Source organism: Frankiales bacterium, assembly GCA_016125335.1.
GTDB lineage: Bacteria > Actinomycetota > Actinomycetes > S36-B12 > CAIYMF01 > Longivirga.
In genome coordinates this window covers 169,905-226,982 of record WGLY01000006.1, presented here as the reverse complement: position 1 = coordinate 226,982, position 57,078 = coordinate 169,905, and the positions used below count along the sequence as shown (strand labels likewise).

Annotated in this window: 53 protein-coding genes and 1 pseudogene (2 of these 54 running past the window's edge); 31 read left to right on the top strand and 23 right to left on the bottom strand. The window is 73.9% G+C overall.

Features of this window, described 5'->3' with window-relative positions:
- The 3 genes from GC157_04625 to GC157_04615 form a co-directional block, all read right to left on the bottom strand.
- On the bottom strand, window positions 1-100 hold the 5' end (the start) of the coding sequence (locus GC157_04625; protein MBI1376754.1) for a hypothetical protein. 260 nt of this gene lie to the left of the window's left edge; only the first 100 of its 360 coding nucleotides appear in the window; its start codon is at window positions 98-100; its stop codon lies beyond the left edge, outside the window.
- Window positions 101-317: 217 nt separating this feature from the next.
- On the bottom strand, window positions 318-2,732 hold the full coding sequence (locus GC157_04620; GenBank protein MBI1376753.1) for a hypothetical protein: 2,415 nt from the start codon (window positions 2,730-2,732) through the stop codon (window positions 318-320).
- Between the two features lie 563 nt (window positions 2,733-3,295).
- On the bottom strand, window positions 3,296-4,705 hold the full coding sequence (locus GC157_04615) for a hypothetical protein (protein MBI1376752.1): 1,410 nt from the start codon (window positions 4,703-4,705) through the stop codon (window positions 3,296-3,298).
- A gap of 217 nt (window positions 4,706-4,922) precedes the next feature.
- Here GC157_04615 and ychF point away from each other — a divergent pair, with 217 nt between their 5' ends.
- From ychF to GC157_04580, 7 genes are all read left to right on the top strand, one after another.
- Window positions 4,923-5,996 (top strand): redox-regulated ATPase YchF, encoded by a 1,074-nt coding sequence (gene ychF / locus GC157_04610; protein MBI1376751.1) that lies wholly within the window; start codon window positions 4,923-4,925, stop codon window positions 5,994-5,996.
- A 134-nt stretch (window positions 5,997-6,130) separates the two neighbouring features.
- Window positions 6,131-6,847 (top strand): hypothetical protein, encoded by a 717-nt coding sequence (locus GC157_04605; GenBank protein MBI1376750.1) that lies wholly within the window; start codon window positions 6,131-6,133, stop codon window positions 6,845-6,847.
- 106 nt (window positions 6,848-6,953) lie between these two features.
- Window positions 6,954-7,247: a hypothetical protein gene (locus GC157_04600; GenBank protein MBI1376749.1), complete on the top strand. Its 294-nt coding sequence runs from the start codon at window positions 6,954-6,956 to the stop codon at window positions 7,245-7,247.
- A 74-nt stretch (window positions 7,248-7,321) separates the two neighbouring features.
- Window positions 7,322-7,525, top strand: coding sequence for a CopG family transcriptional regulator (locus GC157_04595; GenBank protein MBI1376748.1), 204 nt, complete (start codon window positions 7,322-7,324; stop codon window positions 7,523-7,525).
- Complete coding sequence (locus tag GC157_04590) at window positions 7,522-7,905, top strand: alcohol dehydrogenase (GenBank protein ID MBI1376747.1); 384 nt, start codon at window positions 7,522-7,524, stop codon at window positions 7,903-7,905. Before GC157_04595 ends, GC157_04590 begins: the two co-directional genes overlap by 4 nt.
- A gap of 176 nt (window positions 7,906-8,081) precedes the next feature.
- Complete coding sequence (locus GC157_04585) at window positions 8,082-8,771, top strand: hypothetical protein (GenBank protein ID MBI1376746.1); 690 nt, start codon at window positions 8,082-8,084, stop codon at window positions 8,769-8,771.
- Window positions 8,772-9,117: 346 nt separating this feature from the next.
- Entirely contained in the window at window positions 9,118-12,420 is a 3,303-nt protein-coding gene (locus GC157_04580; protein MBI1376745.1) for a S8 family serine peptidase, read from the top strand.
- A gap of 62 nt (window positions 12,421-12,482) precedes the next feature.
- Here the strand turns inward: GC157_04580 and GC157_04575 are convergent, their stop codons facing one another.
- The 4 genes from GC157_04575 to GC157_04560 all read right to left on the bottom strand — a co-directional run bounded on the left by GC157_04575 (window position 12,483) and on the right by GC157_04560 (window position 14,813).
- Window positions 12,483-12,704 (bottom strand): hypothetical protein, encoded by a 222-nt coding sequence (locus GC157_04575; protein ID MBI1376744.1) that lies wholly within the window; start codon window positions 12,702-12,704, stop codon window positions 12,483-12,485.
- Window positions 12,705-12,707: 3 nt separating this feature from the next.
- Entirely contained in the window at window positions 12,708-14,084 is a 1,377-nt protein-coding gene (locus tag GC157_04570) for a TrpB-like pyridoxal phosphate-dependent enzyme (protein MBI1376743.1), read from the bottom strand.
- 70 nt (window positions 14,085-14,154) lie between these two features.
- Complete coding sequence (locus tag GC157_04565; GenBank protein ID MBI1376742.1) at window positions 14,155-14,484, bottom strand: hypothetical protein; 330 nt, start codon at window positions 14,482-14,484, stop codon at window positions 14,155-14,157.
- Entirely contained in the window at window positions 14,484-14,813 is a 330-nt protein-coding gene (locus GC157_04560) for a 4a-hydroxytetrahydrobiopterin dehydratase (GenBank protein ID MBI1376741.1), read from the bottom strand. Before GC157_04560 ends, GC157_04565 begins: the two co-directional genes overlap by 1 nt.
- Here GC157_04560 and GC157_04555 point away from each other — a divergent pair.
- The 7 genes from GC157_04555 to GC157_04525 all read left to right on the top strand — a co-directional run bounded on the left by GC157_04555 (window position 14,777) and on the right by GC157_04525 (window position 24,679).
- Window positions 14,777-16,087, top strand: coding sequence for an NUDIX domain-containing protein (locus tag GC157_04555; protein ID MBI1376740.1), 1,311 nt, complete (start codon window positions 14,777-14,779; stop codon window positions 16,085-16,087). The two genes, GC157_04560 and GC157_04555, sit on opposite strands and share 37 nt — an antisense overlap.
- A gap of 103 nt (window positions 16,088-16,190) precedes the next feature.
- Window positions 16,191-18,083 carry a translational GTPase TypA gene (typA, locus tag GC157_04550; protein ID MBI1376739.1) on the top strand — a complete coding sequence of 631 codons (1,893 nt, stop codon included), beginning with the start codon at window positions 16,191-16,193 and terminating at the stop codon, window positions 18,081-18,083.
- 373 nt (window positions 18,084-18,456) lie between these two features.
- Entirely contained in the window at window positions 18,457-19,473 is a 1,017-nt protein-coding gene (locus GC157_04545) for an ABC transporter permease subunit (GenBank protein ID MBI1376738.1), read from the top strand.
- A 3-nt stretch (window positions 19,474-19,476) separates the two neighbouring features.
- A complete protein-coding gene (locus GC157_04540; GenBank protein ID MBI1376737.1) occupies window positions 19,477-21,333 on the top strand; it encodes a hypothetical protein in 1,857 nt (618 codons plus the stop codon).
- A 141-nt stretch (window positions 21,334-21,474) separates the two neighbouring features.
- The gene (locus GC157_04535; protein ID MBI1376736.1) at window positions 21,475-22,464 is read left to right on the top strand and encodes an ABC transporter permease subunit; all 990 of its coding nucleotides are present in this window, start codon (window positions 21,475-21,477) and stop codon (window positions 22,462-22,464) included.
- Window positions 22,461-23,528, top strand: coding sequence for an ATP-binding cassette domain-containing protein (locus tag GC157_04530; protein ID MBI1376735.1), 1,068 nt, complete (start codon window positions 22,461-22,463; stop codon window positions 23,526-23,528). Before GC157_04535 ends, GC157_04530 begins: the two co-directional genes overlap by 4 nt.
- Window positions 23,525-24,679 carry a dipeptide ABC transporter ATP-binding protein gene (locus GC157_04525; protein ID MBI1376734.1) on the top strand — a complete coding sequence of 385 codons (1,155 nt, stop codon included), beginning with the start codon at window positions 23,525-23,527 and terminating at the stop codon, window positions 24,677-24,679. Before GC157_04530 ends, GC157_04525 begins: the two co-directional genes overlap by 4 nt.
- A 37-nt stretch (window positions 24,680-24,716) precedes the next feature.
- Here the strand turns inward: GC157_04525 and GC157_04520 are convergent, their stop codons facing one another.
- Window positions 24,717-26,804, bottom strand: a complete 2,088-nt coding sequence (locus GC157_04520) for a prolyl oligopeptidase family serine peptidase (GenBank protein ID MBI1376733.1) — start codon at window positions 26,802-26,804, stop codon at window positions 24,717-24,719.
- Here GC157_04520 and mshB point away from each other — a divergent pair.
- The 10 genes and pseudogenes from mshB (at window position 26,803) to GC157_04470 (ending at window position 41,135) form a co-directional block, all read left to right on the top strand.
- Window positions 26,803-27,804, top strand: a complete 1,002-nt coding sequence (gene mshB, locus GC157_04515; protein ID MBI1376732.1) for an N-acetyl-1-D-myo-inositol-2-amino-2-deoxy-alpha-D-glucopyranoside deacetylase — start codon at window positions 26,803-26,805, stop codon at window positions 27,802-27,804. The genes GC157_04520 and mshB overlap by 2 nt on opposite strands.
- 175 nt (window positions 27,805-27,979) lie before the next feature.
- A complete protein-coding gene (locus GC157_04510; GenBank protein ID MBI1376731.1) occupies window positions 27,980-29,983 on the top strand; it encodes an AAA family ATPase in 2,004 nt (667 codons plus the stop codon).
- Between the two features lie 207 nt (window positions 29,984-30,190).
- Window positions 30,191-31,093 (top strand): hypothetical protein, encoded by a 903-nt coding sequence (locus GC157_04505; GenBank protein ID MBI1376730.1) that lies wholly within the window; start codon window positions 30,191-30,193, stop codon window positions 31,091-31,093.
- A 1,184-nt stretch (window positions 31,094-32,277) separates the two neighbouring features.
- Window positions 32,278-32,787 (top strand): annotated as a pseudogene (locus tag GC157_04500) (methyl-accepting chemotaxis protein).
- A gap of 6 nt (window positions 32,788-32,793) precedes the next feature.
- Window positions 32,794-35,007 carry a response regulator gene (locus GC157_04495; protein ID MBI1376729.1) on the top strand — a complete coding sequence of 738 codons (2,214 nt, stop codon included), beginning with the start codon at window positions 32,794-32,796 and terminating at the stop codon, window positions 35,005-35,007.
- 34 nt (window positions 35,008-35,041) lie between these two features.
- Window positions 35,042-36,040 carry a response regulator gene (locus tag GC157_04490; protein ID MBI1376728.1) on the top strand — a complete coding sequence of 333 codons (999 nt, stop codon included), beginning with the start codon at window positions 35,042-35,044 and terminating at the stop codon, window positions 36,038-36,040.
- Window positions 36,041-36,127: 87 nt separating this feature from the next.
- On the top strand, window positions 36,128-36,649 hold the full coding sequence (locus GC157_04485; GenBank protein MBI1376727.1) for a flavin reductase: 522 nt from the start codon (window positions 36,128-36,130) through the stop codon (window positions 36,647-36,649).
- Window positions 36,352-38,694 carry a hypothetical protein gene (locus GC157_04480; protein ID MBI1376726.1) on the top strand — a complete coding sequence of 781 codons (2,343 nt, stop codon included), beginning with the start codon at window positions 36,352-36,354 and terminating at the stop codon, window positions 38,692-38,694. Before GC157_04485 ends, GC157_04480 begins: the two co-directional genes overlap by 298 nt.
- Before the next feature lie 96 nt (window positions 38,695-38,790).
- Window positions 38,791-39,549 (top strand): response regulator, encoded by a 759-nt coding sequence (locus GC157_04475; GenBank protein ID MBI1376725.1) that lies wholly within the window; start codon window positions 38,791-38,793, stop codon window positions 39,547-39,549.
- Window positions 39,549-41,135 carry a HAMP domain-containing protein gene (locus tag GC157_04470; protein ID MBI1376724.1) on the top strand — a complete coding sequence of 529 codons (1,587 nt, stop codon included), beginning with the start codon at window positions 39,549-39,551 and terminating at the stop codon, window positions 41,133-41,135. Before GC157_04475 ends, GC157_04470 begins: the two co-directional genes overlap by 1 nt.
- A gap of 10 nt (window positions 41,136-41,145) precedes the next feature.
- Here GC157_04470 and GC157_04465 read toward each other — a convergent pair whose 3' ends face one another.
- The 3 genes from GC157_04465 to GC157_04455 all read right to left on the bottom strand — a co-directional run bounded on the left by GC157_04465 (window position 41,146) and on the right by GC157_04455 (window position 43,114).
- The gene (locus GC157_04465) at window positions 41,146-41,943 is read right to left on the bottom strand and encodes a methyltransferase domain-containing protein (protein ID MBI1376723.1); all 798 of its coding nucleotides are present in this window, start codon (window positions 41,941-41,943) and stop codon (window positions 41,146-41,148) included.
- A gap of 78 nt (window positions 41,944-42,021) precedes the next feature.
- On the bottom strand, window positions 42,022-42,867 hold the full coding sequence (locus GC157_04460) for a hypothetical protein (protein ID MBI1376722.1): 846 nt from the start codon (window positions 42,865-42,867) through the stop codon (window positions 42,022-42,024).
- Window positions 42,868-42,895: 28 nt separating this feature from the next.
- A complete protein-coding gene (locus GC157_04455; GenBank protein MBI1376721.1) occupies window positions 42,896-43,114 on the bottom strand; it encodes a hypothetical protein in 219 nt (72 codons plus the stop codon).
- Between the two features lie 250 nt (window positions 43,115-43,364).
- Between GC157_04455 and GC157_04450 the strand changes: the two genes are divergently transcribed.
- The 3 genes from GC157_04450 to GC157_04440 all read left to right on the top strand — a co-directional run bounded on the left by GC157_04450 (window position 43,365) and on the right by GC157_04440 (window position 46,411).
- A complete protein-coding gene (locus GC157_04450; GenBank protein ID MBI1376720.1) occupies window positions 43,365-43,694 on the top strand; it encodes a ferredoxin in 330 nt (109 codons plus the stop codon).
- 112 nt (window positions 43,695-43,806) lie between these two features.
- Window positions 43,807-44,907, top strand: a complete 1,101-nt coding sequence (locus GC157_04445; GenBank protein ID MBI1376719.1) for a succinyldiaminopimelate transaminase — start codon at window positions 43,807-43,809, stop codon at window positions 44,905-44,907.
- 220 nt (window positions 44,908-45,127) lie between these two features.
- On the top strand, window positions 45,128-46,411 hold the full coding sequence (locus tag GC157_04440) for a citrate synthase (GenBank protein ID MBI1376718.1): 1,284 nt from the start codon (window positions 45,128-45,130) through the stop codon (window positions 46,409-46,411).
- Window positions 46,412-46,432: 21 nt separating this feature from the next.
- Here the strand turns inward: GC157_04440 and GC157_04435 are convergent, their stop codons facing one another.
- From GC157_04435 to dapD, 5 genes are all read right to left on the bottom strand, one after another.
- Window positions 46,433-46,897, bottom strand: a complete 465-nt coding sequence (locus tag GC157_04435; GenBank protein ID MBI1376717.1) for a DUF1905 domain-containing protein — start codon at window positions 46,895-46,897, stop codon at window positions 46,433-46,435.
- Window position 46,898: 1 nt separating this feature from the next.
- A complete protein-coding gene (locus GC157_04430; GenBank protein MBI1376716.1) occupies window positions 46,899-47,330 on the bottom strand; it encodes a VOC family protein in 432 nt (143 codons plus the stop codon).
- Between the two features lie 9 nt (window positions 47,331-47,339).
- The gene (locus tag GC157_04425) at window positions 47,340-47,762 is read right to left on the bottom strand and encodes a helix-turn-helix domain-containing protein (protein ID MBI1376715.1); all 423 of its coding nucleotides are present in this window, start codon (window positions 47,760-47,762) and stop codon (window positions 47,340-47,342) included.
- A 39-nt stretch (window positions 47,763-47,801) separates the two neighbouring features.
- Window positions 47,802-48,017 carry a DUF2087 domain-containing protein gene (locus GC157_04420; GenBank protein ID MBI1376714.1) on the bottom strand — a complete coding sequence of 72 codons (216 nt, stop codon included), beginning with the start codon at window positions 48,015-48,017 and terminating at the stop codon, window positions 47,802-47,804.
- A gap of 103 nt (window positions 48,018-48,120) precedes the next feature.
- A complete protein-coding gene (gene dapD, locus GC157_04415) occupies window positions 48,121-49,050 on the bottom strand; it encodes a 2,3,4,5-tetrahydropyridine-2,6-dicarboxylate N-succinyltransferase (GenBank protein ID MBI1376713.1) in 930 nt (309 codons plus the stop codon).
- Between dapD and GC157_04410 the strand changes: the two genes are divergently transcribed.
- Window positions 49,049-50,248, top strand: a complete 1,200-nt coding sequence (locus GC157_04410) for a succinyl-diaminopimelate desuccinylase (protein MBI1376712.1) — start codon at window positions 49,049-49,051, stop codon at window positions 50,246-50,248. The genes dapD and GC157_04410 overlap by 2 nt on opposite strands.
- A complete protein-coding gene (locus GC157_04405; GenBank protein ID MBI1376711.1) occupies window positions 50,233-50,502 on the top strand; it encodes a hypothetical protein in 270 nt (89 codons plus the stop codon). Before GC157_04410 ends, GC157_04405 begins: the two co-directional genes overlap by 16 nt.
- Before the next feature lie 15 nt (window positions 50,503-50,517).
- Here the strand turns inward: GC157_04405 and GC157_04400 are convergent, their stop codons facing one another.
- From GC157_04400 to wrbA, 3 genes are all read right to left on the bottom strand, one after another.
- Entirely contained in the window at window positions 50,518-51,435 is a 918-nt protein-coding gene (locus tag GC157_04400; GenBank protein MBI1376710.1) for an alpha/beta hydrolase, read from the bottom strand.
- A 68-nt stretch (window positions 51,436-51,503) separates the two neighbouring features.
- Window positions 51,504-52,457 (bottom strand): phosphotransferase, encoded by a 954-nt coding sequence (locus GC157_04395; protein MBI1376709.1) that lies wholly within the window; start codon window positions 52,455-52,457, stop codon window positions 51,504-51,506.
- A gap of 134 nt (window positions 52,458-52,591) precedes the next feature.
- Window positions 52,592-53,209: an NAD(P)H:quinone oxidoreductase gene (gene wrbA / locus GC157_04390; protein ID MBI1376708.1), complete on the bottom strand. Its 618-nt coding sequence runs from the start codon at window positions 53,207-53,209 to the stop codon at window positions 52,592-52,594.
- A gap of 63 nt (window positions 53,210-53,272) precedes the next feature.
- Here wrbA and GC157_04385 point away from each other — a divergent pair, with 63 nt between their 5' ends.
- Both GC157_04385 and GC157_04380 read left to right on the top strand, forming a co-directional pair.
- Window positions 53,273-54,226 (top strand): TIGR00730 family Rossman fold protein, encoded by a 954-nt coding sequence (locus GC157_04385; protein MBI1376707.1) that lies wholly within the window; start codon window positions 53,273-53,275, stop codon window positions 54,224-54,226.
- Complete coding sequence (locus tag GC157_04380) at window positions 54,227-54,832, top strand: TIGR00730 family Rossman fold protein (GenBank protein ID MBI1376706.1); 606 nt, start codon at window positions 54,227-54,229, stop codon at window positions 54,830-54,832. It begins immediately after the preceding gene.
- A gap of 13 nt (window positions 54,833-54,845) precedes the next feature.
- Here GC157_04380 and GC157_04375 read toward each other — a convergent pair whose 3' ends face one another.
- The 4 genes from GC157_04375 to folP all read right to left on the bottom strand — a co-directional run.
- Window positions 54,846-55,319, bottom strand: coding sequence for an isoprenylcysteine carboxylmethyltransferase family protein (locus GC157_04375; GenBank protein MBI1376705.1), 474 nt, complete (start codon window positions 55,317-55,319; stop codon window positions 54,846-54,848).
- A 19-nt stretch (window positions 55,320-55,338) separates the two neighbouring features.
- On the bottom strand, window positions 55,339-55,539 hold the full coding sequence (locus GC157_04370) for a hypothetical protein (GenBank protein MBI1376704.1): 201 nt from the start codon (window positions 55,537-55,539) through the stop codon (window positions 55,339-55,341).
- Window position 55,540: 1 nt separating this feature from the next.
- The gene (locus GC157_04365; protein MBI1376703.1) at window positions 55,541-56,239 is read right to left on the bottom strand and encodes a hypothetical protein; all 699 of its coding nucleotides are present in this window, start codon (window positions 56,237-56,239) and stop codon (window positions 55,541-55,543) included.
- A 171-nt stretch (window positions 56,240-56,410) separates the two neighbouring features.
- Window positions 56,411-57,078, bottom strand: partial view of a dihydropteroate synthase gene (gene folP / locus GC157_04360; GenBank protein MBI1376702.1) — the 3' portion only. The gene runs 349 nt beyond the window's last position; only the last 668 of its 1,017 coding nucleotides appear in the window; its start codon lies off the right edge, out of view; it ends in the stop codon at window positions 56,411-56,413.

Genomic DNA, 57,078 nt, shown 5'->3' with positions numbered 1-57,078 from the left:
GTATCGCCCAGGCCTCGGCGCGACGGCGCTGGGGTGTCAGCACCGCGACGCAGGCGGTGTCCTCAGTGCTGGCCAGCAGCAGGTCGTCAGGGGTGATCATCGGTCCTCCTCGGGTCGTCCGGGTGGGGTGGTGCCGGGCGGGGACGCACGACCGGGGACGTCCTGGTGTCCCCGGTCGTCACGAGGGCCGGCTCTCGCGGGTCTCCGCGTAGGTAGGTGACCCCCTGCTCCCGCGTAAGAGCCGCCTCGTCCCCGGCACAGCGGCCCCCACGACGACCGGGGACCGTCCCCGTGTCCCCGGTCGTCGTCCCCGGTCGTCAGCCCACCCACGACGGCCCCGTCTCGTAGGTCCGGCTGGCCTTGCCGCTGACCGGGTTCGGCGGCCCCGTGGCCTCGGTGAGCCAGCCCAACTCGCACGCCTTCGCGAGCGCGTCGTGCCAGACCTTCTTGTCGCGCCCGGCCACGGCCTGGCGCAGGGCCTCCCGTCCCAGCCGCTGACCCTCGGCGCGGGCCACCCGGGCCGCCAGCACGTGTGCGACTCGTCGTGCGTCGTGGTCGGCCTTGGCTTCTTCGGTGAGAGCAGCGGCCCGGCCCCTCGCCCGGGCTTTGGCCTCAGCCTCGGCGGCCAGACCCGCTGCTGCTGCGTCACGCAGCGCGGCGGAACGCGAGATCAGCCGGCCGGCGAGCGCCCAGTCGTCCCAGGACACCTGCAGGCGACCGTCGAGCAACCCGAGCAGGCCTGCGAGTCGCAGACGTTGCTGGTTGTCGTGCTCGCCTCCGTCACTCTGATGCTGGTGGCCCTGCCAGACGGCAAGCCGGACCTCGGGTTCGGTCGCCATGACGAGCCGTCCCGGAGAGGTGAGCGCCGAGAACGCGACGGCCTCGCCGGTCACTTCCTCGGGCAGCCGGATCGGCAGAGGAGGGATGACCTGCTCCGGAGGCAGGGCCGGCCACGACGCCCTACCCTCCTCGTCTTGCGCGTCGAACCACAGCCAACGCTGCAGATCCCCGACGTTGGCACCGCCGAACACCTCGGACACCAGGCCCGGCTGGATGCCGGCGAGCACCGCGAGCCGGTAGGTGTCGGCCGCCACGGGTAGGCGCTTCTCGGGATCTCTGTAGTCCGACCCGAGGTCCCCGCCTGACCAGGCGGTGCGCAACTCGGCGCCGAGTGTCGCCCCACCGCGCTCCTTGACCGCGACAACCTGGCCGTACTCGTCCACGAAGGCGAACAGTCGGTAGGCGTGCCGGAGAGGCACGGTCGTTCCCTTGGGCGCCTCGGGATCCGGGTCCTTGGCGCGGTGGGTGTAGCCCGCTGCCAGCCCTTCGCCCGAGCCGAGCCGGTGACGGCCCGCCGACCAGCGCCAGGCACGGCCGACGGCTCCGTTCGCCTCGCTCTTGCTCGCGCCGCTCCTGCCCAGCAGCAACACGAACAGGTTGAGGCAGGTGTCGTTCGTGCCGACCGGTGACGCGACCCGAACCTCGGGCGCGACCTCCGCCGAGGCGCGCGCGAGTACGGCCCCGACCAGCCCCCAGCGACTGAGCCCGCGCGTGCGCCCGACCTGCTCGCACCAGGCCAGCCACGGCCGGGCAGACCACAGGTCCTCGCCCCCGCCCTCCGCGACGGGCTCGTTGCAGCAGGCCTGCATCATCGGGTCGACCGGGGCGATCTTCGGCCGGGCGTCCTGTACCGCCCGCTTGAACTCGGCGCGGGCCTCGTCCTCGCCGCCGTCGCGGTCGGGTGACACAGCGGCCACGAAGGCATCCCGTACCGACCCGAGTGAGGCGAGCAGTCCGGCGTGCCCCTCGGCGTCGGCCGACAGCAGGGCGTAGGTCGCGCGGGTCATCCGGTCGTGCCGTGAGCCCCCGGTCGCGATGTCCGCGACGGCCCGCTCGGACACGCCGGCCATGTAGGTGCACGGCCGGGCTGCCCGGCGCGAGGCTCTCGTGGGGTCTCCGGGCGCTTCGTGGGCCGCCCCGGTCCTCTCGCCCCCGGAGGGACTCTCGTGGCCTCCCGTGGGCCTCCGCTGCCCGGGACGGGCCCACGGGGCCGTGGCCGTCATGAGCCGCGCGGCCTGCGCCGGGCTCAGCACCGGCAGATCACCCACGGCCGGCAGGCGATCCAGCACCTCGCCGGTACGCCGATCGACGGCCTGGTAGGTCGCACCGGACGGGTGCAGCGAGCCGGGCGCCATCGAGTAGCGGTGCCCGAGCCGCAGGGTCTCGACGCCATCGTGCGCGCCCCAGCACCCGGCCTGGTCGTACCCATCGGGCAGCCGGTACCAGCGGTGCCCCGACTCGGGGTGCGTGTCGAGCCGCGCCGAGGTCACCACCGTGAGTGGGAACGGGTCGCCCTCGTTCAGCAGCTGCCAGGTCGCCTTACCGCTCTTGCCGTCGTAGTCGTCCACGTCGAGCACCACGACGCCGGCCGGGATCCGAACCCCGAGGTTGTCCCAGGTCGGATGCTGGGTGACGTACTCGAGCCAATCGGCGTAGCCGAGCAGGTTCGCCGTCGCGCCGGTCCAGCCGGCCGGCGGGCTCTTCTTGCTCGCATGCGGCAGGGGCAGCGGGCCGTACCCGGCCTCGGCCAGCGCGAGCGCCCGGCCCATCAGGCCGTCAGCAGGCAGGACCCCAGCCGTGGTTTCCTGGTCGTGTCCTCGTCCGGGACTGGTGTGCGGTCCCCCGGTGCTCGCGCCGGGGGCCGCGCCGTCCTTAGGCGCCATCGCTGCCACCGACGATCAGCACGTAGTGCGCCGGGTTGACGCAGGTGAGGTTGGCGCACAGCCGGCGCAGCCGATCGCCCTGCACCAGCGGTCCGCGCTCGGCGACCCACACGACCCGCGCGGCCATGTGCGGCCGCGTGGAACCTCGCAGGTTGACGCGAGGGCGGCCGGTGCCGCCGTCCGTCATGTCGCACAGAAGGCAGCCGTCCTCGTCCGTGGTGCGCGCAAGGACACGGCGAGCCGCGTCGAATACGTCGGGGGTCTGAGTGAGGGACTTCGGCTCGTTGCTCACCGCGCACCGACCAGGGCACGGGCGACGCGAGCAGCCTGCTCGGGCGTCGGCTCAGGAGCGGAGTCGATCTGGCGCTCGACCCAGGACGGGTCGGTCACGATGTCCGGAAATGACATGGGGCGGACCTCTCGGATCCGCCCCTGGGCTTGCCGCCGGATGTTCCGGCTCCACCTCGCTGCTCACGGGACCGGGCTGGTTACCCCGCGGCTCTTACCCACAAGGGAAACATGGTGCACCCTCAGCACACAACCAGCGTCGTGTGGCGTGTCGCCAGAGCGGCTCAGCGCCAGGCGATCTCAAGGTCGTGCTCGGTCGGGCGGCGTGGCCGGTTCAGCAGCACGACATGCTCGATCAACTCAGCGATGACGGCGTGCTGCCGCTCGGGATCTGCCAGCCGCTCCCAGGCTTCGGCAGGGTCGGACCCCAACCCGTCCAGCGCGGGTCGCGGCTCCAACGCGGCCTTGGCCTTGGCAATCCGCTCACGCAGCCGCTGGTCCTGTGCGGCGTAGGCCTCGGGCGACAGCCGGCCCTCGGCTGCCAGATCGGCCATGGCGGACAGACGCGCCTCCAATGCCTCGACGTCAGCTGCCGCGCCGCCCACCCGAGCCGGCGCGGCAGCCACGACCTTGGCGCCGTGCCGGCGCAGCCACGCACCCACCGCCGCGATCACGTGGGGCTCGACCAGCGACCGTTGACGACTCGCGCCGCACTCGGGGCACCGGTAGGTGGGCACGCCCTCTCGGGCGCTGGCCCGGCAGGCGCCGAGGCTCCCGTCGGGATGCTGATGCACGACCAGGCCGGACAGCAGCGAGGTGCCCCGGCGTGGCGCACCCTTGCGGCCCTCGTACGAGCGGCGCACCGCCCACCAGGTCGGCTCATCGATGATCGCGAGGCCGTCATCGGCAGGGCCGATCACGTTGCCGTGTCTGATGATCTGCCCGACGTGGCGACCCGACAGCAGGCACGACCGCAGGGACGCGTTGGTGAACTCGCCTCCCGCCGAGGTCCGGAAGCCCTGATCGTTGAGCCACTTGACCTGACTGGTGGTGGACGCTCCCGCCGCGATCGCGCGATACACGGCGGTGAGTGCCGGCGCCTCGGTCTCGTCGGGCACCAGCCCGGCGCGGCTGCCCCGTCGCGGGCGCTCGGGGTTGTCGGCGTCGGGCTCGACCCAACGCCAGCCGAACGTGCGTCTGCCGGAGGGAGTCAGACGGTGCTCGACCTCAGCCCGGTGCGCCTGGTGTGCCTTGACTCGTTCGGATAGGCGGTCGCTGTAGTGCTGGCCGATCGCGCCGAGCATGTTGGCGTGCAGCCGGCCATCTGCTGTTGCTAGGTCGATGTCACCACCCTGTGTCGTCTCGACGCGTACCGGGCCGAGCCGATCGGTCAACTCCACGAGGTCCGCCAGACGCCGGTACAGCCGGTCGCTCGACCACGCCAGTACGACGTCGACGGTGCGCTCATCGACCATCGCCATGAGCCGGTCGTAGCCGGGTCGCTTCGACCTGGCCGACCATGCCGAGCCGACCTCGCGCACGACCTCGACCACCTGGTAACCGCCGCGCTCGGCCAGCGCGCGGCATGCACGCTCCTGGCGATCGAGCCCGGGTGTGTTCGTCTGATCGTCCTTGCGGCTCAGGCGGACGTAGATCGCTGCCCGCTCCGGGCGCCTGCTCCTGGTGGGTGCCATGGGTGCCAGCCTATCGTGCCTAGAAATAGGCCGACCACCCGGACTTCCGGGCGCGCTACGACGCGGAGCACCCGCGCATGGCCGAGTACCTGCGCGACGCGATGGCGGCGTACGCGCTGGAGCGGCTGGCGTAGGCCGGGGCGAGGGCTGCAGACCTCGCCCCGGACCGCCGCGCGTGGTCGGGCGCACTCGCCCGTGCCACCTAGACTCTCGCCCCGTGGCTCTCACCATCGGCATCGTCGGGCTCCCCAACGTGGGGAAGTCCACGCTGTTCAACGCGCTGACCAAGAACGAGGTCCTGGCGGCCAACTACCCGTTCGCGACGATCGAGCCGAACATCGGGGTGGTCGGCGTCCCGGACCCGCGGCTCGACGTACTCGCGCGCATCTTCTCCTCGGAGCGCACGCTGCCGGCGACGGTCTCGTTCGTCGACATCGCGGGGATCGTCAAGGGCGCCAGCGAGGGGGAGGGGCTCGGCAACAAGTTCCTCGCCAACATCCGCGAGAGCGACGCCATCTGCCAGGTGATCCGCGTGTTCAGCGACCCCGACGTCGTGCACGTCGAGGGTCGGGTGAGCCCGAAGGACGACATCGAGACGATCAACACCGAGCTGATCCTCGCCGACCTGCAGACCCTCGAGAAGGCGCTGCCCCGCCTGGAGAAGGAGGCGCGGCTCAACAAGGACCGGGCCGCCGTCCTCGAGGCAGCGCGCGAGGCGAACGAGGTGCTCTCCGCCGGCACCACGGTGTTCGCCGCCGGGCTCGACCGCGGGCCGCTGCGCGAGCTGTTCCTCCTCACGGCCAAGCCGTTCCTCTACGTCTTCAACGTCGACGCCGACGAGCTCGCGAACGAGTCGCTCAAGGACGAGCTGCGCGCGCTGGTGGCGCCGGCCGAGGCGGTGTTCCTCGACGCGAAGACCGAGGCCGACCTCGCCGAGCTCGACGACGCGGAGGCGCTCGAGCTGCTCCAGTCGATCGGCATGGAGGAGTCCGGCCTCACCACGCTGGCCCGCGTCGCGTTCGACACCCTCGGGCTCCAGACCTACCTCACCGCAGGGCCCAAGGAGTCGCGGGCCTGGACCATCCCCAAGGGCGCCACCGCGCCGCAGGCGGCCGGGGTGATCCACACCGACTTCCAGAAGGGCTTCATCAAGGCCGAGGTCATCTCCTTCGACGACCTCGTCGACGCCGGGTCCGTCCACGAGGCCCGGGCCCGCGGCCGCGCCCGCATGGAGGGCAAGGACTACGTCATGGCCGACGGCGACGTCGTGGAGTTCCGCTTCAACGTGTGAATCGGTAGAGGGCCGCGGGGCAGAGCGTCGCTGGTCCCCGTCAGGCTGCACAGTCGAGAACCGACTGCACCGTGGACGAGCCGTCTACGGCAAAGTTCTAGTTTCGGATCTGACCGAATGCTATCGTTTCAAATATGGACCTATCGGATCCGACACGCTCCGTCACCTCGACCCTCGACGGGCCGGTGCTGGCAGTCATGGCGGCGGTCGGGAAACCGCTCACGGTGGGGCAGGTCGCCGAGCTCGCAGTTCGGGGCTCTGAGATCGGGGTCCGTCGTTCGTTGGACCGGCTCGTCAGCCAAGGCATCATCCGTGCCCAGATCATCGGCCGGACCCAGGTGTACGAACTCAACCGCGAACACCTCGCGGCCAGCGTCGCGGTCATTCTCGCGGGCCTGCGCAACGAGCTGTGGCGACGGCTCCGCGAAGAACTGCAGACCTGGACGGTCCGTCCGCTCGTCGCGACCGCGTTCGGATCCGTTGTCCGGGCCGACGGTGACGAGGCATCCGACATCGACCTGCTCGTGGTGCATCCGCCGTTCCTTGGCGAGACCCCAGCCCGGAAACTGCCACAGTCGACCATGCAGCAGATCACCGACCTGGTCGCACAGCTCGCGTACCGGCCGTCCGAGCCCGACGCGGCCGGTACGTGGCAGACCCAGCTCGACCGGCTCCGGGACAGGGTCGAGGCGTGGACCGGGAACCAGGTCCAGATCGTCGACCTCGACGTGTGGTCCTGGCAGCGCCCTGACCCAACGCTCGAACCGCTGCTGGCGAACATCCGGGCCGACGGCATCGACCTTGTGAGCCCCACGACGCCGAGCCTGACTGGGGCCGGCCGTGGCCGGTAAGCGACGGACCGCACCCGCTGACCGGGCCGCTGCCCGAACCCGGCAGCAGTCAGCAGCCGCCTACCTCGAGGTGGCGCAGCTCGCAGTCGGGGACGACCGCGCCGCTATGCCTGGCGTCGCTGCCGGGCTCGCAGTCCTGGCCGGGATCGCCGCATCGGACGCGATCTGCGCGGCCCGGCTCGGCGAGATCCATCGCGGAGACGACCACCGCGCAGCCGCTGACCTTCTCGCCGGCGCCGTGCCGGACGGGACGAAGCTGTCCGCCACGTTCAAGCGGCTCATCGACCTGAAGGACGAGGCCCACTACGGCGTCATGCTGATCCCGACCCAGCGGGCCCGCCACGCGATCCGATGGGCTGCCACCCTGGTGTCGCGAGCGCAGGAGGAGACCGAACGCTGAACTGCGACACCGAGCCCGGGTGGCAGGGCTGCGCCCTGGAGGACGGCGACCCCGTGACGGCCCGCTTCGATGGGATGGCGATGACGTTGCGGCTGACCGACGAGGAGGACCGCGCCCTGGAGGCGCTGGCCCGAGCCGAATGGGTGAGCAAGCAGGAGGCCGCGATCCGCGCGATCACCGATGCCGCCGCCCGGCGGGTCCACGAGGACCACGTGCGCGAGCTGTCGGCGTCGGCACGTGAGCGCCACGCCCAGCTGCTGGAGCGGCTCGGCAGGTGACCACCTACCTGACCCTCGAGGACCTGCTGGCCCTGGTCGGGGACCTCGGGGTCGGACCCGTGCGCGATCTCGGGCTGCTCGACTCGGCGGCGCACCGCCCGACGACGTCGCTCTACGGGCACGAGGCCTACCCCACCCTGGACTCCAAAGCGGCGGTCCTGCTCGACTCCCTCGTCGGCAACCACGCTCTCGTCGACGGCAACGAGCGGCTGGGCTGGCTGGCGGTCGTCGTCTTCTACGGGCTCAACGGGATCGACCTCGACGCGCCGGACGACGACGCCTTCGATCTCGTGGTCGGTGTCGCGTCCGGTCAGATCGGGGCCGAGGGGGCCGCCGAGCGGCTGGGGCGCTGGCGAGCACGCCGCTCCGGACGTCGGTAGGTCTCCGCGCACCCGTCGGGTGGCAGAAGCGAGTCGGTGCGCGCCATGCGGCGCGACCCCGAGCACGGCTCGGGCTGCCGGGTTCCAGGCTCTGCGCCATACGGGCGTGTCCCGGACGTCGGGCGTCCGAGGGCCGGTACGGTCGCGGCCGTCAGGCGGATCACGGGGGAGGACGCATGGACGAGCCGCGCGGGTACCAGGTCGGCGACGTCGCGAACGGCTACCGGTGGAACGGCACGTCGTGGGAGCCGGTGCCACCGCCTTCCCCCACCTCGGCGGGCGCCCCGCCCCTTCTCCCGCCGCCGGTGATGGGGGTGCCGACCCCCGTGCCGACCACCACGCCCGCCCAGGCGGCCTCGGGCCTGTTCTGGGCCGGGGTCGCCGTGGCCCTGGCGGTGTCGGCGATCACCTACTTCGCCCTGCACTCCGACAGTGGCGGCATCTTCTGGTTCGGCGGGTACTTCCTCACGGTCGGACTGTGGCGCCGCGCGTACGCGCGGGCGAAGGCCGCCGAGTCGCGCTCCGGCACCAGGCTGAGTCAGCCGGCCCGCGCGATCGCTGGAGTGGTGGGCGGAGCGGTGGTCGTGCTCGCGATCGGCATCTCGCTGGCGTGGATCGGCAGCTACAACCAGCCCCACGGGCTGACGGACAAGGTCGGCTCCTGCTGGACGGACAACGGCACCACGGTGTCGCTGGTGGACTGCGCCGATCCCAACGCCGACTACGTCGCGGTGTCGATCGTGTCGACCGGCTCGGAGCGGACCACGTGCCCGTCCGAGGCGATCGGCAGCGTCACCGTGAGCGGGCACCCGGACAGCTCCCTGTGCCTCGACCGGCGGGGTGCGGCCGGCGCCGGCACGCCCTGACGCCCCCGACCTCTCCGCACACCGGACGCGACACCCCCCAGGTGGGGGGTGTCGGCAGTCACGCGCCGTTCCGCTCCACCCGTTCGGGTCAGTTCGTGTCGGACGGTGACCACATGCATGCGCTGCGTCGAGGTCTACGCCGTCCCGCGCGTCCCACAGCGCGCAGAGTCACCCGGAGGTGATCGCCGTCCCAACGGGGGGTGACCGCAGGAACTCACGTGCGCCGCCCACGTCGCGCACCGTGACGTCCGGCGACGAGGTCGAGTGCCGCAAGTTCCGCACATGCCGCGACCCCCCGTGCCACGATGCGCCGGTCCGTTCCCCACCTCCGGAGGAAAGGCTCTCGATGAGGCCCAGAACATGGCTGCGCGCAGGTGCAGCCGCTCTCCTGATCGCCCCGCTCTGCGCGGTCACCGCCGCCAGCGGGGCAGCGGCTGACGACGGTCACTCGCTGACGCTCAAGGAGAAGCTGACCCCGACCTCGACCGTCAGCGCGGACAAGGCGGACACCAGCCGCCTGGCGCAGACCGACCGGTCCCTGCTCGGGCGCAAGGACTCCACGCCCGTGCCGGTGATGATCAAGCTCGACTACGACTCCGTCGCCACCTACGACGGCGGCATCAACGGACTCGCCGCCACCAGCCCGTCCGTCACCGGCCGCTCGCTGCGCGGCTCGTCGACGGAGCGGGCCTACGAGGCCTACATCGGCGGTCGCGAGAAGCACTTCCGCACCGACCTGAAGTCCGCGGTGCCCTCGGCGAAGCTCGGGCGTTCGCTGAAGCTGGTCTACGGCGGTCTCGCGGCAGTGGTGCCGGCCAACCAGATCGACAAGCTCGTCTCGATGCCCGGCGTCGTCGCCGTGCAGAAGGACAGCCTGCGCCACCCGCTCACCGACGCGAGCACGCAGTTCATCGGTGCCGACTCGCTCGACAGCGCGCTCGGCGGCGCGCCCAACGCCGGCAAGGGCGTCATCTTCGGCTCGCTCGACTCGGGCGTCTGGCCGGAGCACCCGTCGTTCGCCGACAACGGCAACCTCTCCGCGCCGCCGGCGAAGGCCGACGGCACGCCGCGCACCTGCGACTTCGGCCCGGACCCGCTGACCAACCAGCCGTTCACGTGCAACAACAAGCTGATCGGCGGCGCGGGCTTCCTGTCCACCTACAACGCGGTGGTCGGCGGCGAGGTCTACGGCGACACCGCGCGCGACTCCGACGGCCACGGCACGCACACCGCGTCCACCGCCGCCGGCGACGTCGTCGCCTCGGCCAAGGTCTTCGGCGTGGAGCGCGGTCCCATCCGCGGTGTCGCGCCGGGCGCCTGGATCTCGGTCTACAAGGTCTGCGGCAAGGACGGCTGCTTCAGCTCGGACTCCGCGGCTGCCGTCCAGCAGGCGATCCTCGACGGCGTCAACGTCATCAACTTCTCGATCTCCGGCGGGTCCAACCCGTACACCGACCCGGTCGAGCTCGCGTTCCTCGACGCCTACGCCGCCGGCGTGTTCGTCGCGGCGTCCGCGGGCAACAGCGGGCCCGGGGCGGGCACGACCGACCACGTGTCGCCGTGGGTCACCACGGTCGCGGCGTCGACCCAGACGCGTGAGTTCTCCTCGACGATCACGTTCCAGTCCGGTGCCGACACGCTGCAGGTCGAGGGCGCCTCGATCATGGGCGGCGTCGCCGACCAGACCCCGGTCGTGATCGCAGGCGACGCGCCGTACAACGACGCGCTGTGCCAGAAGACCGACCCGGCGCCCGATCTCTACGCCGGGAAGATCGTGGTCTGCAAGCGGGGGTCGAACGCCCGCGTCGACAAGGGCTACAACGTCCTGCAGGGCGGCGCCGTGGGGATGATCCTCTACAACCCCACGCTCGCCGACGTCGAGACCGACAACCACTGGCTGCCGGCGGTGCACGTGGCCGACGGCACCGCGATGATGGCGTGGCTCGGGTCGCACAGCGACGTGACCGCGGCCTTCACCCCGGGCGTCAAGAAGGACGGCCAGGGCGACGTCATGGCCTCGTTCTCCTCGCGCGGCCCGGGCGGGCTGGGCATCAAGCCGGACATCACGGCGCCCGGCGTCCAGATCCTCGCGGGCCAGACGCCCACGCCGGACTCCACCACGAGCGGCCCGGCCGGCCAGTACTACCAGGCCATCGCGGGCACCTCGATGTCCTCGCCGCACATCGCGGGCTCGGCCATCCTCGAGAAGGCCCTGCACCCCTCGTGGACGCCGGGGCAGATCAAGTCGGCCCTCATGACGACGGCGAAGACCAGCGTCGTCAAGGAGGACGGCACCACGCCGACCGACCCGTTCGACGACGGCAGCGGGCGCGTCGACCTCACGCAGGCCGACAACCCCGGGCTCACCTTCGACGAGACGGCCGCCAACATGGCGGTGCTCGGCGCCGACAAGGTGCACGCGATCGACCTGAACCTCCCGTCGATCGACGCACCCGTCATGCCGGGCACGGTGACGACGTACCGCACCGCGGTCAACGTCACCAACCGCACGCAGGAGTACCGCGTCTCCACGACCGCGCCGAAGGACAGTTCCATCTCGGTGTGGCCGCGCGAGTTCGAGGTGCGTCCCGGCCGCTCGGTCACGCTGCGGATCACCATCTCGTCGACCGCCCCGACCGCGCAGTACTTCGGCGAGGTCCGGCTCAGCCCCAAGGGCCGGTCCGGCCTGCCGCAGCTGCACCTGCCGGTCGCGTTCGTCCCGCAGCAGGCCGACGTCAACCTGACGAGCACCTGCGACGCGGACACCCTGGTGCACCACGCCACCGCCACCTGCACGATCACGACGACGAACAACTCGCCGTCCGACGCGGTGGTCTCCACGGCGTCGCGGGTCAGCAACAAGCTGCGGATCGTGTCCGTCTCGGGTGCGACGCGCCACGGTGACACCGTGACCGCGCCGACCGTCACCCTCGGCGGGTCGCACCCCGGCGTGCCCACCACCGCAGCGGGCTCGAGTCCGGCGGGCTTCCTGCCCCTGCAGCTGTTCGGGGCGACGCCGGACGCCATCGGCGACGAGGACATCGTCAACTACGACGTGCCCGAGTTCGTCTTCAACGGCCGGACCTACACCAGTGTCGGTGTGGACTCCAACGGCTACCTCGTGGCCGGCGGCGGCACCTCCACCGACAACGACTGCTGCAGCAACGTCGTGATCGGCGACCCGGCGACGCCGAACAACGTGATGGCGCCGTTCTGGACCGACCTCGACGGCACGCACTCCGACGGCATCAGGGCCACCGTCCTGACCGACGGGGTGGACAGCTGGATCGCGATCCAGTGGGACGTCAACGTGTGGGGCACCACCGACACGCGGACCTTCCAGGTGTGGATCGGCGTCAACGGCACGCAGGACGTGTCGTTCACGTACTCCGGCGCGCAGGCCGACCCGAACGGCCAGGCGTGGGCGGTCGGTGCCGAGAACTCCGAGGGCGCGGGCGTGGGCTACGCCTCGCTCCCGGACGGCAGCGACCTCGGGGTCACCAGCACGCCGCCGACGCCGGGCGGGTCGCAGACCTACACGGTGACGGTGCGCGGCCAGGGCCGCGGCACCGGGCGGATCACCAGCTGGATGAACTCGCCCAACGTCTCGGGCACGACCATCGTGTCCAGCGACATCCGGGTCCGGTAGGACCACGACACCAGGAGGGCCCGTCCACGCGGATGCGTGGGCGGGCCCTCCTGCGTGCGCTCTCAGCCCGTCGGGTGCTCGAGGCGGTCGGGCACCACGGACACGACCTCGGGCTGCGCGGCCAGGAGGCCGGCGTCGGACGCGTCGTGCAGGACGACGACGACGCGGCCCGGGGGCAGCTCGCGGACGAGCCGCGCCCCGGGCACGCGCGCCACGACGGCCGCGGCGTCCTCGACCGGCACCGCGAGGGTCGCGATGACGACGGGGGGGACGCGGCCGGCCACGGCTCAGGCGACCGGCACCGGCGGGATCGTCGCGAGCCCCGCAGCGAACCGCTCCGGGCTGACCTCCTCGTCGACCATCCGGCCGTTGAGGTAGTCGTCGTAGGCCGCGAGGTCGAAGTGCCCGTGGCCGCACAGCGCCGTGAGGATCACCGTCTCCTCGCCCGTCTCCTTGGCCTTCATCGCCTCCTGCACCGCGAGCGCGAGCGCGTGCGTCGGCTCCGGCGCCGGGACGATGCCCTCGGTGCGGGCGAACTGCACCGCGGCGGCGAAGCACTCGGTCTGCGGCACCGCTCGCGCCTCCATGAGCCCGAGCTCGTACACGTGGGAGATCAGCGGCGCCATGCCGTGGTAGCGCAGGCCGCCCGCGTGGATCGGGTCGGGGATGAAGTCGTGGCCGAGCGTGTGCATCTTCATCAGCGGCGTCATGCCCGCCGTGTCGCCGAAGTCGTAGGCGTACACGCCGTGCGTGAGCGACGGGCACGACGCCGGCTCCGCCGCGATGATCCGCGGTGACATCCGGCCGGCGAGCTTCTCGCGCAGGAACGGGAACGACAGACCGCCGAAGTTCGAGCCGCCGCCCGTGCAGCCGACGATGTGCGTGGGGGTGTCGCCGGCCTTCGCCAGCTGGAGCAGCGCCTCCTCGCCGATGATCGTCTGGTGCATGAGCACGTGGTTGAGCACGCTGCCCAGCGAGTAGCGCACCGTGGGGTCCGACGCCGCGACCTCGACCGCCTCGGAGATCGCGATGCCGAGCGAGCCGCTCCGGTTGGCGGGGTCGGCCCCGAGCCGCCGCCCGGCCTCGGTGAGGTCGGAGGGCGAGCGGTGCACGGTGCCGCCGAAGGCCTCGATCATGAGCCGCCGGTAGGGCTTGGAGTCGTACGACGACCCCACCTGCCACACCTCGCACTCGAGGCCGTACAGCGCGCAGGCCAGGGCCAGCGCCGTGCCCCACTGGCCGGCTCCGGTCTCGGTGGTGAGCTTCCGGACGCCCGCCTTCTTGTTGTAGTAGGCCTGCGGCACGGCGGTGTTCGGCTTGTGCGAGCCGGCCGGCGAACCGCCCTCGTACTTGTAGTAGATGCGCGCCGGCGTCCCGAGCGCCTCCTCGAGCCGGTGGGCGCGGAAGAGCGGCGAGGGCCTCCACTGGCGGTAGACGTCGAGGACGCCGCCGGGGATCTCGACGTACCGGTCCTGCGAGACCTCCTGGAGGATCAGGTCCATCGGGAACAGCGGCGCGAAGTCGTCCGGGCCGGCCGGCTCGAGCGTGCCCGGGTGCAGCGCGGGCGGCGGCGGGCTCGGCAGGTCCGGGACGAGGTTGTACCAGCGCGTGGGCATCTCGTCCTCGTCGAGCACGTACTTGTGCCGGCGCACGGCGTCGTCCATGGGTCACCCTTCCTCGTCCAATCCCCGTCCGGCACGGTGCCGACACGGGGACCGTAGTGGCGAGGCGGCGTCAGCGCCCGGCGATCGGCCCGCCGGCCGGGACGTCGCGCGGCACGACGATGCGCGCGACGCCGGAGTCGAGGTCGACCCGGCTGCGCGGCGGCGCGGCGTCGCCGGGTTCCTCGCGGTCGAGCTCGACGAACTCGTCGTGCTCCCGCTTGTGCCGCGTGCCCGGGGCGAGGACGAGCCCGAGGGCGTCGAAGCCGATCGCCGCCACGGTGGACGCCTGGGTCGCGGACCCGCGCCGGCGCCGGTGCCGCGACACCGCGGCCTCGACGGCCGCGGCGACGACGAGCAGCACGACCAGCCCCGGAAGGGTCATCGCCGCGAGCATGCTCATCACGCACCGCCCTGCGCCGTGGCGATCGCGTGGATCCGGTGGGCGAGCTCGACGTCGAGCTGGGTGACACCGCCGGCGTCGTGCGTGGTGAGCGCCAGGTCGAGCCGCCGCCACCGCACGTCGATGTCCGGGTGGTGGTTCATCTCCTCGGCCACCACGGCGACCTCGTCGACCACCCGGATCGCCGTGGGGAAGTCGGGCAGGGTGTAGCTGCGGCGCAGCACGTCGACGTCGCCGGACCAGCCGGGCAGGTCGCCGAGCTGGCGGGCGACCTCGTCGAGGTCGAGCCGTCGTGCCACGGACCCAGGGTCGCACGCCCGCGGCCGCATGGCAGAGTCGCCGCGTGAGCGAGCCCACCCACCGCACCGCCGACGGGCGCCTCGTGGTGGTCGCCGCCGCGGTCGAGCGTGCCGGCCGGCTCCTGGCGGCCCGGCGCACCCGGCCCGCGTCGGTGGCCGGGGGCTGGGAGCTGCCGGTCGGCAAGGTCGAGCCGGGGGAGGACCCGGCCAGGGCGCTCGTGCGCGAGCTGCGCGAGGAGCTCGCGGTGGACGCCGAGGTCGTGGGGTCGGTCCCCGGGCCCCTGGCCGGCGACTGGCCGCTGGACGACACGGCGGTGCTGCGCGTCATGCGGGTGCGGATCGGCCGCGACGAACCGGCACCCGCGGTGGCCCACGACGAGGTGCGCTGGCTGGCACCCGACGAGCTCGGCGCGGTCGCCTGGCTCGCACCCGACGTGGCCCCGGCGGCCGCGGCCGCGGCGCGCCTCGACACCTGGGTCGACTTCCCCTCGGGAGCGACGGAGGGCGCCGGCCGCGTGCTGCGCGCGGACCCGCTGCCCGACGGCCGCGTGGGGGTCGTCGTCGACCGCACCCCCTTCCACCCGCTCGACCACGGCTGGCCCGACCAGCCCGGCGACGTCGGCACCCTCGACGGCGCGGCGGTGCTCGACTGCCTCACCGGTGCCGTGGACGACCTCGGCGCCCTGACGGTGGACGCCGCGATCGACGTCCGGCGCGGCGACCCCTCGCGCACCTGGGTGGTCGTGCACGTGGTCGCCGCCGCCGACGCACCCTCGCCGGGCGACGTGGTGGCGCTGCGGGTCGACGCGCAGCGGCGCACGGAGCTGTCGCTGGGGCACTCGGGGTGCCACCTGGCCGCGCTCGCGCTCAACGAGAGCACCGCGCGGTTCTGGGCCAAGGAGCCGCCGCGCCGCGACTCGCGCGGCTTCCCGTTCCTCGACCAGCTCGCGATCCAGGTCTCGCGCATCTCCGCGCGGTCGTCGTACGACGCCTACCGCGCCGGTCGGTCGCTGCGCAAGGCGGGCTTCGACGCCGCCGCGTTCCTCGAGGAGCGCGAGGCGGTGGTGGCGCAGGCGCACGGGCTGCTCGACGCGTGGGTGGGCCTCGACGCCGTCAGCCGCGTCGACGTCGACGGCGACCCCACGCTGTCGGCCCGGCGCCGCTGGGTCTGCGACGTGCCGGGCGGGCCGGCCCTGATCCCGTGCGGGGGCACGCACGTGGCGCGCACGGGCCGGCTGGGGCGGGTGCGGCTGGGGCTCGAGCCCACGGACGAGGGCTTCGAGGTGCGCACCACGGTCGGCTGAGCGGCCCCCGGACGCGGCCGGCGCCGCTCGCGACGGTCGGGAGGCCCCCGCGGCGCCGGTAGACTCACGGACCGATCCCCGCTCGAGATTCCCGAGGTCCCCCATGCCTGCCCACGGCCCGGCCGTCCGTCACGACCTGCGCAACGTCGCGATCATCGCGCACGTCGACCACGGCAAGACCACGCTCGTCGACGCCATGCTGTGGCAGTCGGGCGCCTTCACCGCGCACCAGGCCGAGGAGGGATCGGTCCAGGAGCGGGTGATGGACTCGATGGACCTCGAGCGCGAGAAGGGGATCACGATCCTCGCCAAGAACACCACGGTGCGGTACTCCGGCGAGGGCGCACCCGAGGGCGGGGTGCTGTTCAACATCATCGACACCCCCGGCCACGCGGACTTCGGCGGCGAGGTCGAGCGCGGCCTCGAGATGGTCGACGCCGTGCTCCTGCTCGTCGACGCGAGCGAGGGCCCGCTCCCGCAGACCCGCTTCGTGCTGCGCAAGGCGCTGCAGAAGCGGCTCCCGGTGATCCTGCTGGTGAACAAGGTCGACCGGCCCGACGCCCGCATCGCGGAGGTCGTGGACGAGACCTACGAGCTGTTCTTCGACCTCGACGCCGCCGAGGACCAGATCGACTTCCCCGTCGTGTACGCCTCGGCCAAGGCCGGCCGCGCCTCGCTCAACCGCCCCGAGGACGGCGGCATGCCGGACAGCGAGGACCTCGTGCCGCTGTTCCGCACCCTGCTCGACACGGTGCCGGCGCCGTCGTACGACCCGGACCTCCCGCTCCAGGCGCACGTGACCAACCTGGACTCCTCGCCCTACCTCGGGCGCCTGGCCCTGTGCCGGGTGCACTCGGGCACGCTGCGCAAGGGCCAGCAGGTGGCCTGGTGCCGGCAGGACGGCTCGATCGAGCGGGTCAAGGTCACCGAGCTGCTCACCACCGAGGCGCTCGAGCGGGTGCCGGCGGAGAGCGCCGGCCCGGGAGAGATCGTCGCCATCGCGGGCATCTCGGAGATCACCATCGGCGAGACCCTGGCCGACCCCGACGACCCGCGCCCGCTGCCGCTCATCACCGTCGACGAGCCGTCCATCTCCATGACCATCGGCATCAACACCTCGCCACTGGCCGGGCAGAGCGGCAGCAAGCTCACCGCCCGCCTGGTCAAGAACCGGCTCGACGCCGAGCTCGTGGGCAACGTGTCGATCCGCGTGCTGCCCACCGAGCGGCCCGACACCTGGGAGGTGCAGGGCCGCGGCGAGCTCCAGCTCGCGATCCTCGTGGAGATCATGCGCCGCGAGGGCTTCGAGCTCACCGTCGGCAAGCCCCAGGTGGTCACCCGCGTCGTGGACGGTCGCGTCCACGAGCCCATGGAGCACCTCACCGTCGACATCCCCGAGGACTACCTCGGCGTCGTCACCCAGCTGATGGCGCTGCGCAAGGGCCGCATGGAGCAGATGGTCAACCACGGCACCGGCTGGGTGCGGATGGAGTACATCGTGCCCGCGCGCGGGCTGATCGGGTTCCGCACCGAGTTCCTCACCGAGACCCGGGGGACCGGGCTGCTGCACCACGTGTTCCACAAGTACGAGCCCTGGCACGGCGAGCTGCGCACCCGGCCGACCGGCTCGCTGGTGGCCGACCGGCGCGGTCCCACGACCGGGTTCGCCCTGGCCAACCTCCAGGAGCGCGGGACCCTGTTCGTCGGGCCCGGCACCGAGGTCTACGAGGGCATGATCATCGGCGAGAACTCCCGGGCCGACGACATGGACGTCAACCCCACCAAGGAGAAGAAGCTCACCAACATGCGCCAGTCCTCCGGCGACGTGCTGGTGCCGCTCATCCCGCACAAGCAGATGTCGATGGAGCAGGCCCTCGAGTTCTGCCGCGAGGACGAGTGCATGGAGGTCACGCCGGCCACGGTGCGCATCCGCAAGGTGGTGCTCGACCAGACCGAGCGGGGCCGCGCGGCCGCCCGGGCCAAGCGCGGCAGCTGACCGCGCACCGGCCCCGGAGCCGGTACGGATAGAGGTCGCGGCCCTCGCCGGGCATCCGTTCAGCGGACGCCGTGGGGGGTGACCTGGCACGACGCCGGGAACCGCCCCGCGAGGGCCTCCGGAGGGCGTCGTCGCTGGTCGCGCGTTACGACGAGGGGTCCGGCAGGTGTCGGAAAGGTCCCGATTCCACCCGAGGCGGTCACGATCCGGTCACGGGCAGGGGTGGCGCTTTCTCGACCCCCTCGCATGACGTAGGTTTCGCGAGGTCTGAGGTGTGGGGGACGCCACGAACCCCGAGTCGGCGGTCGTCCCGCGGACCCACGTCCTGACAGCAAGATCTCCGGGATTCGGACAGGAAGGCGCCTCGTTCTCCATGGCCACTGCCCTCGACACCGAGCCCTCGGCCCCGACCGAGAGCCCCGTCCCTGAGGAGATCCAGGGCCGCTCGCTGTCGGCGATCGCCTGGGGCCGGTTCCGTCGGGACAAGGTGGGCATGTGGGCCCTCGGCGTCCTGATCTTCCTGCTCCTCGCGGCGCTGCTCGCGCCGGTCATCACCAACCTCATGGGCCTCGACCCCTACTCGCTGAACCCGGACGCCCTCGACAAGGCCAACGGCGGCGTCCCGGCCGGCTGCGGCCTGCCCGACTCGGGCTTCTTCTGCGGCATCTCGTGGGAGCACCCGTTCGGCGTCGAGCCCGGCACCGGGCGCGACCTGTTCGCGCGCATGCTCTACGGCCTGCGCATCTCGCTGCTCATCGCGTTCTCGGCCACGACGATGACCGTCCTGCTCGGCACGCTGTTCGGCACGATCTCCGGCTACCTCGGCGGGCGCACCGACAACGTCATCGGCCGGTTCATGGACCTGATCCTGGCCTTCCCCCAGCTGCTGATCATCCTGGCGCTGTCCGGGGTGCTCACCCAGCGGCTCGAGGCGCTCGGGGTGCCGGAGGGCAACCCGGCCCGCATCACCTACCTGATCCTCGTGCTCAGCGTCTTCGGCTGGCCCTACCTCGCCCGCATCGTGCGCGGCCAGGTGCTCAGCGTCCGGGAGCGCGAGTTCGTCGAGGCGTCGGTGGCCATGGGCTCGGGCACGCGCCGGATCCTGTTCAAGGAGATCCTGCCGAACCTGTGGGCGCCGATCATGATCTACGCGACGCTCACGCTGCCGACCTTCATCGCGACCGAGGCGGCTCTGTCGTTCCTCGGCGTGGGCCTGCTGCCGCCGACCCCCAGCTTCGGCGCCACCCTGGCGGACTCCGTCACCTACATGAGCATCATCCCGTCCTACCTCCTCATCCCGGGCACGCTGCTCGCGATCCTCGTCGTGGCCTTCAACCTGGTCGGCGACTCGGTGCGCGACGCGCTCGACCCCCGGGCCGGACGGGTCTGACCGATGAGGAGATCACCCGATGTCCGCGCGCGCCGGGCGGGGCGAACCCCTGCTCTTCTCGCGCGGCTCACATGCCGAGGCTCGGACCTCGGCGGACAACCAGGAGGAGAAATGGGCAAGGCCAGGCCGGGCGTGCGCGCTGCCGTGGTCCTCGCAGTGGGAGCGCTAGCGCTCTCGGCCTGCGGTGGCGGCAGCAGCGCGAGCCCTAGCGGCTCGGAGTCGTCGGGGGCAGCCGGTACCCCGACGAAGGGTGGGAAGATCACCTACCTCGAGATCGGCGAGCAGTTCAACAACGTCGACCCCCAGCGGGTGTACACCGGTGAGGACCTCGCGTTCTTCTCCGGGACGATCTTCCGCACGCTGACGGCGTACAAGTTCTCGCACGACCCCAAGGAGGGCACCTCCGTCGTGCCCGACCTCGCCACCGACACGGGCACCGTGGCCGACGGCGGCAAGACGTGGAGCTTCACGCTCCGCGACGGGGTGACGTTCGAGACCGGTGACCCGATCACCTGCGCCGACATCGCCTACGGCGTCTCGCGCACGTTCGCCACCGACGTCATCACCAACGGCCCGCAGTACGCGGTGTCGATGCTCGACATCCCGGACGACCCCAAGGGCGGCTCGGCGTACAAGGGCCCGTACAAGAAGACGGGCCAGGACCTGTTCGACAAGGCCGTCACCTGCTCCGCCGACGGCAAGACGATCACGTTCCACCTCAAGAACCCGGTCCCGGACTTCAACTACACGGTGACGCTCTCGGCGTTCGCCCCGGTCCCGAAGTCGGCCGACACGGGTGAGAAGTACGACGACCACCCCGTCTCCTCGGGCCCGTACAAGATCCAGACGTACAAGAAGGGCAAGGGCGGCCAGTTCATCCTGGTGCGCAACGACAAGTGGTCGCAGGACAGCGACCCGTACCGTCACGCGTACCCGGACTCGTGGGAGGTCGACTTCGGCCTCGACCCGGCGGTCATCGACCAGCGCCTCATCGCGGGCGCGGCGGCCGACCAGACGGCGATCTCCACGTCCCTGACGCCGCAGTCGCTCCCGATCGTGTTCAACGACCCGAAGTTCGCGGACCGTCGCACGAACGAGTTCGACCCCTACGTCCGCTACTTCGCGGTCAACGTGAACAAGGTCCCGGACGTCAAGGTCCGCACGGCCATCGCGGTCGCCCTCGACCGTGACGCGCTGCTCACCAACGCCGGTGGTGCCTACGCCGGTGACCTGGCGGACGGCGTGATCAAGCCGAACATCGGTATCGACTACGCCCCGACCGGGATGTGGGACGGGCTGCTCGGCAAGACGATCCCGGCGACGGGTGACCCCGACTACGCCAAGCAGCTGATCCAGGAGTCCGGCAAGCCGGCTCCGACGATCACGTTCGACTACCCGCAGACGCCGACCAACGACAAGGCCGCCGCGATCATCGTGTCGTCCGAGGCTCGTGCCGGCATCACGGTCAAGCCGAACCCGATCGAGGCCGGTCAGTACTACGGCGTCGTCTTCGACCCGCAGAAGGCGCACGAGCTGATCAACGCCGGTTGGGGTCCCGACTGGCCGAACGCCTCGACGGTCATCCCCGAGCTGTTCACCCCGTCCGGTGGCTTCAACCTCTCGCAGGCCAACGACAAGGCGTTCAACGACGCGTCGCAGGCTGCCAAGGTCGAGCTCGACCGCACCAAGCAGGCGGCGGACTGGCAGGCGCTCAACAAGGAGGCCATGAAGAACGTCTGGGCGATCCCGACCCGCTTCGGGCGCGACCAGCGTCTTCCCGGCGCGCTGATCGGCAACGCGTACCTCTGGCCCGCCTACGGCTCGTGGCCGTACGGCGACATGTACGTCAAGTCGTCCTGATCGACAGGTCCGGGGGCGAGGTGAGACCCACCTCGCCCCCGGACCGCGCCACCTCCGGGCCGACCCGGTCCGACGCCGCGCAGCCGCCCCACCGGGCGGGTCGGCGCAGTCCGTCTCGTACGACATGGAAGGCTTCCGCCCGTGAGCGGGTACATCGTCCGGCGTGTCATCAGCATGGTGCTGATGCTGCTGCTGCTGACCCTCGTCGTGTTCCTGCTGTTCAGCGTCCTGCCCACCGACCCGGCGCGGCTGACCTGCGGCAAGGCCTGCACACCTGAGGTGATCGCGGCCAACCGCCACAACCTGGGACTCGACCTGCCGGTCTGGCAGCAGTACTGGGAGTGGCTCAAGGGCATCTTCGTCGGACGCACCTACGGCTCGGGCACCGCCACGTACCAGTGCGACGCCCCGTGCCTCGGCTACTCCTTCAAGCGCGGTGAAGAGGTCACCACGCTGATCAAGGAGGGCTTCCCCACCACCTTCTGGCTGGCGATCGGCGCCTTCGTCATCTGGATCACGGTCGGCGTCACGCTCGGCATCTACTCCGCGCTGCGCCGCGGCAAGTGGCAGGACAAGCTCGTGATGGGCTCCTCGCTCATCGGCTACTCGCTGCCCTCCTTCTTCATCGGCCTCGTGCTGCTGTTCTTCGTCATCCTGAAATGGCAGCTGCTGCCGTACCCGTCCTACATATCGCCGTTCGACAACCCGCTGCAGTTCTTCCAGACGATGCTGCTGCCGTGGATCGTCCTGGCGTTCCTCTACGCCGCGTTCTACATGCGGCTCACGCGCAACCAGATGCTCGACACCCTCGGCGAGGACTACATCCGCACCGCGCGCGCCAAGGGGCTGCGCGAGCGGATCGTCATCCGCCGCCACGGCCTGCGCGCGGGGCTCACCCCGATCGTCACGGCAGCCGGCCTCGACCTCGCCGGCCTGCTCGGCGGCGCGATCATCACCGAGTCGATCTACAGCCTGCCCGGCCTGGGCAGCCTCGCGGTCAACTCCGTGGTCGACGCCGACCTGCCCGTCACGGTCGGCATCACGCTCGTGACGGCGACGTTCATCATCGTCGCCAACCTCGTGGTCGACCTGTTGTACGCCGTCATCGACCCGCGGGTGAGGCTGGTATGAGCGCCGCGTCCACGACCGGTGGCGCCACCGGTCCCTTCCTCGACGTCCGCGACCTGCGGGTGGAGTTCCCCACCGAGGACGGCCTCGTCCGCGCGGTGGACGGCGTCTCCTTCCAGGTGGGCCGCGGCCGCACCCTGGCCATCGTCGGCGAGTCCGGCTCCGGCAAGAGCGTGACCTCGCAGGCGATCATGGGCCTGCACAACCGCAAGACCGCCAAGGTCACCGGTCAGGTGCTCCTCGACGGTCAGGACCTCGTCGCCGCGACCGACGAGGAGGTGCGAGCGCTGCGCGGCCAGAAGATGGCCATGATCTTCCAGGACCCGCTCTCGAGCCTGCACCCCTTCTACACGATCGGGCGCCAGCTGGTGGAGGCCGTGCAGGTCCACCAGGACGTCAACAAGAACGCCGCCCGCCAGCAGGCCATCGCGATGCTCGACCGCGTCGGCATCCCCAACCCGGACCGGCGCGTCGACGACTACCCGCACCAGCTCTCCGGCGGCATGCGCCAGCGCGTCATGATCGCCATGGCGCTGCTCAACGGGCCCTCGCTGCTCATCGCCGACGAGCCCACCACGGCCCTCGACGTGACCGTCCAGGCGCAGATCCTCCAGCTGCTCCAGGACCTCCAGCGCGACTTCAACACCGCCATCATCATCATCACCCACGACCTCGGCGTGGTCGCCGACGTCGCGGACGAGGTGGTCGTGATGTACGGCGGCCGCCTCGTGGAGCACGGCTCGGTCGACGACGTCTTCCACCGGCCCGAGATGCCCTACACGCTGGGCCTGCTCGCCTCCATGCCGCGGCTCGACCGCGGCCGGGCCGAGCGGCTCGACCCGATCCCGGGCCTGCCGCCCTCGCTCATCCGCCTGCCGCAGGGGTGCGTCTTCCGGCCGCGCTGCACCTACCACGAGCAGGTGCCGGGGAACCGCTGCGACACCGATCGCCCCGACCTGCTCTCCACGGCGCCCGGCCACGAGGTGCGCTGCCACCTGCCGGCCGAGACCCGCCGCGCCATCGCCGCCGAACGACTCGGCACCGTCGTCACCGAGGAGTCCGCATGACCGCGACCGCCGGCAGCGAGCCTGTCCTGCGCGTCACCGGCCTCAAGCAGCACTTCCCGATCACCTCGGGCGCGATCTTCAAGAAGGTCGTGGGGCACGTGCGCGCCGTCGACGGCATCGACCTCCACGTCGACGCGGGCGAGACGCTCGGGCTCGTGGGCGAGTCCGGCTGCGGCAAGTCCACTGCCGCGCGCACCATGCTCCGGCTGCTCAAGCCCACCGAGGGCAAGGTGGAGCTCGCCGGCGAGGACATCAGCGAGCTCACCCGCAAGCAGCTCGTGCCCTTCCGGCGCGAGGCGCAGATGATCTTCCAGGACCCGTACAACTCGCTCAACCCGCGGCACACCGTCGGCACGATCATCTCCGCGCCGTTCCGGGTCCAGAAGGTCGAGCCCAAGGGCGGGGTCAAGGCCGAGGTCCAGAACCTCATGGAGCGCGTCGGGCTCAACCCCGAGCACTACAACCGCTACCCCAACGAGTTCTCCGGCGGCCAGCGCCAGCGCATCGGCATCGCCCGTGCCATCGCCCTGCGCCCCAAGCTCGTGGTGTGCGACGAGCCGGTGTCGGCGCTCGACGTCTCGATCCAGGCGCAGGTGATCAACCTGCTCGAGGACATCCAGAACGAGTTCGGCATCGCCTACGTCTTCGTGGCCCACGACCTCTCCGTCGTGCGGCACATCTCCGACCGCGTCGCGGTGATGTACCTCGGCCACATCATGGAGCTGACCGACCGCGACAGCCTCTACGAGCAGCCGCTGCACCCCTACACGCACGCGCTGCTCTCCGCCGTGCCGGTGCCGGACCCGGCGGCGTCGGCCAAGCGCGAGCGCATCCTGCTCCAGGGCGACCTGCCCAGCCCCATCAACCCGCCCTCGGGCTGCGTGTTCCACACCCGCTGCTGGAAGGCCCAGGAGCGCTGCTCGGTCGAGAAGCCCGAGCTGCGCGAGCTGCGCCCGGGCCACCAGGTGGCCTGCCACTTCCCGGTCGAGACCGTGACGGACGCCGTGCGCGCGCCGTCCGACGGGCAGGTGCGCCCCGAGGTGCCCGAGCGCTACGAGCCGCCCCAGGACTCGCGCATCCCCGGCGAGATGGGCGCCGAGGAGGCCTCGCGCCACCTCGAGCCGGGTCGGCACGAGACGCTCGAGCAGTAGGAGGGTCGGCGCGGAGCAGGCTGCTCCGCGCCGTGGCTCAGGCGCCCAGCGCCGGGCGGAGGAACTCCAGCTCGAGGCGCAGGCGGTTCTCCGCGACGTCCTCCTGCGGCGTCATGTGCGTGACGCCGGACAGCGGCAGCACCTGGTGCGGGCGGCCGGCGGCCGTGAGCGTGCCGGACAGCCGCAGGCTGTGGGCCACCACGACGTTGTCGTCGGTGAGGCCGTGGATCACCATGAGCGGCCGGCTGAGGCCCGGCGCTGACGGCAGCAGCGAGCAGGCGTCGTAGGGCGCCGGGTCCGCGCCCGGGTGCCCGAGGTAGCGCTCGGTGTACGCGGTGTCGTAGAGCCGCCACTCGGTCACGGGCGCGCCGGCCACGGCCGCGTGGAACACGTCCGGGCGCCGCAGCACCGCCAGGGCGGCGAGGTAGCCGCCGAACGACCAGCCGCGGATGCCCACCCGCGCGGTGTCGACGTCGTCGGGCCACGCGGCCGCGACTGCCGCCAGCGCGTCGACCTGGTCCTCGAGCACCGGGGTGGCGAGGTCGCCGTGGACGCCGCGGTCCCACGCGGGGCCGCGCCCGGGAGTGCCGCGCCCGTCGGCGACCACGACCACGAACCCCTGGTCGGCGAACCACTGGTCCTCGCCGTAGCCGAGCAGCGACGACACGACCTCCTGGTGGTGCGGGCCGCCGTAGGGGCACAGCAGCACCGGCAGGCGCCGCGACCCCAGCTCGTGGCCGGTGGGGAACAGGACCGCGGTGCGCACGCGACGCTCGCCCGCCTCGATCACCGTCACCTGCGGCGTGACCGCCGGGGTCTCCGCATGGCTGGTCACCGTCGTGACCGCGCCGGCGCGGTGCAGCTCGTAGGACGCCGCGGTGGAGGCCATCGACCGGCGCACCAGCAGGAGGGTGCCGCCGGCGCGGCGAGCCAGGCTCCAGCCGGTGTCGTCGAGCACCGTCACCGCTCCGTCCCATCCGACCAGCGCGACGGACGCGACGGTGGGCTCCGGTGCGAGCGTGACGAGGACGCCGTCGTCGTCGGTCTCGAGGACGCCGCGCACCTGCAAGCCTGCCGGGCTGAGCCAGTCGTCCCCCAGGTGCAGCCGGTAGGTGTCGGTGGCCGTGTCCGCCCGGCAGGTGAGCAGCCGCCCGTCGGGCGACCAGCGCGTGGCACCGGGCCAGGCGTCCACCCAGTGATCGTCGGTAATCCGGGCGAGCTCGCGGACCGCGCCCGTGGCCGGGTCGACCGTGAGGACCCGCTGCTCGCGCTGGTCGCGCGACATCACGACCACGAGCGGGTCGCCGTGCTCGGACCAGGACACGTCGACGAGGTACGGGCAGGCGTCGTGGTCCCACGCGACCGCGGCCCGCGTGCCGTCGAGCCGGGCGAGCTCGAGGCGCACCGCCGCGTTGGCCGTCCCCGCCGCCGGGTAGCGGTGGCGGTACGGCGCGGCCGCAGGGTCCACCGGGTCCGCGATCCACCACTCCTGCACCGGCGACTCGTCGACGTGCTCCAGCAGGACCGCGTCCGACGACGGCGACCACCAGTGGCCGCGCTGACGGTCGAGCTCCTCCGCGGCGACGAAGTCGGCGAGCCCCGCCGTCGCGTCGGCGTGCGCGGCGTCGGCGAGCGGGCGGTCGCCCGTGCCGTCGGTGCCGACCACGCGCAGGGACCGGCCCGAGACGTACGCGACGTGCCGGCCGTCGGGCGACACCCTCGGGTCGATCACCGGGCCCGGGACGTCGAGCGCCCGCACCACGCCGGCGCCGTCGAGGTCCACGGCGTACAGGCCGCCGGACAGCGCGAACGCGGCGGTCGTGACCGCACGGTCGGTGGAGTAGCCGACGATCCCGCTGCTGCCCTCGCGCATCCGCTCGCGCCGCGCCCGCTCCTCGGCCGAGAGCTGCTCGGGGCCCTCGTGCAGCACCGCGGGGTCGGCGAGCAGCCGTTCGGCACCGGACGCGACGTCGACCTCCCAGAGGCGGCCGACGGTGTCCGTGCCGGACCGCGACCGCACGAAGACGGCGCGCGACCCGTCGGGCGAGAGCGTGAAGGACCGAGGTGCGCCGGCGGTGAAGCGCAGGGTGCGGGCGTGCTGGCGCGGGAACGACTCGTCGGGCATGCCCGGATCCTCTCAGCCCCGCGACGCGGTCCCCCTCCTCACGCGCCGGGCTCCCGATCGCCGCGAGCGAACGCCGGATGCGGGCGCGCCGGTCCCGATTAGGCTCGCCGGCGTGACCACAGCCGACCACCGCCTCCTGCTCGTGCACGCGCACCCCGACGACGAGACCATCGGCAGCGGCGCCACCATGGCCCGCTACGCGGCCGCGGGTGCGCACGTGACGCTCGTGACCTGCACGCGCGGCGAGGAGGGCGAGATCCTCGTCGAGGAGCACGCGCACCGCGCCGCCGACCGCGAGGACACCCTCGGCGAGCACCGCGAGGTCGAGCTCGCGGCCGCCATGGCCGAGCTCGGCGTCACCGACCACCGCTTCCTCGGCCACGCGGGCAAGTACCGCGACTCCGGGATGATGGGCCTGCCGGACAACGACGACCCGGCCGCGTTCTGGCAGGCCGACCTGCTCGCCGCCGCCACCGACCTCGTGCCGGTGATCCGCGAGGTGCGCCCGCAGGTGCTCGTCACCTACGACGACTTCGGCGGCTACGGCCACCCCGACCACATCCAGGCGCACCGCGTGGCCATGTACGCGAGCCTGCTGGCGGCCGCGCCGTCCTTCCGCACCGACCTCGGCCCGGCATGGGACATCGCCAAGATCTACTGGACCGCGTTCCCCAAGTCGGTCGTCCGCGAGGGGATCGCGGCGCTGCGCGAGATGGGCGAGGAGGCCGGCTTCGCGGCGATGGACCCCGACGACATCCCCTTCGCCTGCGACGACGACCTGGTCACGACGGTGATCGACGCGCAGGAGTTCATCGACGCCAAGGTGGCCGCGATGCGCGCCCACGCCACCCAGATCAGCGTGGAGGACGGCTTCTTCGCGCTGTCGAACATGCTCGGCTCGCGAGCCCTGGGGATCGAGTTCTTCCGCCGGGTGCGCGGCGAGGCCGGTGGCGAGCCGGACGCGGCGGGGCGCGAGACGGACCTGTTCGCCGGGATCTGACCGTTCGGAGGATGCCGCGGCGAGCGCGCCGTCACGGGTCGTGACGGTTGGGCCCTCCGGGGTACTCCACACGGGTGAGAACGGCCGGTCGGACGAGGTCCTCGGGCCGCGCGTCGGTGACGATGTGTGCACGCCCTTGAGGGCGCACCCGGAACCGGCGGACGGAGACCTCAGGATGCGGCGACAGGGGACGAGGGGCGAGGCGTCGACGGCCACGACGGAGGCGTCCGCGCAGGTCGCCCCGGCGCCGGTCTCGGCGCTGCTGGCCGACAGCGCGACGCTGCGCCGCTCGCAGGCCGACGTCGGGCTCGCCCGCGAGCGCTCGCGCCGCCGCAGGCTCGGGCGGCTGTTCCTGCTGCTGCTGATCCCGGCCGGCTACCTCGCCCTGCGCATCGCCTCGGGCGACCCGTTCGACATCACCAACATCACGCTGCCGAGCATCGACCCGATGCTGCTCGTGCCGGCGCTGTTCTTCATCGCGCTGCTCGGCGTCCTGCTGGGGACCACGGTGGGAGCCGGTCGCTCGCCGCACGTCACCTACCGCCCCGAGCAGATCGACGTCTCCCTCGACCAGGTGATCGGCATCGACGTCGTGAAGGACGACGTGGTGCGCTCGCTCAACCTCTTCCTCGCGCACCGCACGTTCGCCGCCGAGATGGGCGGCACCGCGCGCCGGGGGCTGCTGTTCGAGGGCCAGCCGGGCACCGGCAAGACCTACCTCGCCAAGGCCATGGCCCGCGAGGCGGGCGTGCCGTTCCTGTTCGTCTCGGCCACGTCGTTCCAGTCGATGTACTACGGCGCCACCGCCCGCAAGATCCGCTCGTACTTCAAGGCGCTGCGCAAGGCCGCCCGCCAGGAGGGCGGCGCGATCGGCTTCATCGAGGAGATCGACGCGATCGCCATGGCGCGCGGCGGCCTGTCCATGACGCCGCTGCCGTCGCGGGCGACCGGGAGCGCGTGCTGCGGCGGCCTCGAGGGGCTGCCGTCGTCGTACGCCTCCGCGGCGCCCGCAGGCCCGGTGCAGAACCGGGCGCTGTCCACCGAGGGCGTGGGCGGCGTCGTCAACGAGCTGCTCGTGCAGATGCAGTCGTTCGACGACCCGACCGGCTGGCAGAAGCTGCGGACCGGCGTCATCGACCGGCTCAACCTGCTGCTGCCCCCCGGCCGCCAGCTGCGCCGGCCGGTCCCGCCGTCCACGAACGTCCTGCTCATCGCCGCCACCAACCGGGCGGACAACCTCGACCCCGCGCTGCTGCGCCCGGGCCGGTTCGACCGCCGGCTCACCTTCGAGGCGCCCTCGAAGTCGGGTCGCCGTGCGCTCATCGACTTCTTCCTCCAGCGCAAGGCGCACGCCGTCGAGCTCGACGAGGACGAGGTGCGCGACTCGCTGGCGTCGGTCACCCAGGGCTACACGCCGGTGATGATCGAGCACCTCTTCGACGAGGGCCTGGTCAACGCCCTGCGCCGCGGGGAGCACGCGATGTCGCGGGCCGACGTCGAGCGCGCCCGGCTCGTGGAGGAGGTCGGCATGGGCCAGCCGGTGGCCTACACCGACCACGAGCGCACGCTCATCGCGACGCACGAGGCCGGGCACGCCGTCACGGCGTGGCTGGTCGCGCCGCACCGCCGCCTCGAGGTGCTCACCATCGTCAAGCGCCGCGACGCGCTCGGCATGCTGGCGCACGGCGACGCCGAGGACGTGTTCACCCGCTCCCGCACCGAGATGCTCGGGCTGATCCGCATCGCGATGGGCGGCCAGTCGGCCGAGGAGCTGTTCTTCGACGACGTCTCCACCGGGCCGGCCGGCGCCCTCCTCTACGCCACGAACGTCGCGGCGCAGATGGTCGGGTCGGCCGGGATGACCGACACCCTGATCTCGTACTCCGCGGTGCAGTCCGGCGCGCTCTCGGACACCAACATCGTGGGCCGGGTGCTCGCCGACGGCGACGGCCGGGCCCGGGTGGAGCGGATCCTGCAGGAGCAGAAGGCGGCGACGCGCGCCCTGCTCAGTGAGAACCGCCACCTCGTCGAGGCGCTGCGCGACGCCCTGCTCGAGCGCCACGAGCTGATCGGCCGCGAGATCACCGACGTGCTCGAGGCGGCGTCGGCCGCGCCCCGCACGGTCGACCTGCGCGAGCGGGTGCCGTTCGCGGCCGAGGCGGGCACCGCCGGGTCCTGACGCGGCCGCCGCAACCGGAGGGCCCTAGGCTCGCCCGGTGAGCGACGACGCCCCCGCGGCGCCCCCGGCCGACCCCGGGGAGCCGCGCCCCAGGAAGGTCCGCGTGCGGGTCAGCCGGCTCACCCTCGCCGCCCTGTTCGCCGGCGGGCTGTTCCTCGGCGCTCTCGGCGCCGGCCTGGCCGCCGTGCGGACCCAGGTGCGCGGCGCCTGGGTGCCGTGGGGCCTCGTGCTGGTGCTGCTCGGCATCCTGGTGTGCACCCGCGGTGCGGCCTGGCTGGTGGGGTCGCGCTCGGGCGGCGCGGCGGTGGCGGTGGGCTGGCTGCTGCCCACCCTGGTGCTGGCCACGACCGGCCCCGGCGGCGACGTGCTGCTGCCCGACGTGCTGCGCACGCAGGTGTACCTGATCGGCGGGGCGGCTCTGGCCGCCCTCGCCGCCGCCGTCCCCCTCCCACGCGGCACGGCCGAGCTCGTGGCCTCGCTCGAGGCGCGCCCGCTCGTCGCGCCCGGACCCGATCCGGGCGACACCCCGGCCGCGCCGGACTGACGCCGCGGTCGCTTCAGGGTCGGCGCGGGCGCGCCGATGCAGCCCAGGTGACCGTCACCCTGCCCTCCCGCGGCCAGGACCCGGGGGCCACGTGGTTCGACGACGACGTCGCCGAGCCCGAGTCCACGGGGGTCGACCACGTCGTGGTGCGCCTGGGCGGCGGCCGCTACGCCGTCTGCGCCCCGGACGTCGCGGAGGTCGCGGCCCTGCCGCGGGCCACCCGCGTGCCGGGCACCGCCGCCTGGGTGACCGGCGTCGTCAACTGGCGCGGCCACGTGCTGCCGCTCCTGGACGTGCGCACCCTGCTCGGGCTCGACGCCGGCCCGCTGCCCTCGAGCGCGCGGCTCGTGGTGATCTCCGCGGAGGGCCTCGAGGCGGGCCTGGTCGCCGAGGCCGTGGCCGGCCTGGTGGAGGTGCCGCCGGACCTCGAGCCGGCGCCGTCCACGCTGGCTCCCGGCGCCGGCCGGCTCGTGTCCGGGCTCGCCGACGGCGGACCCGCCGGACGCGTGGCCGTGCTCGGCACGGCCGCGCTGCTGGCCCTGCGCACGCGCGCCTCGCGCGGCTGAGCACGCCGGGGCCACCGGCGTCTCGCAGCCGGTGGCCGTTCACCCCTTCAGGTGACCCCGGGACCGCCCGAAGCACCAGTGAGGGGCGTGTGGTCCCCGGGACGAACGGTGGGTGGGTCGTGGAGTTCAGCAAGCGCATCGCCGTGATCGCGTGCATCGCCACGTGGGGGCTGGCCGTCGGCGGCCCGCTCTCCGCCTGGCTCACGTCGGTGTTCGTGCCCGAGGCGCAGGTAGACGTCCCGCAGGTGGTCGCCTGGACGGCGTTCGCCGTGCTGCTGGCCGCCCTGACGACCGTGCTGGCCGTCCGCGCGCGCCGGGCCGGCGTGGCGCTGCGCCAGGTGGTGACCGTGGGCCGGGTGATCCTGCTGGCCTGCGTGGTCGCGATCACCGGGCTCGCCTGCGCCAGCGGCGGCCTGCTCGCGCCGACCTCGGCGCTCCTCGCCGTCACGGTGCTCTTCGCGTCGCTGCTCTTCTCCCGCTGGCTGCTCGCCGGCTTCGCGGTGCTGCTCGCCCTCAGCGTCTCCTTCACCGGGCTGGTGACCCACACCTGGACCGGGTCGGCGGTGCCGCTGGGCCTGCTCGCCCTGGTGGCCCTGCCGGCGATGACCCTCATCGACGCGCAGCTGACCGAGGCGGTGCTGGCCTTCGAGAGCAAGTCCACCCGCGAGCGCAAGCAGCTCGCCGCCCGGGTCGACGCCCTCACCGCCCAGCTCGAGCGCGCCGCCGCGGGCGACCTGTCGACCGCCATCGACGTGAGCTCGATGACGGGGGAGGGGCTCGACGAGCCCGACGACACCGTGGTGGTGCTGTCGGAGTCGGTCAACCAGGCGCTGGACAGCCTGCGCGCCCTCGTGGAACAGGTCCGCGCCGGGGGCGAGCAGATCTCCACCAGCGCCGTCGAGCTGCTCGCGACCGCGGAGCAGCACGCCGCCAGCGCGACGGAGCAGTCCTCCGCGGTGGCGGAGACGACGTCGACGATCGAGGAGCTGGCGGCCACCGCCGCGCAGATCGCGGACACGGCGGAGGCGGTCGCGCGCTATGCCGCGGAGACGCTGCGCCACGCGGAGGAGGGCCGGCAGGCCGTCTCCGCCTCGGTGCGCTCGATGGACCAGATCGCCGACCGGGTCGACTCGATCGCCGCGCGGGCCCTGTCGCTGGGTGAGAAGAGCCAGCAGATCGGCCGCATCCTCGAGGTGATCGACGACCTCGCCGACCAGACCAACCTGCTGGCGCTCAACGCCGCAATCGAGGCGGCGCGCGCCGGCGAGCACGGCCGGGGCTTCGCGGTCGTGGCCGCGGAGGTGCGCAAGCTCGCCGAGCGGTCGCAGGAGTCCGCCGGCCAGATCCAGGCGATCGTCGCGCAGATCCAGACCGAGACCCACGCGACGATCCTCGCCACCGAGGAGGGCTCGCGCGACGTGCACGCGGGGGCCGACCTCGCCCGCGACGTCGTCGAGGCGCTCGAGCGGATCTCGGGCATGGTCGACGAGACGACGACCGCGGCCAAGGAGATCTCGATCGCGACCCAGCAGCAGCGCTCGGCGTCCGACCAGGTCGTGGCCGCGATGACGCAGGTGTCGGACGTGTCGCGCCAGTACGCCGTGGGGTCCAAGCAGTCGGCCGCGGCCGCCGCGCAGCTGCACGCCCTGTCCGCCGAGCTGCGCGAGTCGATCTCGCGCTTCCGCGTCGCGTAGGCCCGCATGGCCTGGTCCGACGATCCCGAGCTGGTCGCCACCTTCCGCGCGGAGGTGGAGGACCGGCTCGCGTCGCTGCGCGACGGGCTGCTCGGGCTGGAGGGCAGGCGCGCCCCGCGCCAGCTGGTCGAGTCGCTGTTCCGCGACGCCCACACCGTGAAGGGCTCGGCCCGGATGCTCGGGCTCGACGCCGTGGTGACGCTGGCCCACCGGGCCGAGGACCTGCTGGGCATGCTGCGCGACGGGCGCCTCGCCGTGCGCCGCGACCTCGTCGACCTGCTGCTCGTCACCACCGACGCGATCGGGCGCTCGATGCCGGGCGCCGACCGCCACGTGCCGACCTCGGCCGTGGAGGACGTCGTCGCCGCGCTCGACTCGGCGCTGGCCGGCGCCGACCCGGTGGAGGTGCCCCGGCTGCCCGAGGCGGCCGCGGCCGACCCGGACGTGGACGACGACGACGCCGCCTTCGCCGGCGGGCGGGGCGGGGACCACGTGCGCGTGCCCACCCGCCGCGTGCACGGGCTGCTCGACGTCGTGGGCGAGGCCGAGGTGGACGTGCGGCGGCTCGAGCGCCAGGCGCTCGAGTGCGCGGCCCTGCTCGCCGAGCACCAGTCGCTGGTCCGGGGGCTGCGCCAGTCCGTGCTCTCGGGGGCGTCGTCGTCCGAGGTGTCGGACGCGGCGACCGCCGTGCTGGCAGCCACGGACCGCCTCCAGGCGCTGGCCCGCGACCTGCGCACCCGCAGCGAGGACGCGCTCGGCCGCATCGGACGGGTGCGCGAGGGTGCGATGGGCCTGGCCACCGTGCCGGTGCGCCGGCTCCTCGCCGGCTTCCCGGCGCTGGTCCGCGAGGTCGCGACCGCCACGGCCAAGGAGGTCGAGCTGGTCACCGTCGGGGCCGAGGTGGAGCTCGATGTGCGCGTGCTCGACGGCGTCGCGGAGGCCCTGCGGCACCTGGTGATCAACGCCGTGGACCACGGGTGCGAGCCGCCCGCCGAGCGGGTCCGGTCGGGCAAGCCGCGGCGCGCCCGGGTGACCGTCACCGCGCGGCAGGCCGGCTCCACGGTGGTGGTCGAGGTGGCCGACGACGGCGCCGGCATCGACGACGACGCCCTGCTCGCGGCCCTGGTCCGTACCGGACGCGTGGAGGAGGGCGCGGCGCCGGCGCCGCACGCGCTGCACCGCATGCTCTTCGAGCCCGGGTTCTCCACGCGCACCGACGTCACCGAGACCTCCGGCCGCGGCGTGGGCCTCGACGTCGTCCGCACGTCGGTGGAGGCGCTCGGCGGCACCGTGGAGATCGACAGCGCGCCCGGGCAGGGCACCCGCTTCGTGCTGACGCTGCCCGTCACCCTCGGCGTGGTCCGCTGCCTGGTGGTGCGCTGCGGCCAGGAGCGGTTCGGCGTCCCGCTGCCGGGCGTGCTCGAGACCGTGAGCCTGGCCGACGCCGACGTCCACGAGGTCGCGGGCTCGCTCGTGGTGGTCCGCCGCGACGAGACGGTCCCGCTCGCCGACCTGGGGTCGGCCCTGGGCGTGGCCGGCCCGCGCCACGCGCGGGTGGCCGTGGTGGCCCGGCCGGCCGGGACGCCGCTGGCGTGGGCCGTCGACGAGGTCGAGGCCGAGCGCGAGGTGGTCGTCACCCCGCTCGGCGACTTCCTCGGCGAGCTCCCCGGCACGTCCGGCGCGACGATCGACGACGACGGGTCCGTGCTGCTGCTGGTGGACCTGCGCGAGCTCGGCGCCCGGTTCACCGGCACCTCGGAGCTGCCCGTGCCGGGGTCCGAGCAGCCCGCGGCCGACGCCCAGGGCGACGCCCAGGCGCCCGCTGCGCGCCGCACCGCTACTGGTCCGGGCCGTCCGCGGGTGCTCGTCGTCGAGGACTCGATCGGCGTGCGCGAGCTCCAGCGGACCATCCTCGAGGCCGCCGGCTACGAGGTGGTGACGGCGGTCGACGGGCTCGACGGCGCCGACCGGCTCCAGCAGGAACCGGTCGACCTCGTGCTCTCCGACGTCGAGATGCCCGGCATGGACGGGTTCACCCTCACGCGCACCATCCGGCGCACCCGCGGCTGGGAGAACGTCCCCGTCGTCATCATGACGTCGCGGGGCGACGACGCCGACAAGCGCGCGGGCCTCGACGCCGGGGCCGACGCGTACCTGCTCAAGAGCGAGTTCGACCAGCACGCGCTGGTGGACGCCGTCCGACGTCTGGTCGGCCGATGACCGCCACGGACCAGATCCCCCACCGGAGGACGCCATGACCGACCAGCAGCCGACGGTCCTCGTCGCCGACGACAGCCCCACGATGCGCCGCATCGTGGGGGGCGTGCTCGCCGCGGCGGGGTTCGACGTGGTCCTCGCCGAGGACGGCGTCGAGGCGGTGCAGACGGTGTTCCGCACCAACCCCGACGTGGTGATCCTCGACGTGCAGATGCCGCGCGTCTCGGGCTACGTCGCGGCGCGCGTGCTCAAGGACGACTGGCAGACGGCGGACACGCCGGTGCTGTTCCTGACGTCGCTCAACGCCGCGAGCGACCGCTACTGGGGGGCGCGCGCCGGGGCGGACCGCTTCCTCACCAAGGACTTCGAGGCGCCGGAGCTGGTCGAGGCGGTCACCGCGGCCATCGAGGCGTCCCGCGCGGCGCGTGGCGGCCGCGCGCCGATCAAGCCGGACCCGCTCGAGCTCACCGACGACGACGTCCTCGTGCGGGTGTGCGACCTGCTGGACCGCAACCTGTTCGAGGCCTCCGTCACGCAGGACGTCACCTCGATCGCGGCCGACGTGCACGGGTTCGAGGAGACGGTGGCGGCCGTGCTCGAGGCGATGGAGCGCATCGTCGACTGCGACCTGGTCAGCGTCATGCTGCTGGGCCCGGACGGGCTCAACCCCGAGGCGACGTACGTGTCGGTGTCGCGCGAGGTGACCGAGGAGCACTACCGCGACTTCCTGGCCGCGGTCGCCGAGGCGTCCGAGCAGGCGACCGGCCTCGGCACGTCGATGACCGAGCTCTCGCCGATGCTCGCCGACGCCCACGGGCGCCTGGGCGCGGCGGACCCGGACGGCCTGGAGAGCCCCGGCATGGCCACGTTCCTGTCGATGCCGCTGCGCGCCGGCGGGCGGCTGCTCGGCCTGCTGGCGCTGTCCAGCGGCGTCGCCAACGCGTTCGGCGAGTCGGCGCTCACCACGCTGCGCCTGGTCGCGTCCCCGGCCGCCGTCGTCATCGACCACGCCCGGCTCTCCGGCGTCCGCGCCTGACCGGCGCACGGGCCTGCTCCGCGGCCGCCGGGCGGGGACCGGGCACCGCGGGCGCCGGCCGTCCGGCCCGCGGCTAGGGTCGGGGGCATGGCCGAGCCCGCCCCGCAGCCGCGGCCGGTCGAGCCCGGCCGGTTCCGGGCGGTCATGAGCCGGTTCGCCACGGGAGTCGCCGTCGTCACCTGCGTGCAGGAGCGGTTCGACCACGCGATGACCGCGAACTCGTTCACCTCGGTGTCCCTCGACCCGCCGCTGGTGCTGGTCTGCGTGGAGAACGACTCGCGCTTCCACGAGGCGATCACCGCGGCCGGCGCGTGGTCGGTCAGCGTCCTGGACGCCGGCTCCGCGGGCCGGGCCCGCTGGTTCGCGACCCGGGGCCGGCCCCTCGTCGGGCAGTTCGACTCGACGCCCACCACCCGCTCGGCGCTCACCGGCGCCCTCGTGCTCGACGGCGCGATCGCGAGCCTGGACTGCCGCACCGTGGCGGTGCACCCCGCCGGCGACCACGACATCGTCGTCGGCGAGGTGCTCGACCTCGCCGCGCAGGCCGCCGGCGGCGACCCGCTGCTGTACTTCGGCAGCCGGTTCCGGGGCCTGGCGCCCGAGTCCTGACCCGTCGGCGTCGCCGGCCGCCGTGGTCCTCGGTCCACTCGAGCCGCCACGCCTGTGGAGCGGACATTTCGGAGAAGGGCGCCGCGCGCCCTACCCTGGTCCGGACCCCCTCGCCCCTGCCGGGCGACCGCGGCCCCGACCACCGGGACCGCGAGGGTCCTCCTTGCCCCCGGACGCTCAGGATCCCGCCCGTGACCACCCCGCTCCCGGCCGTGCCGGCCGAGGACCGCACCGCGCCCGCCCGTCGCCGCACCTGGCTCGCCTTGGGCGGCGCGGCCGCCGTGCTCCTCGTGGCCTACCTCGCCCTCGTGCTCTCGACCGGCGACGGGCTCCCGCGCGGCACCCGCGTGCTGGGGGTCGACGTCGGCGGCCAGAGCGAGCAGCAGGCCGCCGCCACGCTCGCCTCCGCGCTCGGCCCCCAGGCCGCCGCACCGATCGAGGCCGTGGTCGGCGGCGAGCACGTCACGGTCGTCCCGGCCGACGCCGGCCTCGCCTTCGACCCCGAGGCCACCGTCGCGGGCCTCGGCGGCCGGGCCTGGAACCCGGTCACGCTGCTGTCCGCGCTCACGGGCGGGCCCGAGGTCGCGCCGGCCGTGGCGGTCGACCAGGAGGCCCTGCACGCCACCCTGACCGCGATCGCCGCCGACTCCGACACCCCCGCCGTGGAGCCCACGCTGGTCGTCGCGGACGACGGGCCCCGCCTCACCCCGGGCCGCAGCGGCACCGTGCTGGACCGCGACGCCGCGGCGTCCGCCCTCACCGCCGCCTACCTGGTGTCCCGTGGCCCGGTGGCGCTGCCGCAGGTGCCGGCCGCCCCGTCGGTGGACGACACGGCGGCCGCGGCGGCCCGCGCCCTCGCCGCGGCCGCGGTGGCCGAGCCCGTGACCGTCCGCGTCGGCGGGGTCAGCGCCACCATCCCCGCCGCGACCCTGCGCCGCGCGCTGTCGTTCGTGCCGAGCGGCGGCGCGCTGGTGCCGCGGCTCGACGGCGCCGTCCTGCGCGCCGCGATCGCCCCGGCCGTGGCCGGGGTCGAGAAGCCCGGGCGCGACGCCCGCTGGGACGTGTCGAGCGGCCGGCCGGTGCTGGTGCCCTCGCGCACCGGCCGCGGCGTCAACGCGGGCCTGCTGGCGGACTCGGTGGTCGCGGTGCTCGGCGAGCGGGGTGCGCAGCGCAGCGTGGAGGCGCGCATCGGCACGATCCAGCCGTCGCTCACCACGGCGCAGGCCCGGGAGCTGGGGATCACCGAGCAGCTCTCGAGCTTCACCCAGTACTTCCCGTACGCCGCCTACCGCGTGCAGAACATCGGCCAGGCCGCCCGGTCCATCAACGGCACGCTGCTGCGCCCGGGGGAGACGTTCTCGCTCAACAAGACCCTCGGCGAGCGCACCGTCGCCCACGGCTACACCGTGGGGTACGTCATCGGGCCGGGCGGGGTGTTCAAGGAGGACCTCGGCGGCGGTGTGTCGACGAGCGCCACCGCCACCTGGACCGCCGCGTTCTACGCCGGCCTCGAGCGGGTGCACACCCAGGCGCACTCGATCTGGATCTCGCGCTACCGGGCGGGGCTCGAGGCGACCGTCGCGTGGGGCGCGTTCGACATGAGCTTCCGCAACGACACGCCGCACGGCGTCTACATCACGACGATCATGACCAGCACGTCGATCACGGTGCAGATGTGGGGCCAGAAGGTCTACGACCGGATCGAGGCGGTGTCCGGCCCGCGGACCGCCGTCGTCGCGCACAAGACCGTCTACGACGACAGTCCCACCTGCCACGCCCAGAGCGGCCAGGACGGCTTCTCCATCGACGTCTTCCGGGTGTTCGTCAAGGACGGCGAGCAGGTGCGCCGCGAGCGGATCAGCACGCGCTACCGCCCGAGCCCCGAGGTCGTGTGCGGCCCGGACCCGGCCACGGCCACGGCCACGGCCTCGCCGTCCCCGTCGGGGTCCGGCTCGGCCGGCGGCTCCGGGTCGGGCTCGCCTGGCCCGTCGTCGTCCGCGGCGGCCACGCCGCGCCCCTCGGCGTCGGGCGCCACGCGGACGTGAGCGCCCGGCGCCCGTGCCGCGCCGCTCACGCGACACGCTCTGCGGTGTCAGCAACCTCCCAGCCGGCTCACAGGTTCGTCCGGTTCCCTGGTGCCCATGGCTGGTGAGACCCGTCCCCGATCCGCCGAGGCGCGCGTGCTCGTCGTCGACGACGAGACCTCGATCGCCGACCTGCTCGCGACCGGCCTGCGGTTCGTGGGGTTCGACGTGCGCACGGCCAACAGCGGCCAGGAGGCGCTGACCCAGGTGCGCGAGTGGCGTCCCGACCTGATCCTGCTCGACGTGATGATGCCCGACGTCGACGGCTTCGAGGTCACCCGCCGGCTGCGCGGCGACGGCCGCATGACTCCGGTGCTCTTCCTCACCGCCCGAGACGCCGTCGAGGACAAGGTGACGGGGCTGACGATCGGCGGCGACGACTACGTCACCAAGCCGTTCAGCCTCGAGGAGGTCGTGGCCCGGGTGCGGGCCCTGCTGCGCCGCAACGCGACCCAGGAGGCCGACGACGGCCTGCTGCGCTACGCCGACATCGTGCTCGACGAGGACGCCCACGAGGTCAGCCGGGCCGGGGTGCCGATCGAGCTCACGCCCACCGAGTTCTCGCTCATGCGCTACCTCATGCTCAACTCCGGGCGCGTGGTGTCCAAGTCGCAGATCCTCGACCACGTGTGGCACTACGACTTCGGCGGAGACGGCGCGGTCGTGGAGTCCTACATCTCCTACCTGCGGCGCAAGGTGGACGCGCCGTTCGACGAGCCGCTGATCCGCACCGTCCGCGGCGTGGGCTACACGTTGCGCCAGCCGCAGTCCGGGCGCCAGGACGCCGCGGCCGCCCAGGGCGCCGGCGGGTCCTGATGCTGCGCCGGCTCGGCTCGCTGCACGCCCGCCTCGCGGTCGGGGTGCTGCTGCTGACCGCCCTCGGCCTGGCACTGGCCACCACTGCCGGCACGCTGCTGCTGCGCAACTACCTCGTGGCCGAGGCCGACCGGGCCGCGCTGGCCACCGCGAGCCGGTTCGCCGACGGCGCGTTCCCCCAGCCGCAGCCGCCCGGCGGGCAGGGCCCGGGCCAGGGCTTCTCCGGCGGCCGGTTCCGCGCGCTGCCGAGCCCCTACGTGGTCGCGGTCATGTCGGCCGACGGGCGCGTCGTGGCGCAGGTGGCCGGCAGCCAGGTGTCGAGCTCGCCGCTGCCGGACCTGCCCTCGATGACGGCCACCGAGGTCGCCGCCCTCGACGGCCAGGGGTTCGACGTCGGCGGCATCGGCGACCCGCGCTTCCACTACCGCGTCGTGGCCGTGCCGCTGGCCTCCGGCATCGGCAGCGTCGTCGTCGCCACCCCGATGCAGACGATCGACGAGACGGTGCAGCGCGCCGCGCTGGCCGGCGTGGCGGTGGGCCTGCTCACCCTCGGGCTCGTCGGGCTGCTGGTCGGCGTCGTGATCCGCATCGGGCTGCGGCCGCTGGAGGACGTCGAGGACACGGCCGAGCGGATCGCCGCCGGAGACCTGTCCCAGCGCGTGCCGGACATGCCCGAGGGCACCGAGATCGGACGGCTGTCCACCGCGCTCAACGGGATGCTGAGCCAGATCGAGACCGCCTTCGACCAGCGCAGCGCCAGCGAGGCGCGGCTGCGGCGCTTCGTCGCCGACGCCAGCCACGAGCTGCGCACCCCGCTGACCACGATCCGCGGCTACGCCGAGCTCTCGCGGACCGGCGCAATCTCCGGCGACGACGACCGCGCCGCGGCCGTGGCCCGCATCGAGGCCGAGGCGGTGCGCATGGGCGTGCTGGTCGACGACCTCCTCCTGCTCGCCCGGCTCGACCAGCAGCGGCCGCTCGAACGCCGGCCGGTCGACGTCGTCGAGGTGGTGGAGGCGGCGGCCGCGGCGCTGCGCGCGGCCGCGCCGGGCCGCGAGGTGACCGTGCGCGCCGGGTCGCCGGCGTGGGTGACCGGCGACGGCGCCCGGCTGCGCCAGGTGCTCGACAACCTGCTCACCAACACGCGGGTGCACACGCCCGACGGCACGCCCGTGCGCGTCGACGTCCGCACCGGCGACGGCCAGGTGGTGGTCGAGGTCGCCGACTCCGGACCGGGCATGGCGCCCGACGACCTCGCCCGCGCCACCGAGCGCTTCTACCGCGGCGACCCCTCGCGCACCCGGCGCAACGGCGCCGGCTCGGGCCTCGGGCTCTCGATCGTGCAGGCGATCGTCGACGCCCACGGAGGGCGGCTGAGCCTGGCCTCCACCGTGGGCCAGGGCACCTCGATCACGATCGCCCTCCCGCTGGCCGCGCCCGTGCCGGCGCCCGCGGGGCCGGTCACGACTACCCCGGGCACCGGCGAGCCGGCGCCCGCCCCGCCTGCGGCGTCCGTCCCGCCTGCGCCCGGCGGCGCGCGGCAGCCCGCGGGCTCCGGCGTCGCACCCTCCTCGCCGCGCGTCTGACGCCGCGGCGTCAGCGGCGCACCGCGTGGAAGCGCAGGCGCACGTAGTCGATCCACCAGCCCGGCTCGCCGTCGGGGCGCACGTCGAGGCCCTCGGAGCGGGCGTGGCGGTCGACGGCGGAGTCGAACGCCGACCGGTCCGGTGCGGGGACGTCGTCGACGAGGCCCGCCCCGAACATCGCGGCCCAGCCCGCGGCGCCCACCCCGTCGGCCAGCGGCGTGGTGCGGTCGACGAGGGCCACCATCCGCACCAGGAATCCGTGCCGCTCGAGCCGGCTCGCCTGCTCGCCCGGAGTCGGGAAGGTCCAGGGGGAGGCGACGTCGGGGTCGAGGCCGACGTCGGCCCGGGCCGCGCGGATCGCGCGGGTCACCCGGGCCACGTTGCCCACGCCGCCCATCTCGACGACGAGGCGCCCGCCCGGCCGCAGCACGGCGGCCACGCCCGCCACCACGGCGTCCTGGCGGGGCATCCAGTGCATCGCGGCGTTGGAGAGCACCGCGTCGTAGGGCACGGGCCCGGCCGCCGCGCGCAGCGCCTCCTCGTCCTGCGCGTCCGCGTGGGCGAACGCCACCCCGGGGTGCTCGCGCCGGGCCCGGTCGAGCATCGCGGCGTCGCCGTCGACGCCGAGCACCCGCACCCCCGCGGCCGCGAGCTGCGCGGCCTGGTGCCCGGTGCCGCAGCCGAGGTCGAGCACGCGCTCCCCGGGCGCCGCGCCGAGCAGGTCGAGCAGGGGTGCGCCGTAGGCCGTGACGAAGCCGAACGACGCGTCGTAGCCGGTGGCGTCCCAGGGCCGGGAGGGTGTGCTCATGCGTCGATGATGTCCCGGCGTCCGAGGCGTGGGACAGATCGTTCCGGATGATGAGACAGTGCGCGAGAGGATCGCGGCTCAGTTGAGCCGGGACCGCGCCTGCCGGGCGATGCGCCGCGCGTGCTCGGCCTCGAGGGGCATCGGCCCGGCCACGAGGTCCGCGTACTCCTCGAGCAGCGCCGACGCCTCGACGTAGCGACCCACCGCGATGAGGGCCTCGCCGTACTCGCGACGCAGCCCGAGGTCGTGGCGGGGGAGCATCAGCCCGAGCTCGGCCGCCCACACCCGGTGCCGGGCGCGCTCGGGGGTCGAGGCCCAGGCGCGGATGTTGCCCAGCACGCGGTCGACGGTGTCGATCGGGTCGTGGGGGCGCAGGTGCTCGGGGCGCAGCGAGCGCCCGGTGCCCGCCACGATGTCGCGGGCACGGTCGTAGGGGAGCAGCCGGCCGCCCTGCCACGGGTCGACCAGCACGCGGACCCCGTCGGGGTCGCCGACGCCCACCACGAAGTGGCCGGGCAGGCCGACGCCGTAGGCCGGCACCCCGGCCCGGCGGGCCACCTCGGTCCAGACGGTCGAGAGCAGGATCGGCAGCCCGCGGCGGCGCCGCAGCACCTCCGGGAGCAGGCTCGACTCGAGCAGCGTGTAGTCCGCCGAGCCGCCGGAGAACGCGCCCAGCGCGCTGCGCAGCCGGACGTCGTCGCGGCCCTCGGCCGGCACCGACTCGGCGAGCCGGTCGAGGGTCTCCAGGCCGCGCCGCTCCAGCGCGTCGAGGGCCTCGCCGGTGGTCTCGGCGGCGGGCAGCGCCTCGGCGGAGACCAGGAGCAGGGCGCGGTCGAGGCGCACGTCGGCCGGGTCGCCGGCCGCGCCCCCGGCCCGGACGACCTCCGCGAAGCGCTCGCGCGAGGCAGCACTCACGCTGCCGATCCTGCGCCACCGGGCGGCACGCCGCGAGTCACCGGCCCCGGCGTGTCGCCGGCGCGTCCGGCACCCGGCGTCCGGCGACCAGGTCGGCCTCGGCGACCTCCTGCACCCGCCCGTCGCGGCCCTCCACGCGCAGGACGCCTGCCTCCCACGAGAGCAGGCGGCCCACGACGTCGGTGAGCGTGACCGGGTCGTGGCGGTAGCGCAGTGAGACCCGCCCGCCGACGTCGGCGGGGGTCACCCGCACCACGAGCCGCGCGGCCGGGCGCCCCGCGGCGGACGCGCCGGGCGACGGCTCGCCGGGCGGGCGTACCGGCTCGCGGGACGACACAGGACCCCCTCGCTCGTGCGGCTCGGCGTGGTCGCGATACTAGGCGGGACCGTGCCACGCTACGGTCACGCCGACGGGCCCCGGCCACGCACCGGGCCCGGCGCACCGCACCACCCACGGGCCGCGACGGCGGCCCCGACACCAGCTCGTGGACCGGGAGGATCCGTCCGTGACCTACGTCATCGCGCAGCCCTGCGTCGACCTCAAGGACAAGGCGTGCGTCGAGGAGTGCCCCGTCGACTGCATCTACGAGGGCGAGCGGATGCTCTACATCCACCCCGACGAGTGCGTCGACTGCGGGGCGTGCGAGCCCGTCTGCCCGGTCGAGGCGATCTTCTACGAGGACGACGTCCCGGCCCAGTGGAAGGACTACACCGCGGCCAACGCGGAGTTCTTCGACGACCTCGGCTCGCCGGGCGGCGCCGCCAAGCACGGCCTCATCGCCAAGGACGCGGCGATCGTGGCCGGCCTCGAGCCGCAGGAGCACGAGGGGCACTGACCCCGACGTCCATGCACTCCGTCGACGCGCCGCCGCCCTCGAGGTGGCGGCGCGTCGGCCATGACGGCGCCAGCCCCGCCCGCGACGCCGCGAGCAGCACCGGGAGGCGCGCATGACCCGACTCGCCGAGCGGCTGCCCGAGTTCCCGTGGGACCGGCTGCGGCCCTACCGCGACCTCGCCGCGCAGCACCCCGACGGCATCGTCGACCTCTCCGTCGGCACGCCGGTCGACCCGGTCCCGGCGAGCGTCCGGCAGGCGCTGGCCGACGCCGCGGACAGCCCGGGCTACCCGCCCACCGCGGGGACGCCGGCGCTGCTCGACTCGGCCCGCGCCTGGGCCTCGCGCACCCTGCACGTCGACCTCGCGCCCGAGGCCGTGCTGCCCACGATCGGGTCGAAGGAGCTCGTCGCCCTGCTGCCGACGCTGCTCGGCCTCGGGCCGCAGGACACCGTGGTGGTGCCCGAGCTCGCCTACCCCACCTACGACGTGGGCGCGCGTGCCGCGGGCTGCCAGGTGGTCGTGTCGGACTCCACCGCCGCGCTGGGCCCGGCGCCGGTGGCGCTGGTGTGGGTCAACTCCCCGGGCAACCCCACCGGCCGCGTGCTGCCGGTCGAGCACCTCGCGAAGGTGGTGGCCTGGGCGCGCGAGCGCGGCGCGGTGGTGGTGAGCGACGAGTGCTACCTGGAGCTGGCGTGGGAGGCCGCGCCGGTGTCGGTGCTCGACGAGCGCGTCTGCGGCGGTTCGCACGACGGGCTGCTCGCCGTGCACTCGCTGTCCAAGCGGTCCAACCTCGCCGGCTACCGGGCCGGCCTCGTGCTCGGCGACCCGGCGCTCGTCGGCCCGCTGCTCGAGGCGCGCAAGCACCTCGGGCTCATGGTGCCCGGCCCCGTGCAGGCGGCCGCCGCGGCCGCGCTCGCCGACGACCTGCACGTCGCCGAGCAGCGGCACCGCTACGGACGCCGCCGCGACCACCTGCTCTCGGCACTGCTCGACGCGGGCCTGTCGATCGAGCACTCCGAGGCCGGGCTCTACCTGTGGGCGTCGCGCGGCCAGGACTGCTGGGACACCGTCGCCTGGTTCGCCGAGCTCGGGATCCTCGTGGCGCCCGGCGACTTCTACGGCGCCGCGGGGGCACGGCACGTGCGCGTGGCCCTCACCGCCACCGACGAGCGCGTGGCCGCCGCCGTGCGCCGGCTCGCGCGGGCCGCCTGACCTTTCGCGGGTCCCGGGCCCGCTGTGCCGTCCGGGTGATCCGAGGGCCTGTCTGAGACCGGACGCGGACCGTTCCGAGACGTGTCTCGTGCACGCGCGTGTGGCTGAGGTCACCTCCCCGCCCTCCCCGGGACAGGAGGAGGGGTGCTGGGTACCGTTCCCACATCGGAGCCTTCCGTGAAGAACCACGGGGGTCCGACGCGAAACGCAGGAGGCCGACGTGTCCGACGTGACCCTCACCTACCCCGGCGGCGAGCTCCCGCTCACCCGGGTCGCCGCCACCGACGGCAACGACGGCATCGACATCTCCTCGCTGCTCAAGACCACCGACGCCGTCACCCTCGACTCCGGGTTCACCAACACCGCGGCGTGCACCTCGGCGATCACGTTCATCGACGGCGACGCCGGGATCCTGCGCTACCGCGGGTACCCGATCGAGCAGCTGGCCGAGCAGTCGTCGTTCCTCGAGACGTCGTACCTGCTCATCTACGGCTCGCTCCCCACGGCGGTGCAGCTCGCCGAGTTCGAGTCCCGGATCAAGCGCCACACGATGCTGCACGAGGACCTCAAGCGGTTCTTCGACGGCTTCCCGCGCGACGCGCACCCGATGCCCGTGCTCTCCAGCGCGGTCTCGGCGCTGTCGACCTTCTACCAGGACTCCCTCGACCCCTTCGACGCCGACCAGGTCGACCTCTCGACCGTGCGGCTGCTGGCGAAGGTGCCCACGATCGCGGCGTACGCGTTCAAGAAGTCCGTGGGCCAGCCGTTCCTCTACCCGGACAACTCGCTGAGCCTCAACGACAACTTCCTGCGCATGACGTTCGGCGTCCCGGCCGAGGACTACGAGGTGGATCCCGTCCTCGCGCGCGCGCTGGACCTCCTGCTGATCCTGCACGCCGACCACGAGCAGAACTGCTCCACGTCCACGGTGCGGCTGGTCGGGAGCTCGCACGCCAACCTCTTCGCCTCGGTCTCGGCGGGGATCAACGCGCTGTTCGGCCCGCTGCACGGCGGGGCCAACCAGGCGGTGCTCGAGATGCTCGAGAAGATCCACCGCAGCGGTGGCGGCGTGAACACGTTCATCCGCCAGGTGAAGAACCGCGAGGACGGCGTGAAGCTCATGGGCTTCGGCCACCGCGTGTACAAGAACTACGACCCGCGCGCCGCGATCGTGAAGCGCACGGCCTACGAGGTGTTCGAGGCGCTCGGCGTCACCGACCCGCTGCTCGACATCGCGCTGCGCCTCGAGGAGGTCGCGCTCAACGACGACTTCTTCATCTCGCGCAAGCTCTACCCGAACGTCGACTTCTACACAGGGCTCATCTACAAGGCGATGGGCTTCCCCACGCGGATGTTCACGGTCATGTTCGCCCTCGGCCGGCTGCCCGGGTGGATCGGGCAGTGGCGCGAGATGATCGCCGACCCGGAGACCAAGATCGGCCGCCCGCGGCAGGTCTACGTCGGGCCGACCGAGCGGGCCTACGTCCCCGTCGACCAGCGCTGACCCGGCGGGCCGCGCGCGAGGTCAGCGCGCGCGGCCCTCGGCCAGCATCGTCAGCGTCTCCGCGACCCGCCGGTCGCGCGTCTCGTCGCGCTTGGCCTCCGCGACCCACCGGGCGAACTCCTTGCGGTGGGAGTAGGCCAGGCCGTCGAAGGCCGCGCGCGCCGCGGCGTCCGAGTCCAGGGCGGCCTGAAGCGCCGGCGGGATCTCCACGGTGCGCGGCGCGGCGTCGGCGACGATGACGACGTCCACCTCGTCGCCCGGCGACACCCCGGCGGCCTTGCGGACCGCGGCGTTGAGGCCCACGAGGTTCTCGCCGCCCATGCGCGCGACGCGGCCCTCGAAGCTGTGGCCGGCCACGGTGACCCGGACGGGGAACGCCTTGGCGCCTCCGCCCACCTGCGCCACCTGCTCGTCGGTGAGCACGATGGCCGCGGCCGGCCCGCGCGGGTGCAGCGTGGTCCGCAGGCGCAGCGCGGGGTCGGTCATGTCAGCCCTTCCAGTCGGGGGCGGAGTCGCGCATCGACCCGATGCGCAGCCGGTTGCCGAACGGGTCGCGGACGCCGAAGTCGACGCCGTAGCCGCGGTCCTCGAGGTCGTCGGTGAAGTCGGCGCCGGCGGCCGCGAGGCGCGCGTGGACGGCGTGCGGGTCCGCGGTGGTGAACGCGACCCAGCCGCCCGCGGCGCCCTTGGTGAGCAGGTCGCGGACCTGCTCGGCGGTGGCCGGGTCCATCGACGGCGGACCGGGCACCTCGAGGAGGATCTCGCGGCCGGCGTCGCCGGGCGCGCCGACGGTGAGCCAGCGCATGAACCCGAGGTCGACGTCGGCGCGGACCTCGAGGCCGAGCAGCCCGACGTAGAAGTCCAGCGCCTGCTGCTGGTCGAGGACGAAAAGGGACGACAGTCGCGTGGTGGTGAGCATGGGGCGAGGCTAGGCGGCCGGCTCGTCGCGCGGTTGTCCGAAACTGCTCGGCCGGGCCCAGGCCTTCTCGAAGCACACCGGCACGCGCTCGCGCGGCGCCCCGGCCCGGAACGCCGCCGGGGTCTGCCCCACGACCTCCCGGAAGGTGCGCGTGAAGGTCGCGAGGCTGCTCAGGCCCACCGCGGTGCACACGTCCACGACGTCGAGCTCGGTGGTGCGCAGCAGCGACATCGCGCGCTCGATCCGGCGCCGCTGGAGGTAGCGGTGCGGCGTCTCGCCGAAGGTGTCGCGGAACGCCCGGATGAAGGCGGCCTCCGACAGGCAGGCGATGCCGGCGAGGGCGGGGACGTCGAGGGGCTCGGCGTAGCGGCGGTCGATCGCGTCGCGGGCGCGCAGCAGGCGCCGGTTGCGCTGCTCGCGGTCCTGACCCACGCGCCGATGCTAGACGGACCCGGCCGGCGCGCGGGCCGCTCAGATCTCGAAGGTGCCGCCGATGCGCCAGTAGAAGCCGTCGCTCCGGTCGAGGAAGCCGCCGTCGACGAGGTAGCGCCGCAGGGACACCCAGTCGTGCTCGTACCAGGTGCGCAGCACCGTGTCGACCTCGGTCTCGGCGTAGGCGCGGCCGGGCTCGAACGACTGCGCGACGACGTCGAGCAGCACCAGCTTGCGCGACCACCGGGCCGGCATCGACACGATGCGCCCGTCGCGCACGAACGTGCGCAGGACCTTGGCCCGCTCCGCGGCGTCGACGGCACCCGTCACGGGGAGGTCCGCGGGGTCCGCCACGACGTCACGCGTGCGCGTGCAGCGCGGCGTTGAGGCCGCCCCAGCTGCCGCTGCGCGGGCGCGCCTCGAGCGACCCGGAGACCGAGTTGCGCCAGAACTGCATGCCGTCGATGCCGGACAGGTCGCGGCCCTTGGCCACCTCGCCGTCGGGCAGGGTGATCTTCGACCCGGCCGTGATGTAGCAGCCGGCCTCCACGACGCAGTCGTCGCCGAGCGAGATCCCCACGCCCGCGTTGGCGCCGATGAGGCAGCGGCGGCCGATGCTGACGACCTCCGTGCCGCCGCCGGACAGCGTCCCCATGATCGAGGCGCCGCCGCCGACGTCGGAGCCGTCGCCGACCACGACCCCCGCGGAGATCCGGCCCTCGACCATCGACGCGCCCAGCGTGCCGGAGTTGAAGTTCACGAAGCCCTCGTGCATCACCGTCGTGCCCGGGGCGAGGTGCGCGCCGAGCCGCACGCGGTCGGCGTCGGCGATGCGCACGCCGGGAGGCACGACGTAGTCGACCATGCGCGGGAACTTGTCCACGCCGAGCACCGTGAGGTGCGCGCCGGTGCGGCGCAGGCGCACCTGCACCTCGGTGAGGCGGTCGACCGGGACCGGCCCGAGCGTGGTCCACGCGACGTTCTGCAGCAGCCCGAACACGCCGTCCAGCGAGACCGTGCGCGGGGCCACCAGCCGGTGCGAGAGCAGGTGCAGGCGCAGCCAGACGTCCGCGGTGTCGACAGGGGCAGCGGACAGGTCCTCGATGGAGGTGGACACCACCACCGTGCGGGTGCCGCGCACGTCGTCGGTGTGGGTGCCCGCTGACAGGCCCTCGACGTCGACGGGCTCCTCGGCCAGCGCCGGCTCGGGGTACCAGACGTCGAGCAGCACGTCGTCGGCGTACGTCGCGAGGCCCATGGCGGCAGCGGGCGAGGACAGCAGCGTCATGTCCCCAACCTACCGAGCCCGGGCCCCGGCCCCGTCCGTCGCGACCGTCGCGGGCGCGGATGCGCGGGCCGGACCTCGGCCGGCCGGCACGCGGCGACGGGCTAGGCTCGGCGCCGTGACCGGCAGCGTGGAGCTCGACCTGGGCAGCGACGTCGTCCCCCTCCTCCGGGCGCTCATCGACGTCCCGAGCGAGTCGCGCCACGAGCAGGTGCTCGCCGACGCCGTGGAGCGCGCCGTGTCCGCCCTGCCGCACCTCGAGGTCGTGCGCGACGGGCACACCGTGGTCGCACGGACCCACCTCGGCCGCGCCGAGCGGGTGGCGATCGGCGGGCACCTCGACACCGTGCCGGAGAACCGGAACCTGCCGTCGTCGGTCATCACCGAGGACGGCGAGGAGCGCGTGTACGGCCTCGGCGCCTGCGACATGAAGGGCGGGGTCGCGGTCGCCCTGCGCCTGGCCGCCGAGCTGACCGAGCCGACCCGCGACGTCACGTGGATCTGGTACGAGGCCGAGGAGATCGACTCCCAGTTCAACGGCCTGCGCCGGCTCGCGCAGGAGCGGCCCGAGCTGATCGCCTCGGACTTCGCGGTGCTCATGGAGCCCTCCAACGCCGGGGTGGAGGCGGGCTGCCAGGGCACCATGCGCGTCGAGGTGCGCACCACCGGGGTGCGCGCGCACTCCGCCCGCTCGTGGATGGGGCGCAACGCGATCCACGACGCCGGCGAGGTGCTGCGTCGGCTCCAGGAGTACCAGCCGCGCGAGGTGCTCATCGACGGCCTGGCCTACCGCGAGGGGCTCAACGCCGTGGGCATCCGCGGCGGCGTCGCGGGCAACGTCATCCCGGACGAGTGCGTCGTGGCGGTCAACTACCGCTTCGCCCCGTCGCGGTCCTCCGCGGAGGGGGAGGCGCACCTGCGGGAGGTGTTCCACGGCTTCGACGTCGAGGTCGTCGACGCCGTCGACGGCGCCCTGCCGGGGCTCGAGCAGCCCGCCGCCGCCGCGTTCGTCGCTGCGGTCGGCGCCGTGCCCTCGCCGAAGTTCGGGTGGACCGACGTCGCGAGGTTCAGCGGCCTGGGCGTCCCCGCCGTCAACTACGGGCCGGGCAACCCCTCGCTCGCGCACTCGCGCGACGAGTTCGTGCCGGTGCGCGACCTGCACGCGGTCGAGGCCGGGCTGCGCACGTGGCTGACGTCGTGACCCCGCAGGGGCCCGGCGTCGACGACGAGCCGCCGCGCCGGCCGTGGAACCGGGGGCTGGTGGCGGGCGCGATCGTGGCCGGCCTGGTGGCGGTGGTGACGTCGGTGATGCTGTCGCAGCAGGCCTACCAGCTCGAGGCCGGCACCGTCTCCGCGCTCGTGCTCACGTTGCTCGTGGCGTTCATCGTGTCGAGCACGGTGTGCATCATCCTCGTGTACGTCGCGGCGCGGCAGCGCACGCGGCCCGGGCCGTGAGCGGCCGCGAGCGGGTCAGCCCACGCGGTTGACGAACGACACGGTGGCCGCGCTGATCTGGGTGCGCGCCTCGTCGTGCGGGATGGTCGGCGTGCCGTCGCCCTTCTGCTCGCCGTAGTCGCCGAAGCTGGAGTGCACCGCTCCGTCGACGACGACGAAGTGCGCCGAGGGCGGCAGGTCGGCCCGGGAGGCGGCCACCTTGTCCGGCGTCGCGAGCCCGTCGAGGCTGGCCGAGATCGACAGCACCGTCGCCGTGAGCGTGCCGCTGATGTCGCCGGCCGGGTACGAGGCGTAGAACAGCAGGCCGCGCACCGGCGCGATGGTGTCGCTGTCGTGCGCATCGGCCTCCATGGCCGCAACCGTGCCGCCGAGCGAGTGGCCGCCGACGACCCAGCTGGTGACGGCGGGGTAGGCGTCGCGGATGCGGGCGAACGTGCCGAGCGAGAGGAACGCGATGCCCAGCGGCTGCTTGACGATGACGACGAGGTGCCCGGCCGCGGCCACCGGCCGCAGCACGGCGGCGTAGGCACGCGGGTCGACCAGCGCGCCCGGCTCGAACACCAGCCCGGTGGTTCCGGCGCCGGCGGTCGGCGTCAGCACGATCTGGGTCGGGTACTCGTCGACCGTGACGGCGGCGTCGGACTGCAGGGCGGCGAGCGCCGGCTCCTGCGCGACGTACGGGCGCAGCCACGCGATCCCCGCGATCCACGCGACCGACAGCAGCACCAGCAGCCCGCGCCCGACGGTGCGCCACACGGACGGCTCACGGCGGCGTCCGGACAGCGCGGCCACCAGGACCGCGACGAGCACCGTCAGCACGAGCAGCACGGCGTACGCCGGGTGCCCGTGCACCACGGCCGGCCAGGCGGTCAGGCACACCCACGCGACCACCAGCACCGCGGCGGCCGCCACGGCCCGCACCACCCACGTCATAGCTCCCCCTCGCCGGTCGGTCCACTGTAGGGCGGCGGGCAGGTGCCCGCCCGAGGACGACGACGCCGTCACCCCAGCGGCGTCGCCTCCAGGCCGCGCCACGCCTGCCGGGTGTCGGCCGTGTCGTGGTGGGGGTGGCGGAACCCGTCGACGAAGGAGGCGACGTCGGCGAGGTCCCACACGCTGGCGAACCGGGCGAGGGCGGCACGGTCCACGGCGACGCCCGAGCGCCGCTCGTAGTGCGCGATGTCGTCGTCGGCGAACCACCAGAGGTCGCGCTCGGGTGCGGCCAGCGCGACGGTGTCCCAGTCGACCAGGACGGGCCCTGCGTCGGTGGTGATCACGTTGCCGGGGTGGGGCTCGCCGTGCGTCACCACGAGCCGGCCCGCGTCGCCGGCCGCCGCCTCCCGCACCCGGTCGAGCGTCGCGCGGAGCGCGTGCTCGTGCGCGCGCGCCCACTCGCGCGCGGGCTCGCTCCACGGGCCGCCGGTCCAGGGCCGGTCGAGGTCGGCGAGCGCGAGGTCGAGCGCGTCGCCCCCGGGCACCGGCGCCGCGGTGGTCGGCAGCGTCGCCGGGCGGGCGCGGTGCAGGTCGGCGAGCACGTCGACGAGCGCCTGGCGCTCGACGGGCGTGCGCTCGTCGCCCCACCGCCCGGGCCTGCCCTCGACGACGTCGTGCACGGTGAGCGCGAAGCGGTCCTCGAGCCGGGCCAGGGGCTCGCCGTCGCCGGTCGGCACCGGGGCCACCACGGCGCGCAGGCCCCCGTGGCGCAGGTCCACGGCCACCCGCAGGGCCCGGCGCAGCCCGGCGAAGGCCTCGTCCCGCCCGCGGCCGAGCATCGGCTTGGCGTCGAGGTCGTCGACGGTGAGGAACAGTGCGCGCCCCGAGTGCTCCACGGCGAGCCAGTGGTGGCTCCCGAACCCCACCGGCCGGTGCTCCAACGTGCGCAGCGAGAACCGCCAGCGCTCGTGCAGGACGTCGTGCAGGAGGACGAGGTCGAGGTCCGCCGGCGGCTCCTGCACGTGCCGACGCTAGGCCCGCGCGGCGCGGCCGCGCAGCCCCTCGACGACGTCGGGGCGCCCCGGAGGACCGGGACGCCCCGACGGACGGGCGGCGGCGGGCCCGACCGGACCAGGTCCGGGGGGCGCCGCAGGGATCAGGCCGCGCCGCGGCGCAGGCGGGCGGCGACGCCGACGGCGCGCTGGGCGAGGTGGTCGAGCGCGGCGAACTCCTCGTCGGCGGGCGGGTTGGCGCCGTTGAACGACACGTGCGAGACGCCGTAGGGGTTGCCGTCGTTGAACTTCACGGCCGGGTCGGTGTAGCCCGGCGGCACGATGATGCCGCCGAAGTGGTAGACGGAGTTGTAGAGCGCCAGCAGCGTGGTCTCCTGGCCGCCGCGCTTGGTCCCGGTCGAGGTGAAGGCGGCGTAGACCTTGTCGGCGAGCTTGCCCTGCGCCCACAGGGGCCCGAGGGTGTCGAGGTACTGCTTGAGCTGCGCGGCCACGTTGCCGTAGCGCGTGGGGGTGCCGAACAGCACGACGTCGGCCCACTCGATGTCGGCCGGGGTGGCCACCGGGACGTCGGCGGTGGCGGCGGAGTGGGCGGCCCAGGCCTCGTTGGAGGCGATCGCCTCGGCGGGGGCGAGCTCGGCGACGCGCACGAGGCGCACCTCGGCGCCGGCCTTCTCGGCGGCCTGGGCGGCGCGGGCGGCCATGGTGTGCACGGACCCGGTGGCGCTGTAGTAGATGACGGCGACCTTGACGGCGTCGGTCACGGGGACTCCTTCGGTACGGCGAGGACTGTGGTTGATCGTTCAACGATCTAAGAGTAGTTGAACATGGAACTACCGAGTCCGCAAGCGGAGGCCCCGGGCCCTCCGCTGGCAGATCCCGGGGAGATCCCCGCAGCGCGTGGCGAGGTCGCCCGCGCCGCCGCGGGGCGCGTTAGCGTCGTGCCCGTGACCCCGGACGACGACGCCCCCGCCGCAGCCGGCCAGCCCGAGCAGCCCGCCCGGACGGCCCCCGCCGAGCGCACCAAGGGCCCGGTCACGCTGCGCCGCTCGCAGGTCACGGCCAGCACCACCGACCAGCGACTGCTCGACACCCGCGGGCCCAGCGACTGGGTGCACACGGACCCGTGGCGGGTGCTGCGCATCCAGGCGGAGTTCGTCGAGGGGTTCGGCGCCCTCGCCGGCCTCGGCCACGCCGTGAGCATCTTCGGCTCCGCGCGCACGAGCCCCGGGACGCCGGACTACGAGAACGCGGAGCGACTCGCGTCCCTGCTCGCCGGCCGCGGGTACGCCGTCATCACCGGCGGCGGCCCCGGGATCATGGAGGCCGCGAACAAGGGGGCCTGCGAGGCGGGCGGCACCTCGGTGGGCCTCGGCATCGAGCTCCCCTTCGAGCAGGGCATGAACCAGTGGGTCGACATCGGCATCCACTTCCGCTACTTCTTCGCGCGCAAGACGATGTTCGTGAAGTACGCCCAGGCGTTCGTCGTCTTCCCCGGCGGTTTCGGCACCTTCGACGAGCTGTTCGAGGCGCTCACCCTGGTGCAGACCGGCAAGGTCACCTCGTTCCCCGTCGTGCTGTTCGGCTCGGACTACTGGGGCGGGCTCGTCGACTGGCTGCGCGACCACGTCCTGGCCGAGGGCAAGATCTCCCCGCGGGACCTCGAGCTGCTCCACGTCGTCGACGACCTCGAGGAGGCGGTGGCCATCGTGGACGCCGGCATCCGCGGCCACAACGGCGGCGGGGCCCCCGCCGGCTGGTACCCCCCGGTGGAGGTCTGAGTGCCCACGGTCACCGTGTTCTGCGCGTCCAGCGAGAGCATCGACGAGCGGTACTCCGTGCTCGCGGGCGAGGTGGGCTTCGCCATCGCCCGTCGTGGCTGGACCCTCGTGAGCGGCGGCGGGTCGGTCAGCTCGATGGGCGCCCTCGCCCGTGCGGCGCGGGCCGGCGGCTCGCGGACCGTCGGCGTCATCCCGCGGGCGCTGGTCGAGCTCGAGGTGGCCGACCACGGCGCCGACGAGCTGGTGGTCACCGACGACATGCGCGAGCGCAAGGGGGAGATGGACCGCCGCAGCGACGCCTTCCTCACCCTGCCCGGCGGCATCGGCACGCTCGAGGAGCTGCTCGAGATCTGGGTCGCGCGCTCGCTGCGCATGCACGACAAGCCGATCGTGGTCCTCGACCCGTGGGGCGACCTCCAGCCGCTGGCCCTGCTCGTGAGCGGGCTGGTCGAGGCCGGCTTCGTGCGCGACACGGCGGCCGCGCTCCCCGTGTGGACCTCCACCGTGGAGGACGCCGTCGCCGCCATCGAGCGCGGCTGGGCGGAGATGGGTCAGGTCGTCCCGACCGAGCCGACCGCGGCGGAGTGGCTCGAGGCCGAGCCGTGACCGGGCCCGCGGGTCACCAGATCCCGGGCACCAGCGCGGCGCCGACCCGGCGCCGGTAGTCGGCGTACTCCGGGTACGCCTCGAGCAGCCACCGCTCCTCCACCCGCCGCTTGAGGTCGAGCTCGACGGCGAGCAGCGCGACGGGCACCAGCGCCCACGGCCCGGTCGCGAGGGCGAACCCGGTGGAGGCCAGGATCAGCCCGCTGTAGATGGGGTGCCGCACGACCCCGTAGACGCCCCCGCTGCGCAGGCTCGCGTCCCGCAGCGGCGCCGGGTTGGCGGTCAGCGCGGAGCCGAGGCCCACGATCGCCGCGGTGAACACCGCGACCCCGGCGGCCTTCAGGGCGATGCCGACCACCAGCAGCGCGGTGCGCACGGCGTCCGGCCAGCCGCCGCGGTCGAGCAGGCCGACCACGAGGATCGCCACGAGCAGGACGCCCTGCAGCGCCACCCAGCCCTGGCCCTTGCTCCCGAGTGAGGGGATCACGCGGCCGAGTCTGCCGTCCTCACCCCAGCGCGCGCAGCAGCAGCGCGGTCAGGCCCAGGGCGGCCACGACGCCGAGCCCCCCGGCGAGCGCCATCGCCCGCAGGGGGTAGGCGTAGGCGCCGATCCGCGTCTCGCGACCCAGCGCCCGGCGCAGCCGCCCGGCCCGGCCGCCCGCGGGCGGCGCGGCCCCGCCGGCCGTCGCGGGCGCCCGCAGCGCCATGTCAGGCCGCCGGCGAGGTCGGCGCAGCGCCCGTGGCCGGTCCCGTGCCGCCGCCCGCTGCGCCGGCCCCGCCGCCGGCGGCGCGCCGGTCGCGCAGCCGCGACGCGGCGTCGGGCGACAGCGCGCGCACGGCGTCGGCCGTCGTGCCCGTGGCGCGCACGAAGGCGACGTCGCCGGGCTGGAGGGCCGCACCGTCGACCGTGGCCCGGTCGCGGCGCACGACGGTGTCCGGGCCGATCGTGTACGTCGCGGTGAACCCGTCCGAGCTGCGCAGCGTGACCGACGACGCGGACGCCGCCGTCACGGTGCCGCGCTGGAGCGCGATGTCCACCGGGCCGGAGGGCCGCGCGACGGTGACCTCGCCGTGCAGCAGCGAGCGGATCAGCCGCGCGCGCGGCCCGCGACGCGCCGCCCCCGCGGCCGACGCGTCGGCCGCCGGGACGAGGTCCGACACCGTCGTGGCGGCGCCGCCGGTGGAGGAGGCGGCCGGCGTCCTCGTGCCCGCGACCGCCACGCCGGTGAGCGCGGAGGCGGCCACGGCGCCGGTGACGACCCACGCGGCCGCCCCGGCGACGCGCCGGGCTCGCCCGGCGCGCGGGGCGTCGTGCGCCCCGGGGCTCCCGAGGTGCCCGGGCTCCCCGCGGGAGGGGCTGGAGGGGGACGGCGCGGGCTCGGACGGACCGGGGAAGGGCGTGCTCATCGGGTGCTCCTGCCGTGCGGTGAGGGACGCTCTCCCTCGCTCACGACGACCGTGCGCCCCGCGGGTGCGGCCGGCGTCTCCCCGACGTTCGGGTCACGTAAGGACCGATGTCACTGGTGAAACGGTCGTCTCCCGGCCCCGGAAGCGACCGTCTCACCAGTGACGTCGTGGTCAGGCGAGGCCGCGGCGGGCGACGGCGGGCGGTCGCGTGCCGGCGATCGAGGCCACCATGTCGAGCGTCTGCCGGGTGGCGGCGACGTCGTGCGCGCGGAACACGCGCGCACCGAGCCAGGCCGACACCGACGTCGCGGCCAGCGTGCCCACCAGACGGTCCGCGGGGGCGGCGATGTCGAGGGCCTCGCCCACGAAGTCCTTGCGGCTCAACGACACCAGCACGGGCCAGCCGGTGGCGACCAGCTCCGGCAGCCGGCGGGTGGCCTCCAGCGAGTGCCGCGTCGACTTGCCGAAGTCGTGCCCCGGGTCGACCAGCACCGACTCCCGCGGTACGCCGAGCGCCACGGCCCGCTCCGCCTCCGCGGTGGTGCGGGCGACGACGTCGGCCATGACGTCGTCGTAGGCCACGCGGTGCGGGCGGGTGCGCGGCGCCGCCCCGCCGGTGTGGGTGCACACCAGGCCGACGCCGAACTCCGCGGCCACCTCCGCGAGCCGCGGGTCGTGCCCGCCCCAGGCGTCGTTGAGCAGCTCCGCCCCCTCGAGGCACGCGGCCCGCCCCACCTCGGCGCGCCAGGTGTCGACGCTCACCACCACGTCGTGGCGCGCGCGGACCGCGGCGACGAACGACGCCGTGCGCCGGATCTCCTCGGCGGCGTCGACCTCCG

Coding starts and splice junctions, on each gene's coding strand:
- GC157_04385 (MBI1376707.1), top strand. CDS start 53,273: ATGGAACTACCGAGTCCGCAAGCGGAGGCCCCGGGCCCTCCGCTGGCA.
- GC157_04560 (MBI1376741.1), bottom strand. CDS start 14,813: ATGCGGCCGCGGGCGTGCGACCCTGGGTCCGTGGCACGACGGCTCGAC.
- typA (MBI1376739.1), top strand. CDS start 16,191: ATGCCTGCCCACGGCCCGGCCGTCCGTCACGACCTGCGCAACGTCGCG.
- GC157_04510 (MBI1376731.1), top strand. CDS start 27,980: ATGCGGCGACAGGGGACGAGGGGCGAGGCGTCGACGGCCACGACGGAG.
- GC157_04600 (MBI1376749.1), top strand. CDS start 6,954: ATGCCTGGCGTCGCTGCCGGGCTCGCAGTCCTGGCCGGGATCGCCGCA.
- GC157_04520 (MBI1376733.1), bottom strand. CDS start 26,804: ATGCCCGACGAGTCGTTCCCGCGCCAGCACGCCCGCACCCTGCGCTTC.
- GC157_04565 (MBI1376742.1), bottom strand. CDS start 14,484: ATGAGCATGCTCGCGGCGATGACCCTTCCGGGGCTGGTCGTGCTGCTC.
- GC157_04525 (MBI1376734.1), top strand. CDS start 23,525: ATGACCGCGACCGCCGGCAGCGAGCCTGTCCTGCGCGTCACCGGCCTC.
- GC157_04430 (MBI1376716.1), bottom strand. CDS start 47,330: ATGCTCACCACCACGCGACTGTCGTCCCTTTTCGTCCTCGACCAGCAG.
- GC157_04530 (MBI1376735.1), top strand. CDS start 22,461: ATGAGCGCCGCGTCCACGACCGGTGGCGCCACCGGTCCCTTCCTCGAC.
- GC157_04615 (MBI1376752.1), bottom strand. CDS start 4,705: ATGGCACCCACCAGGAGCAGGCGCCCGGAGCGGGCAGCGATCTACGTC.
- GC157_04495 (MBI1376729.1), top strand. CDS start 32,794: ATGGCCTGGTCCGACGATCCCGAGCTGGTCGCCACCTTCCGCGCGGAG.
- GC157_04545 (MBI1376738.1), top strand. CDS start 18,457: ATGGCCACTGCCCTCGACACCGAGCCCTCGGCCCCGACCGAGAGCCCC.
- GC157_04595 (MBI1376748.1), top strand. CDS start 7,322: ATGGCGATGACGTTGCGGCTGACCGACGAGGAGGACCGCGCCCTGGAG.
- GC157_04445 (MBI1376719.1), top strand. CDS start 43,807: ATGACCCGACTCGCCGAGCGGCTGCCCGAGTTCCCGTGGGACCGGCTG.
- GC157_04410 (MBI1376712.1), top strand. CDS start 49,049: ATGTCCCCAACCTACCGAGCCCGGGCCCCGGCCCCGTCCGTCGCGACC.
- GC157_04370 (MBI1376704.1), bottom strand. CDS start 55,539: ATGGCGCTGCGGGCGCCCGCGACGGCCGGCGGGGCCGCGCCGCCCGCG.
- GC157_04605 (MBI1376750.1), top strand. CDS start 6,131: ATGGACCTATCGGATCCGACACGCTCCGTCACCTCGACCCTCGACGGG.
- GC157_04465 (MBI1376723.1), bottom strand. CDS start 41,943: ATGAGCACACCCTCCCGGCCCTGGGACGCCACCGGCTACGACGCGTCG.
- GC157_04570 (MBI1376743.1), bottom strand. CDS start 14,084: ATGGACGACGCCGTGCGCCGGCACAAGTACGTGCTCGACGAGGACGAG.
- dapD (MBI1376713.1), bottom strand. CDS start 49,050: ATGACGCTGCTGTCCTCGCCCGCTGCCGCCATGGGCCTCGCGACGTAC.
- GC157_04470 (MBI1376724.1), top strand. CDS start 39,549: ATGCTGCGCCGGCTCGGCTCGCTGCACGCCCGCCTCGCGGTCGGGGTG.
- GC157_04365 (MBI1376703.1), bottom strand. CDS start 56,239: ATGAGCACGCCCTTCCCCGGTCCGTCCGAGCCCGCGCCGTCCCCCTCC.
- GC157_04475 (MBI1376725.1), top strand. CDS start 38,791: ATGGCTGGTGAGACCCGTCCCCGATCCGCCGAGGCGCGCGTGCTCGTC.
- mshB (MBI1376732.1), top strand. CDS start 26,803: ATGCCCGGATCCTCTCAGCCCCGCGACGCGGTCCCCCTCCTCACGCGC.
- GC157_04485 (MBI1376727.1), top strand. CDS start 36,128: ATGGCCGAGCCCGCCCCGCAGCCGCGGCCGGTCGAGCCCGGCCGGTTC.
- GC157_04420 (MBI1376714.1), bottom strand. CDS start 48,017: ATGCCGGCCCGGTGGTCGCGCAAGCTGGTGCTGCTCGACGTCGTCGCG.
- GC157_04540 (MBI1376737.1), top strand. CDS start 19,477: ATGAGGAGATCACCCGATGTCCGCGCGCGCCGGGCGGGGCGAACCCCT.
- GC157_04400 (MBI1376710.1), bottom strand. CDS start 51,435: ATGACGTGGGTGGTGCGGGCCGTGGCGGCCGCCGCGGTGCTGGTGGTC.
- GC157_04490 (MBI1376728.1), top strand. CDS start 35,042: ATGACCGACCAGCAGCCGACGGTCCTCGTCGCCGACGACAGCCCCACG.
- GC157_04435 (MBI1376717.1), bottom strand. CDS start 46,897: ATGACCGACCCCGCGCTGCGCCTGCGGACCACGCTGCACCCGCGCGGG.
- GC157_04580 (MBI1376745.1), top strand. CDS start 9,118: ATGAGGCCCAGAACATGGCTGCGCGCAGGTGCAGCCGCTCTCCTGATC.
- GC157_04585 (MBI1376746.1), top strand. CDS start 8,082: ATGGACGAGCCGCGCGGGTACCAGGTCGGCGACGTCGCGAACGGCTAC.